This window comes from Microbispora amethystogenes (assembly GCF_016863015.1).
GTDB classification, from domain to species: domain Bacteria; phylum Actinomycetota; class Actinomycetes; order Streptosporangiales; family Streptosporangiaceae; genus Microbispora; species Microbispora amethystogenes.
This window is the reverse complement of record NZ_BOOB01000030.1, coordinates 114,499-167,523: the sequence shown is the minus strand read 5'-3', so window position 1 is coordinate 167,523 and position 53,025 is coordinate 114,499. Positions and strand designations below refer to the sequence as shown.

Below are 53,025 nucleotides of genomic sequence, written 5' to 3'. Positions count from 1 at the left end.
CGGACTACAGCAGCACGGTTCACAGCAGCACGGCCGACGACGGCACGGCCCACAACGCGGAGTCGCAGGACCGGGGCTTGGACAGGCAGGCGCCCGGCGCGAGCCCCGCAGCCGCTAGGCAGTCCCACCCGCAGGCCCAGTCGGAGCCGCGTTCCGAGAAGTCCCACTCCGAGTCCCACTCCGAGTCCCACTCCGAGTCCCACCCCGTGCCGCCCATCGGCACAGAGACGCTGCGCCGCCTGCGCAGGCTCGCCGCGTCCTCCGAACCCCGCGCCGTACGGCCCGCCGACCCGGATTTCTCAACCCCGGGCCGGCGCGAATCGGATGACGAGCGGGCCGCGGACCTCCCGGCCGCACCGGTCGTTCCGGAAACCGCCGCAGAATCCGCCCAGGAAACCGCTCAGGAAGCCGTCCAGGAAGTTACTCCAAGGGCGGATTCCGACCGCGACGAGGCCGCGCGACAGGAGGCGACCGCGCCGGGCGACAACGCGGGAGACCGGCACTCCGCCGCCCCCACCGACCAGACAATCCCCACCGCCGCCCCGGGAACCTCCGCCGCCCCGAGAACCTCCACCACCCCGGGAACCTCCACCGCATCCGAGGCCGCCGACGCCGAGCAAGCCGACGCCGAGCTGGCGGCCGAGCCGGCCGACGCCAGGCCGGGTGCCTCGGAACCCGCTGCGAGCGAGCCCATCGCCCCTCGACCTGCCAGCGCTGAGTCCGCTGCCTCCGAGCCCGCCGCTCCCCAAGCCAGCTCCGCTCCCGGCGCTTCCACTCGGCAGCTGCCCAGGCGGGCAGAGGACGACGAGCGGGATCACGGTGAGCGGGGCCAGGGTGAGCGGGGCGAGGGTGCTGGGAGGAGCGAAGCCCCTGCGCGGCGGGACGACGCGGATGTCCTCGCGCAGCACCGCAGGGGGCGGCCGCCTCGGCTGGTGCGACCCCGTGAGCAGGGCGGCGTGTGGGGAGAGGCGCTCCCCGCGATGGCCCAGGCCCATACCTCGCCCGATCAGCCTGCGGACATCGCGGACGCCGGCGACATCAGAGACACCGGTGACGTCCCGGAGAGCGCTGAGGCTGCGGACGTGACGGTCATCGGGCCGGTCCGGACCGGCCTGACAGCGGCTGCCGGTCCCTCGGAGGCCAGCGCCGACACCAACGCCAACGAAAACACCAACGCCAACGAAAACGCCAACGAAAACGCCGACGCCGACGCCGACGAAAACACCGACGCTGGCGTGGGCGCGGAGCGGGCCGGTGAAGTGTCCGCCCCGGCCGCGCAGCCGATCAGGATCAGGCCGCCCTACTCGCAGCCCTCCGCCGCGCACCGCTCCGAGCCGCAGCCGCCCAGTGCCCAGCCCGGTGACACGCAACCCGATGACGCGCAGCCCGGTGCCGGTCACCGGGAGGGGTCGTACGGCTTCGGCCCGGGATCGCCCGGTCCGGCGGGCAAGGGGAACGTCACGCCTCCGGCGGGTCCCGCCGGGGTGCCGATCCGGACGGTCCCGGGAGGGCCCCGCCACGCGGCCTCGTCCGGTGCTCGGCCCGCGCTGCCCGCCGCCAGGCCCGCGACCGGCCGGCCGGGGCACGAGGAGCCGCCGCGGCTGCGCCGAGTCGAGGCGGTGGTGGGCCGCGACCCCTCCGGCGGCTGGCGGCGCCTGGCGCAGGTGGTCGTGGGCGGCAGCCGTACGGACGGCATGGAGGTCGACGAGGCGCGCGCCCGCGTCCCGCTGACCACCAGCAGGCGGATCATGGTGCTCGGCTGCACGGGCGGCGCCGGGCAGACGACCACGGCCTTAATGCTGGGCCACACGCTGGCCCGATACCGAGACGACCGGGTGCTCGCGCTCGACGCGAACACCGGCGAGGGCACGCTGACGACGAGGATCGCCGCCGAGTCGCCGGAGACGCTGAGCTCGCTGCTGGAGGGCTCCGAGGAGGTGAGTGGCTACCTCGGCATGCGGTCCTACACGACGCGCTGCGAGTCGGGCCTGGAGGTCGTCGGAGCGGACACCGACGACCGGGTGACCCAGCGCCTCGCGGAACGCGCGTTCCTGGCCGACTGGCGCCGGACGCTCGCCGCGCTCGACCGGCACTATCGCCTGACCGTCATCGACCCCGCGGCCGCGCTGGCCGCCCGCCTCCTGCCGTACGCCGACCAGCTCGTGCTGGTCGCCCCCGCGAGCGAGGACGCCTCCGAGGCGGTCGCGATGACGTACGAGTGGCTCGACGGCCACGGCTGCTCCGACCTGCGGCGGCGGGCGGTCATGGTGATCAACGGAGTGAGCCGCCGCAGCCTCCCCGACGTGGAGCAGGCGGAGGCGGTCGCCAGCGGCAGGTGCCGGGCGATCGTCCGCATCCCCTGGGAGGACGAGCTGGCGCCCGGACGGCCGGGCCCGGTCGACATCACCCATCTCCGGACAGGCGGCCGCAGGGCGTACGTCGCGCTCGCGGGAGTGATCGTGAACGGCCTGGCGGCGGCCCAGGCCAAGCAGGAGGTGGCGAGATGAACGCCGGACGCGTGCCGCGGCGAGGGCGGTCGCGCGGGTCCGACGGGTCCCGGGACGTGCGATCAGGAGAGCTGGTGAAAGGTCGATGAGCAGGGCGCGCAGTCGCCTGGCGGTGCGGTACTTCGATGATCGGGTTCTGCTCACCGACTCGGCGGCCTGGGCCTACTTCCGCCTGCCGACGGTGAGCTACGAGTTCCTCACCCCCGAGGAGCGCGAGGCGCTGGCCACGAACGTCACGATCGCGCTGGCCGCGATCAGGATGCCCGACGCCGAGGTGCACCTTCGGGTCGCGCACCGGGCGTATCCCGCCGCGGAGTGGGCGATGGCCCTCAACGCGACCTCCGACGAGGGCCCCGGCTGGCGGGAGTACCTGGAGGAGATGTACCGCCACGTCTGGGCCAAGGACTTCTGGAGCAAGGAGGTCTACCTCGGCGTACGGCTCGGCCCGCGCGGCGCCCAGCTCGGCACCGGCGTGCTGGCCCAGCTGTTCGGCTTCTACCAGCGCGGCGAGAAGAAGCTGGGCATCGAGGACGACCACGTGCCGGACAGGGAGATCGCCCGGTGGACCGAGGCCGCCGAGCGGCTCGGCCGGGCGCTGGGCTCCAGCGCGCTCTACGCCCGCCACGCCACCTCGACCGAGATCGCCTGGTTGTTCCAGCACGCCGCGGCGGCCGGTCTCGGTGAGCCGCTGCCTTCGGCGTCACCCCGCCGCAGATGGGGCAAGGGCGAGATCGAGGCGCTGGTCGAGGGCCAGATCCACAACGGCAGGTCGCTGCTGCGCATCCAGCAGCCGGCCGGCGAGGCCTACGTCGCGCACCTGTCGTTCGCCCGGTTCCCCGATCTCATGCCGTTCCCCGACGGCGAGCCGTGGCTGCACTTCACCGACCAGCTCCCCTTCCCCGTCGAGATCTCCAGCCGGATGCGGCTGATCCCGCCCGTACGGGCCAGCAAGGACGTGGCGCGCAAGCTCGCCCACGCCCGCGACATGGACATCCACATCCGCGAGGCGGGGGCCGAGGCCCCGCTGGCACTGGCCGAGCAGATCGACGCCGCCCGCATGCTGGAGCACGGCATCACCAAGGAGCGGCTGCCCTTCGTCTACGGCTGGCACCGGCTGAGCGTCAGCGCGCCGACCGAGGAGATGTGCGTCCAGCGGGTCGAGGCCATCGTCGAGCACTTCCGCGACATCGGCGTCGACGTCGTCAACTCCACCGGCGACCAGTTCTCGCTGTTCTGCGAGGCGCTGCCGGGGGAGCGGCTGCGGGTCAACGCGTACGCGCAGCGGCAGCCGCTGCGGACGATCGCGGGCGGCATGGCGACGGCGACCGTCGAGATCGGCGACCGGGTCGACGAGTCGAACGCCGGGTGGATCGGGCCGTACGTCGGAGAGACGCTGGGCCGGGCGCGCAGCATCGTCCACTTCGACCCGCTCGTCGCGGCGGCGCGCAACCGCCCGACGGCCATCGCGATCACCGGTGAGCCGGGCGGCGGCAAGACCACGCTGGCGCTGCTGCTGATCTACCAGATGGCGCTGCGCGGCGTCACGATCGCGGTGATCGACCCCAAGGGCGACGCCGAGTCGCTCGTACGGCTGCTGCGGGCGCGGGGCCGCAAGGCGAGGGTCATCCCGCTGGGGTCGGCCGCGCCGGGCCTGCTCGACCCGTTCGCGTTCGGCGACGACATCGCGGCGAAGAAGACGATGGCGACCGAGACCCTGCGGCTGCTGCTGCCGAGGATGTCGGAGGAGCGCGAGTCCGCCATGATCCAGGCGGTCGCGGCCGTGTCGAACGAGCCCGACCCCTCGCTGGGGAAGGTGGTCGACCACCTGGAGCAGTCGTCCGACCCCGCGTCCAAGAACCTCGGGGCCGTGCTGCGCTCGATGTCGGAGATGCACCTCGCCCGGCTCTGCTTCGACGCCTACGGCGGCGAGCAGATCGACACCGCGGGCTGGACGACGGTGTTCACGCTCGGCGGCCTCACGCTGCCCGACGTGGCGACGGTCAGGGACGACTACTCCTACGAGCAGCGGCTGTCGGTGGCGCTGCTCTACCTGGTGTCGCAGTTCGCCCGCCGCCTGATGAACGGGCTCGACCGGCGTACGCCGAAGGCCATCTTCCTCGACGAGGCGTGGGCGATCACGTCCACCCCCGAGGGCGCCAAGCTGGTGCCCGAGGTCTCCAGGATGGGCCGTTCGCGCAACACGGCGCTCGTCCTGGTCTCCCAGAACGCCGGTGACCTGCTCAACGAACAGGTCACCAACTGCCTGTCGTCGGTGTTCGCGTTCCGGTCCACCGAGCGGGTGGAGGTCGAGCACGTGATGGAGCTTCTCGGCGTGGACCCGTCGGAGGACCACAAGGGCGTGCTGCGCTCCCTGGGCAACGGGGAGTGCGTCTTCCGGGATCTGGACGGCCGGGCCGGCCGTATCGGGGTGGACCTTATCTCGGAGGAGCTGCTGCGCTGGCTTGACACCAATCCGACACACGACAAACCCGGCGAGAACATGCATGATCTCTTTGACGGGGGCTCCGGTCGGTCGGGGGTCGCGCAGGAGGTGCGATCGTGAGCGTGCGCAGGAACGGTCCCAGAGGCCGCACCGAAGAGGGTGGTAGACGCGGCAGGAGGCTCCGGCGGAGCCTCGCCCTGCTGTTCGTCGCCTTCGCGGCGTTCGTGACGCTGCCGCTGGTCTTCCCGTCCGGCACGGCGAGCGCCGACGGGATCTGCGACCTGTCGCCCAAACTCGCCCCCGAGATCGTCGGCGGCGGCGTCGACGGCCTGGTGCAGCCCCCGGCGCCGGAGGACGCGACGGCCGCCACCACCGGTAAGCCGCCCGCCGGCACGGCGGACGGTGCGGCGAACGGGTCGGCGCCGAAGGAGCCGGTCACCAACTACGAGCGGTACGGCATGGCCGGGCAGTTCTGGCACACCTACGGCCTCGGGTGCTCCGACGTCACCGCCGTGCTCGGCAACGCGTGGGCCAACACGGTCTTCTCCTGGGCCAAGGCCGTCGACCGGCTGACGATCAGCACGTACCAGGCGGCGGCCACCGAGGGCCCGCTGCAGCCCATCAAGGAAGTCGCCGACGACATCGTCAAGAACCTCGCCGACGCGATGTACTGGCCGTACCTGCGCCCGGTCGTCATCCTCGGCGCGATCTGGCTGGCCTGGTACGGCCTCATCCGCAAACGCGCGACGACGACCACCGAGGGCGTCGTCTGGATGGTCCTCGCGGTCACGGTCGCGATCTGGTTCTTCAGCCGCCCGGGAGACTTCACCGGCCTCGGCAAGACCGTGACCGACAAGACCGGCGAGATCGTCAACTCGGCGTTCTCCGGCCTGCCGGGAGCGGGCGGCGCGTCCTGCCTGCCCATGAAGGCGACCGAGCCGGGCGAGGTGCCGAGTGAGCCCACGGCGGGCGGCTACGGCCGGCAGGGCACCCCCGGCGTGGCCCAGAACGCCGACGCGCTGTGGTCGATCCTCGTCTGCAAGCCGTGGCTGATGGGTGAGTTCGCCACGGCCGACCCCAACGCCGGTCTCGTGAAGGGCCTCGGCCAGAAGACCCTCGATCTCCAGGCGATCGACGCCCAGGAACTGGCCGCCAAGCAGACTCCGGCCTCCGACTCGCACCAGCAGCGGTTCGAGGAGGAGGTCGCCAAGCCGCTGCAGAGCACTCCGGTGTTCTTCCTCTTCCAGGGCAAGGACTGGACCAGCCGCCTCGGCATCGCCATCGGGGCGTTCATCGCGGCGATGGTCGCCGGTCTGCTCATCTTCCTCGTCGCGGTGTCGCTGCTCGTGCTGAAGGTCGGCTTCCTGCTGCTGCTGATGCTCGCGCCGGTCTTCCTGCTGATCGGCGTGCATCCCGGCTCGGGGCGGATCATCGCCATGCGGTGGCTGGAGATGCTGGTCGGCACGCTGCTCCGTCAGGCCGTGCTCGCGCTGGTGCTGGGCATCCTCGTGTACGGCTACGCGCTGATCATCTCGACCAACCTGCCGTGGGGCATGCAGATCCTCTTCATGGCGTTGCTGACGATCGCGGTCTTCTTCTACCGGCGGCCGTTCCAGCACCTGTTCGCCTCGATGGACGGGCACACGCTCGCCACGCGGATGCTCGGCGAGGCCGCGACCGCGCCGACGCTCTCCCGGGCGGCCTCCGTGCTGCCGCCGGTCGCGGCGGCCCGGGCGGGCCGGTGGGGCCTGCGCAAGGCCGAGCCCGTCATCGGCGCCGCCGCGATGGCGAGCGGCGCGGGCGCCGCCGCCGCTGCCGCCTCCTCCGTGGCCCAGGGCCGGGTGCGCGGCGAGGAGGGCGCGGGCAACGTCCCCGCCCAGGCCGGAGCGCGCGCGGGGGCGCAACCCGCGCCGCTCGACGCCGACGGGCAGGCGGGCCGCCGCAAGGCTGGCGTCGCCGCCGCACGTCCCGGCACCGCCCCGCCGCTGAACCTGTCCGGCGTACGGGCGGTCGGGGCGCGGGGTCCGGCGAACGGCCAGCCGAACGGTCAGCCGAACGGCACGGCGAACGGCCCTGCGACGGGACGGGCACCTGGACGGGTCACGGGAGGCGGGGCGGCGCCGTCACGGCCGTCCGGGCCGTCGGCTCCGTCCGCGCCGCCGCGGCGGGTGACGGGAGCCGCGGTCACCGGCGTCTCCGCCTCCTCCGCCCCTCCCTCCGCCGCTCCCACGGGCGGATCCGGTGGCGGTTCCGGCAGTGGCGGGTCTGGTGGCGGATCCGGGGGCGGCTGGTTCAGTGGCCGATCCGGCGGCTGGGCCTCCCGGCCGTCGTCCACGCGCGGCTCCGGCGGCTCAGGTGGCGGGTCGGGCAGCATCTTCGGCGGCGGTTCGGGTCGCTCGCCGCGAGGCTCATCCGGCAGCGGGTCGGGGAGCATCTTCGGCGGCGGTTCGGGTCGCTCGTCCCGGGACTCCTCGGGCTCCTCGGGCTCCTCAGGCGGCTCGGGTGGTTCGGGAGGCTCGGGTGGCCTGTTCGGCGGTTCGTCCCGCCGGGGTGACGCGGGCCGTTCCCGTCCGGCGCCGCCGCGTGACTCGGGATCGTCCGCCGGGCGGTCGCGTCCGGCCGAGCCGCCGCCGCTCTGGCTGCCGAGCCGGGGGGAGAGCGCGCGCCGCGAGGGCGACGCTCCGGCCCCGTTCTGGGCCAAGCCGTCCGACCGCGACTCCGGCGAGTGACGGGACCACCGACGAGGCCATGAGAAGCCGGAACAGCGACCGGGGCAAGGGGCTCGCCTTCGTGGCGGCCGTGGTGGTGCTCGCCGCCGTCGGCGTCTACCTCACGATGAGCCCGTCCTCGGACGGCGACGAGCAGGCGAGACAGCAGTCGGTGGGACAGTCGGCGGCCACCGGACGGGCGACCACCGGAGGGGCGACCACGGGCGCGCGGGAGCCCGGCCCGGTCGCCACCACTCCCGGCGCCTTCGACGTGTACGCGTACCTGCCGCTGTCGAGGGAGGAGATCGGCGCGGCGGCCGACCTCGCCCGCCGCTTCACCGAGGCGTACGGCACCTTCTCGTACGACGAGGAGGCGGCGGCCCGCGCCGAGCGGCTCACGGCGTTCGCGACCACCGAGTTCGCGGCCCAGCTCACCAGGACCGTCACCGATCCCGCCGTGGCGGACCAGAACGAGGCCGACCAGGTGGTCTCGAAGGGCTCGGCGAAGGTGGCGTCGATCCGCGACATGACGGGCGCCCAGGTGGTGTTCGTCGTCGACTCCACGCGGCAGGTGACGGACCGGAACGGCCAGAAGGACGTGCCCGAGCGGTTCGCCGTGACCGTCGTCAAGTCGGGCGCCGACTGGCGGGTGTACGACCTGCAACTGGCCGACTCCGGCCAGGACGGGGACACCTCGCCGTGACCGTCCCGCCGCGCGGCACCTCGGCAGTCCGCCGGCTCGCCTCGGGAGGGCGGTCCTGGCGGCTGATCGCCGTGGCCCTCGTCGTGATCGTGCCGGTCACGCTGTTCGCCTCGATCATCCTCATGACCCCGAGCCCGTCGATGCTCCTCGGCGGCGGCGCGGACGGGAACTGCGCCGAGGCCGCCACGGGACCCGGCGCCGCGACGCCTGGGACGGACCTCTCCAAGACGGCGCGAAGCGACATCCCCGAGGACTACCTGGCGCTCTACAAGAAGTTCGGCAAGCAGATCGGCGTGCAGTGGAACGTGCTGGCCGCCATCGGCAAGCGGGAGACGAACCACGGCCGGTCCTCGCTGCCGGGCGTGCGCAGCGGCACCAACTACGCGGGTGCCGCCGGTCCAATGCAGTTCCTCGTCAGCACCTGGGGCGGCCAGGCCAAGATGAAGATCGAGCCGGGCATCAACGGCTACGCCTCCGACGGCGACGGGGACGGCTTCGGCGACGTCTACAACCCGGCGGACGCCATCCTCGGCGCGGCCAAGATGCTCAAGCGCAACGGCGCCCCCGACGACCTCAGGAAGGCGATCTTCGTCTACAACCGCGCCACCTGGTACGTCGACCAGGTCCTGGAGATCGCCAAGCGCTACGCCGCGACGGGGGAGATCGGCGTGCCCGCCGAGGCCGACCCGGCCTGCGACTCGGGGTTCGTCGACAGCGCCCCCGACGACGTCGTCCGCCAGATCCTCCAATACGCTCTGGCGCAGCGGGGCAAGCCGTACCGGTGGGGCGGCACCGGCCCGGACGCCTTCGACTGCTCGGGGATCATCTACATGGCCTACCGGAACGCCGGTCTGAGCATCCCGCGGACGACCTTCGGCCAGTGGCCCTTCGGCGAACGGATCGAGCAGGGCGAGGAGCAGCCCGGCGACCTCGTCTTCTTCAACGCCGGGCCCGGCACGTCCAAGGACAATCCCGGGCACGTCGGGATGGTCGTCTCGCCCGGCACGATGATCGAGGCGAGGTGCACCCTCTGTGGGCCGATCAAGGTGACGACCTACCGCGACCGGCCGAACATCGTGGGCTTCACCCGGCCGCTCCGCAACGACACCGTGCTGGCGCAGCTCAAGCGGGCCCAGACGTGACCGGCAGGCTGGTCGTGGGCGCCGCGATCGTGGAGGACGGCCGGCTCCTCGCGGCCCAGCGGTCCGCGCCGCCGGAACTGCGCGGCGGCTGGGAGTTCCCCGGCGGGAAGGTCGACCCGGGGGAGGACGAGCGCGCCGCGCTGGTGCGCGAGTGCGCCGAGGAACTCGGCGTCGACATCGTGGTCTCGCGCCGCGTCGGCGGGGACTGGCCGCTGCCGAACGGCGCCGTGATGCGCGTCTGGCTCGCCGAACTCGCCGCGGGCGTCCCCCGGCCGATCGAGCACCTCGCGTTGCGCTGGCTGGAGCCGCACGAGCTGTACGACGTCGCCTGGCTGCCCGCGGATCTGCCGGTGGTCGCCGCGATCGAGACGCTTTTGCCCAGATAAGACGTGGAGTTGGCCGGATAGGACGCAGAATCGTGCCCTGAGACCGGCTTTGCGGTGCCGTGGACCGAACTACAATCGGTGTTGACCTCGCACGCGCTGACAGGAGGCGATCGGTGATCGGACGCGCATACATCAGGGCCGCGTCCTCGGCTGCCGCGTCGCTGGCACTCGCCACGCTGGCGGTCGTGGTGATCAGCCCCATGCTCGGCGCGACCGCCGACCCGGTGAACCCGTGTGACGCCTCTCAGGGCGACGACTGCGACGTCGTCACCGTCACCGTCACCCAGACGCCGTCGCCCTCGCCCAGCCCGACCGCCGAGCCGGTGGTGACGAAGACCATCACCGTCACGCCGACGCCCAAGCGCACCACCCGCAAGCCCCAGGCGACCCACACCACCACCCCGCCCGCGTCGACCGGCGGACAGCAGGGCCAGCAGGGGCAGCAGCCTCCCGCGACCACGGAGCAGTTCCCCTCGACGACGACCGAGGTTCCCGCCGGGACGGGCGGCACGTCCGCCACCCCCACCCCGGAGACCGAGGGGCAGGTGAGCCTGCCCCCCGCGTCGGCGCCGGAGGCCACCCCGACTCCCACCGCGGCCGCGTCGTTCGAGGAGCCCGCGCCCGACACGGTGCCGTACGAGATCCGCAACGCCTCGCCCGAGTACGACAAGGCGTCGCTGGCGCACCGGCTCGCGATCCCCGCCGGCGTGCTCCTCGGCATCGCGCTGATCGCCTGGCTGATCTTCGAGGGCCGGCTCCGGCGGATGGCCCACGCCGCCGCCGTACGGCGGGGCGGCCCGGCGGTCGCCACGCCGGTCGTGCCGGAGACGCCGGCCGCCTATCCGGCGGGCTCCGGCTACGCCCCGATGGTCGGCTTCATGCCGGTCCCGTACGGGCAGCAGCCCTACCCCCAGCAGTACGCCGTGCCCTATCCGCAGCAGCCCTACGGCTACGCCGTGCCGTACGGGTACGCCCAGCCGTACGGCTATCCGGCCGGGGACCCCGCACAGGCACAGGGACAGGCACCGGCGCAGGCGCAGCAGGGCGGCGTGCCCGACCCGTGGAGCACGGCGGTCGGAGAGCCCCAGCAGCGTCCGGGCGAGGCCCCCGACGCCCAGCCCCGGCCGTAGATACCGGCAGTAGACACTCAGCACAGAACACGAGAGGCGCCGCCCGGACGAGCCGGGCGGCGCCTCTCGTGTCACGCGCGGGTCAGCGCTGGCGCTTGAAGATCTTCGAGCCCAGCCAGACCAGCGGGTCGTACTTCCGGTCGACCACGCGCTCCTTCATCGGGATGATCGCGTTGTCAGTGATCTTGATGTGCTCGGGGCAGACCTCGGTGCAGCACTTGGTGATGTTGCAGTAGCCGAGGCCGTGCTCGTCCTGCGCCGGCTCCTTGCGGTCCGCCACGTCGTACGGGTGCATGTCGAGTTCGGCGATCCGGATGAAGTAGCGCGGACCGGAGAAGTTCGGCTTGTTCTCCTCGTGGTCCCGGATCACGTGGCAGACGTTCTGGCACATGAAACACTCGATGCACTTGCGGAACTCCTGCGACCGCTCGACGTCGATCTGCTGCATGCGGTACTCGCCCGGCTTGACGTCGGCCGGCGGCGTGAACGACGGGACCTCACGGGCCTTCTGGTAGTTGAAGGACACGTCCGTCACCAGGTCCTTGATGACCGGGAACGTCCGCAGCGGCGTGACCGTGATGGTCTCGTCCTCCTCGAAGGTGGACATCCGGGTCATGCAGCCCAGGCGCGGCTTGCCGTTGATCTCCATCGAGCACGAGCCGCACTTGCCCGCCTTGCAGTTCCAGCGGACCGCGAGGTCGGGCGTCTGGGTGGCCTGCAGCCGGTGGATGACGTCGAGGACGACCTCGCCCTCGTTCACCTCGACGGTGAAGTCCTCAAGCCTGCCCTCGCCGCCCTCACCGCGCCAGACGCGGAACTTCGCCTTGTATCCCATCACGACTCCTTGACGGCGGCGTCGTACTCCGCCAGCTCTTCTTCGGTGAGGTACTTCTCCAGCTCGCCACGCTCGAACAGGCTGATCAGGTCGGAGCGCATCGACGGCTGGACCCTCTCCTCGACGTTCACGCCCGACTCGTCCGGCGTCAGCGTCACGCGCAGCAGCTTCCTGCGCCACTCCGGCGACATGCCGGGGTAGTCGTCCCGGGTGTGCCCGCCACGGCTCTCCTCACGCAGCAGCGCGGCCTTCGCCACGGCCTCGCTCACCAGCAGCATGTTGCGCAGGTCGATCGCGAGGTGCCAGCCGGGGTTGTAGATCCGGCTGCCCGCGGAGGCGGTGTTCTTCGCCCGCTCCTTGAGCTTCTCGATGACCTGGAGGGCCTCGCCGATCTCCTCGGACTTGCGGATGATGCCGACCAGGTCGTTCATCGTGCGCTGCAGCTCGTGGTGGACCTCGTACGGGTTCTCCCCGCCGGTACGCTCCAGCGGCGCCAGCGCCTCCGCCCTGGCCTCCTCGACCAGCCCGGCGGCCGCCGCCGGCCGCCTCGCCAGGCCGTCGATGTACGCCGCGGCGCCCGCGCCGGCCCGGCGGCCGAACACCAGCAGGTCCGAGAGGCTGTTGCCGCCGAGGCGGTTGGAGCCGTGCATGCCGCCGGAGACCTCGCCGGCCGCGAACAGGCCGGGCACCGAGGCCGCGCCGGTGTCGGCGTCCACCTCCACGCCGCCCATGACGTAGTGGCAGGTCGGGCCGACCTGCATGGGCTCCTTGGTGATGTCGACGTCCGCCAGCTCCTTGAACTGGTGGTGCATCGACGGCAGCCGCCGGGTGATCTCGGCGGCGGGCAGCCGGGTCGACACGTCCAGGAACACGCCGCCCTGCGGTGAGCCGCGCCCCGCCTTGACCTCCGAGTTGATCGCCCGGGCCACCTCGTCACGGGGCAGCAGCTCGGGCGGGCGGCGGTTGCCCGCCTGGTCGTCGTACCAGCGGTCCGCCTCCTCCTCGGTCGTGGCGTACTTGTCCTTGAACACGTCCGGGATGTAGTCGAACATGAACCGGCGGCCCTCGGAGTTGCGCAGGACGCCCCCGTCGCCGCGAACCGACTCCGTCACCAGGATGCCGCGCACCGACGGCGGCCAGACCATGCCCGTCGGGTGGAACTGGATGAACTCCATGTTGATGAGGTTCGCGCCGGCGAGCATGGCCAGCGCGTGCCCGTCGCCCGTGTACTCCCAGGAGTTCGACGTGACGACGAACGACTTGCCGATGCCGCCGGTGGCCAGCACCACGGCCGGAGCGTCGAAGACGACGAAGTCGCCGGTCTCCCGCCAGTAGCCGAAGGCTCCCGCGATCGCGTCGCCTTCCTTGAGCAGGCGGGTGATCGTGCACTCGGCGAAGACCTTGATGTACGCCTCGGGGTCGCCGTGCAGCTTCTCGTCCTCCTGCTGCAGGGCGACGACGCGCTGCTGCAGGGTGCGGATCATTTCCAGGCCCGTACGGTCGCCGACGTGGGCGAGCCGCGGGTACTCGTGACCGCCGAAGTTGCGCTGGCTGATCTTGCCGTCCTTGGTGCGGTCGAACAGCGCGCCCCAGGCCTCCAGCTCCCAGACCCGGTCCGGCGCCTCCTTGGCATGCAGTTCCGCCATGCGCCAGTTGTTGAGGAATTTGCCTCCGCGCATGGTGTCGCGGAAGTGCACCATCCAGTTGTCGTTCGGGTTGACGTTGCCCATCGCGGCGGCGGCGCCGCCCTCGGCCATGACCGTGTGGGCCTTGCCGAAGAGCGACTTGCAGACGATGGCCGTCCGCTTGCCCTGCTGCCGTGCCTCGATCGCCGCGCGGAGCCCCGCTCCGCCGGCTCCGATGACGACGACGTCGTATTCGTGACGCTCCACCTTGAGATCCTTACAACGACGTGCTGCTTAAGCGAACGGGAAGTTGATGACGCCCTTGGCGACGAGGCGGACGTACAGGTCCGCGACCACGATCGAGACCATGGACGCCCAGGCGAACTGCTGGTGCCGCGCGTTGAGCTTCGAGACCAGGGTCCACGCCTTGTAGCGCAGCGGGTGCCTGGAGAAGTGGTTCAGGCGCCCGGCGGTGATGTGGCGGCAGGAGTGGCAGCCGAACGTGTAGCACAGGACCAGGACCGCGTTCACCACGAGGATGACCGTGCCGAGGCCGACGTGTCCCCAGTTGCCGTCCGCGTCGCGGAAGGACAGCACCGCGTCGTACGTCAGGATCAGACCGATGATCGCGGCGACGTAGAAGAAGTAGCGGTGGACGTTCTGCAGGATCAGCGGCAGGCGCGACTCGCCCGTGTACTTGCTGTGCGGCTCGGCGACCGAGCACGCCGGCGGCGACATCCACCACGAGCGGTAGTACGACTTGCGGTAGTAGTAGCAGGTGAACCGGAACCCGCCCGGGAAGGCGAGGATCAGCAGTCCCGGCGGGAGTTTGTACCAGTCACCGAACGGAGCGAATCCGAACAGCCGGGCCCCTTCCGGACACGTCGCCGCCGCCAGGCAGGGCGACGAGAAGGGGGCGATGTACGACCCGGCGAGCATGCTCAAGTCGAACATCGCCCAGAAGCCGTAAATCAGGAACAAGAAGAGCCCGGCGAACGTGAGCACCGGAGCAAGCCACCATCGGTCGGTGCGCAGAGTGCGCACCCGGATCTGCGCGCGTTGTTTCCGTACCGCGCTCTCGGCCGTTGTCTGGGTCATCGGAGACCTTCCACCCTCACTGACTCCGCGCACGCCGGAGCGGCCGCGCGTGCTCGGGCCGGCGTTGCTCGGGCCGTGCTGCTCGGGCCGTACCGACCCTGCTGCTCAGGCCGTGCGCGTTATTGGTGGGGCACACATTACGACGAGCACATCACGAACTGTGAGGAGGGTCACTCCTCCCCGCTGTGATCTCGGTCACTTCCCCGGCAGTTTGACCACGGTGACGAAGAATTCGTCGATCTGCCGCACCACTCGGGTGAACTGCTCGAAGTCGACGGGCTTCGTGATGTACGCGTTGGCGTGCAGGTTGTATCCCCGAAGGATATCCTGCTCGGCCTCCGAAGTGGTCAGGATCACCACCGGGATGGTCCGCAGGGACGGGTCGGCCTTGACCTCCTGCAGCACCTCGAAGCCGTTCAGCCGGGGCAGGTTCAGGTCGAGCAGCACGAGGTCGGGACGCGGCGCCGAGCCGTGCGGCCCCTCGCCGCGCAGGAAGGCCAGCGCCTGTTCCCCGTCGTGGACCACGTGGAGGTTGTTGCCGACCTTGTTGTGTGAGAACGCCTCCTGGCAGAGCAGCACGTCGCCGGGGTCGTCCTCCACCAGGAGAACCTCGATCGGGCGGAACTCACTCATCGGGGTCTCCCAGGGCCGGCAGCGTCCAGCGGAACGTGGCCCCGGCGTCCCCGCCGGTGTCGAGCCAGATCCGGCCGCCATGATATTCGACAATCTTGCGGCACAGGGCCAGCCCGATGCCCGTACCGGGATAGACGTCCCGCGAGTGCAGCCGCTGGAAGATCAGGAAGATCCGGTCCGCGTACTTCGGGTCGACGCCGATCCCGTTGTCCGCGCAGCTGAACTCCCACACGTCGCCGTCCCGCCGTACGCCGACGTGGACGCGGGGCGGCTCCTCGGAGCGGAACTTGAGCGCGTTGCCCATGAGGTTCTGGAAGAGCTGGGTGAGCAGGGTCCGGTTGCCGAGGACCCTCGGCATGTCGTCGTGCGTGACCGTCGCCCCGGTGTCGGTGAGCCGGGCGTCGAGGTTGCGCAGCGCGGCGGCCAGCGCGTCGCCGCTGTCCATCTCCGCCCGCTCGTCGCTCACCCGGCCGACCCGGGAGAAGTCGAGCAGGTCGTTGATGAGCAGCTGCATGCGCCGGGCGCCGTCCACCGCGAAGGCGATGTACTGCCGGGCGCGGTCGTCGAGCCGGTCGGAGTAGCGCTGCTCCAGCATCTGGGTGAAGCTCGCCACCTTGCGCAGCGGCTCCTGTAGGTCGTGGCTCGCGACGTACGCGAACTGCTCCAGCTCCCGGTTGGAGCGCCGGAGCTCCTCGGCCTGGTCCGCGAGCTGCTGGCGGGCCTCGACGGACGACTGCCACTCGGCCATGATCCGGCGGCGCATGCCGTCGATGTGGCCGGACAGCTCCCACAGCTCGGCCGGCCGGGAGACGCCGAGCTCGTGGTCGAAGTCGCCCCCGGCGACCGCCCGGACCTGCCGGGTCAGCCGCGCGACCGGGCCGACGACGGCGCGGCGCACGATCAGCGCGCAGACGACGATGGCCAGCACCATCGCGCCGCCCAGCGCCGCGATCGCCGCGTAGATGGTCGTCCAGGCGGAGTAGAGCCGGTCCCGCGCGGTGTCGTGGAGCCGGCCCAGGGCCGCCTGCTGCCGGTCGAGCGCGGTCTTGACGGCCGCGAAGCGCTGCAGGTTGGGCCTCGCCAGGTCGGCGAGCGAGCCGGGGCCCCGGTCGAGCGTCCTGGCGACGACCGGCTCGGCGTAGTCGCGCCGCCAGGCGTCCGTTGCCTGGGTGAGCGCGAGGATCTGGCCGCGGACGCCGTAGCCCTGGGGCAGCCGGGGGACGAGCCTGGCGATGTCGTCCTTCGCCGCCCGCTCGTCGGAGACGCCCTTGCGGTAGGCGTCGAGGTACTGCTGCTCCCCGGTGAGCCCGAACCCGCGGATCGCCCCCTCCTGCGCCTGTACGGCGGTGGCGACCCGCAGCGTGTGGAGGGCGGCCGGGTCGACCGCGTCGACGAGGGTCTGCCGGGCGTCCTGCGCCTGCATGAGCGCGAGCAGGGTCGCGCTGAGGGCGATCAGGAAGACGACCAGCACGCCCGCGCCGGTGAGCAGGAACCAGCGGCTGACGGTCAGGCGGGAGTCCAGCGCGGGCGGGGTGAGCGGGGGAGGACTGAGCGGGGGCGGGCCTGCGAGGGGCGGCGGCGCGTCCGTCTCCGGCCCGCTCGTCTCTTCGGTGCTCGTCTCCGGTGTGGTCGTCATGCCCTGATCTCCCCGGCTCCCGTGATACCCGACAGGCCCGCTTTACCGCGGGAGACGAGGACGGCGGCGACGTCGTCGTGCATGGCGCCGTCGAGACTGGCGATGATGCGGTCGAGGTCGATCCCCGCCTGGGCGCGGATCAGGTTCGCCAGCCCGTCGGTGCCGAGCAGGTCCCGGTTCTCACCGACCGTGGCCTCGATCAGCCCGTCGGTGTAGAGCAGCAGCGACCACCGGTCGCCCAGCGTGACGTCGATGGGCGTCCACTCGATGTCCGGGAAGATCCCGAGCGGCGGGCCGGACGGCGTCTCGGTGACCACCCCGAGCACGCCGTCGCGCAGCAGCAGCGGCGGCGGATGGCCGATGACGTGCAGGCGGGCGGTGGTCAGGTCGGGGCTGATGGCCGCGCTGCACATCGTCGTGAAGATCTCGGGAGACTTGCGCTCGTGCCGCAGCAGCGTGTCGAGCGTCCGCAGCACGTCGTTGCCGGTCTGCCCGGCGAGGACCAGCGTGCGCCAGGCGATGCGCAGCGCCGTGCCGAGCGCGGCCTCGTCGGGCCCGTGCCCGCACACGTCGCCGATCAGCACGTGCACCGCGCCGTCGGGCGTCTGCACGGTGTCCCAGAAGTCGCCCGCCAGCAGCCCGCCCGTACGGCCGGGAAGGTAGCGGGCCTGGTGATGCAGCAGCGTGGGGTCGAGCAGCGGGACGGGCAGCAGGCCGCGTTCGAGCCGCGAGTTCTCCTTGCTGACGATGCGTTCCTGGAGCAGTTCGCGCATGGCGAGATCGGCGCGCTTGCGCTCGATCGCGTAGCGGATCGCGCGGATCAGCAGGCGGGCGTCGACGTCCTGCTTGACCAGGAAGTCCTGGGCGCCGGCCGCGACCGCCTCGATGCCGGCGTGCGTGTCGCCGAGGCCGGTGAGCACCAGCACGGCCGTGTCGGGGGCCATGGCGATGACCTGCTCCAGCGCCTCCAGCCCGGTGGCGTCGGGCAGGGAGAGGTCGACGACCACGCACTGCACGTCGTCGGTCAGCCGCTCGCGCCCCTCGGACAGCGTCCGCGCCCAGGTGATCTTCGGCGGCCTGTCGGCGCCCGCCAGCAGCTCCTCGACGAGGAACGCGTCGCCGGCGTCGTCCTCGATCAGCAGGAGCGTCAGCGGATCGGGCAGGTCAGGTGGGACGGGGGTCACGAACGCCTCTCGGTCAGCGTCGGCAGCAGCGTGGGGACAAACTTATCGTCAGGGGAAGGCGCGGTGCGGCTCACATGCCCACTCGCATGCCTACTCACATCGCTACTCACATCGCTACTCACATGGCGACGAGCGCCTCGATTCCGGGAGCGAGGGTTCCGTCGTGTGCGGCCTCGCTCAGGAACGACAGTAGCGTCGAACGGAAGGCCTGCGCCGCCCGCGTCGGCTCCACGTCCTTGCGGTGGGCGAGGGCGACCGTACGGCGGAGCCCCGGCACCAGCGGCGTGCCCACCAGCCCCGGCCGGTTCTCCAGCACCATCGACGGCACCACGGCGATGCCGAGCCCCGCCTCGACGAACCGCAGCACCGCGTCCATCTCCCCGCCCTCCACCGCGAAGCGCGGCTCGAAACCCGCCTGACGGCAGGCGGCGAGCGTCGCCTCCCGCACGTCGTACCCCCGGCGGAACATCACCAGGGGCCGTCCGCGCAGGTCCTCGATCCGCATGTACGGCTTGCGCCCCCGGTCGCCCCCGGAGGCCACGACGAGATCCTCGCTCAGGATCTCCTGGGTGACCAGGGACGGATCGCTGCTCTGCAGCGGCAGGATGATCAGCGCCAGGTCGAGCTGGCCGCGGGCGAGGTCCCGCACCAGGTCGCGAGACCCGCCCTCCTCGACCCGCAACTCCACGCCCGGGTAGTCGCGGTGGAAGCGGGCCAGCGCGTCGGCCAGCAACCCGGCGCACAGCGAGGGGGTCGCCCCGAGGCGGACCCGCCCCCGACGCAGCCCCGCGAGCTCGGCGACCTCGCGCCGGGCCGTGTCGGCGTCGGCCAGGATGCGGCGGGCGAGCGGGAGCAGCGCCTCACCCGCCGGGGTGAGTGTGACGTTCCCCCGCGCCCGGCTGAACAGCGGGGCTCCCAGCTCCGTCTCAAGGCTCTTGATCTGCTTGCTCAGCGACGGCTGGGCGACCCGCATCCGCTCGGCGGCCTGGGTGAAGTGCCGCGTCTCTGCCACGGCCGTGAAGTAGGCCAGTTGCTGGAGCTGCACGGCTCAATAGCCTACGGCTATGGTCTCCGGCCACCCGATGCGGCCCCCGGATTGTGAGTTTCGTCGCACCCGCGCGCCGCCTCCCGGCCCGGCATCGGTACGGGGCAGAGGGCATAGCCCTCGGCTATCGAAACCAGATCCGCCATGACTTGGACGCCTCGAAAGAGCGAATCTAGCGTTTTGATACGTGACTGCCACCATTGACCACTCTGTCGACCACGGCTCTGGTTCTGTCGATCACGGTTCTGTGGATCACGGCTCTGGGGGACGTGGTTCGGCGACCGCGCCCGTTCCCCGGCGGGACGTGCCCCGCGCGCCGGCCCGCCCCGGCCCGCGTACGCCCGCCCGGCGCGGCCTGTTCGGCACCTCCGCCGGCAGGAAGGCCGTCATGGCCGTCACGGGCGCCGTGCTCGTGCTCTTCCTGGTCGGCCACATGCTCGGCAACCTCAAGATCTTCCTGGGCGCCGACTCGTTCAACCACTACGCCGACTGGCTGCGCACCGTGGGCTCGCCCGCGCTGCCCGACCGGACCCTGCTGACGATCACCGAGATCGCGCTCGTGCTCGCCGTCGCGCTGCACATGTGGGCGGCCGTGTCGCTCGCGCGCCGGGCGGCCAAGGCGCGGCCCGTCAAGTACGCGGCCAAGCGGAAGTCGCAGGCCAGTGGATACGCCACGCACACCATGCGGTGGGGCGGCGTGATCATCGTGCTGTTCGTGATCTGGCACCTGCTCGACATGACCTTCGGCACCGTGAACCCCGGAGGCGGCGACGCCACGCCGTACGACCGCATGATCGCCGGCTTCCAGCCCGGCCGCTGGTGGGTGGGACTGTTCTACCTGGTCGCCATGGTCATGGTCGGCCTTCACCTGCGGCACGGCCTGTGGAGCGCGTTCCAGTCGCTCGGCCTCACCCGCCGCCCCCGCGTCCGGAACGCGCTCAGGGTGGGCGCCGCCGTGGTCTCCGCGGTGCTCGTGATCGGGTTCGTCGCGGCGCCCGTCTGCATCATGATCGGAGTGGTCAAGTGAAGTTCCGCCGCCGCACCCAGCAGGAGCAGAGCACCCCGCCCCTGACTCAGCCTGCGTCCCAGCCCGGCGCGTACCGGACCGGCGAGCCCATCCGGGACACCAAGGCGCCGTCGGGTCCCGTCGAGGACCGCTGGGACACCCGGCGCTTTCAGGCGAAGCTGGTCAACCCCGCCAACAAGCGCAAGCTGACCGTCATCGTGGTCGGCACCGGGCTGGCCGGCGGCTCGGCCGCCGCGACGCTCGGCGAGCTGGGCTACAAGGTCAAGTCGTTCTGCTACCAGGACTCGCCCCGGCGGGCCCACTCGATCGCCGCGCAGGGCGGCATCAACGCCGCCAAGAACTACCGCGGCGACGGCGACAGCGTCTACCGGCTGTTCTACGACACCGTCAAGGGCGGCGACTTCCGCGCCCGCGAGTCGAACGTCTACCGCCTCGCCCAGGTGAGCGTGAACATCATCGACCAGGCCGTGGCGCAGGGAGTGCCGTTCGCCCGCGAGTACGGCGGCCTGCTCGACACCCGCTCCTTCGGCGGCGCCCAGGTGTCGCGCACCTTCTACGCCCGCGGCCAGACGGGCCAGCAGCTGCTGCTCGGCGCCTACCAGGCGCTGGAGCGGCAGATCGCGGCCGGCACGGTCGAGATGCACACCCGCCACGAGATGCTGGAGATCGTCGTCAGCGGCGGGCGGGCCAGGGGCGTCGTGGTCCGCGACATGGTCACCGGCGAGATCGAGACCCACCTCGCCGACGCGGTCGTGCTGGCCACCGGCGGCTACGGCAACGTGTTCTTCCTGTCCACCAACGCCAAGGGCTGCAACACCACGGCGATCTGGCGGGCGCACAAGAAGGGCGCGTACTTCGGCAACCCCTGCTTCACCCAGATCCACCCGACCTGCATCCCCGTCAGCGGTGACTACCAGTCGAAGCTGACCCTGATGTCGGAGTCGCTGCGCAACGACGGCCGCGTCTGGGTGCCGCTGCGCAAGGGCGACGACCGGGCCCCCGCCGACATCCCCGAGGACGAGCGCGACTACTACCTGGAGCGCATCTACCCGGCGTTCGGCAACCTGGTGCCGCGCGACATCGCCAGCCGGGCCGCCAAGAACGTCTGCGACGAGGGCCGCGGCGTCGGCCCGGGCGGTCTCGGCGTCTACCTCGACTTCGCCGACGCCATCGCCCGGCTCGGCCGCGACGCCGTCGAGAAGAAGTACGGCAACCTCTTCGAGATGTACGAGCGCATCACCGGCGAGAACCCGTACGAGGTCCCGATGCGCATCTACCCGGCCGTCCACTACACCATGGGCGGGCTGTGGGTGGACTACGACCTCCAGTCGACCATCCCCGGGCTCTTCGTGATCGGCGAGGCCAACTTCTCCGACCACGGAGCGAACCGCCTGGGCGCCTCGGCCCTCATGCAGGGCCTGGCGGACGGCTACTTCGTGCTGCCGACGACGATCGGCGACTACCTCGCCGGGGCCGGCGCCTTCGGGCCGGTCGAGGAGGACGACGTCGCGGAGGCCAGGACGGCCGTCCAGGACAAGATCGACAGGCTCCTCGCCGTGAACGGCACCCGTACGGCCGACTCCTACCACCGCGAGCTCGGCCGGATCATGTGGGACTACTGCGGCATGGAGCGCACCGAGGAGTCGCTGCGCAAGGCGCTGGAGCGCATCCCCGAGCTGCGCGAGGAGTTCTGGAACAACGTCAAGGTGCCGGGCGACGCCGAGGGGCTCAACCAGGCGCTCGAACGGGCCGGCCGGGTGGCCGACTTCTTCGAGCTGGCCGAGCTGATGTGCGTCGACGCCCTGCACCGCACCGAGTCGTGCGGCGGCCACTTCCGGGCCGAGTCCCAGGACGCCGACGGCGAGGCGCTGCGCGACGACGAGAACTTCGCGTACGTCGCCGCGTGGGAGTGGACCCCCGACGGCCCGGTCCTGCACAAGGAAGAGCTGGACTACGAGTACGTGAAGATGACCCAGCGGAGCTACAAGTGAACCTGACCCTGAAGATCTGGCGCCAGTCCGGCTCCTCCGACAAGGGGCGGATGGTGACCTACCGGGTCGAGGACGTCTCCCCGGACATGTCGTTCCTGGAGATGCTCGACGTGCTGAACGAGCGGCTGATCCTGGAGGGCGACGACCCGGTCGCCTTCGACCACGACTGCCGCGAGGGCATCTGCGGCATGTGCGGCATGGTCATCAACGGGGTGGCGCACGGCGAGCAGCGCGCGACCACCACCTGCCAGCTGCACATGCGGCACTTCGAGGACGGCGCCGTCATCACCATCGAGCCGTGGCGGGCCGCCCCCTTCCCGGTGATCAAGGACCTGGTGGTGGACCGGTCGTCGTTCGACCGGATCATCCAGGCGGGTGGGTTCGTCTCCGTCCCCGCAGGGTCCGCGCCCGACGCGCACGCCATGCCGGTGCCGAAGGAGGACGCGGACGCCGCCTTCGACGCCGCGACCTGCATCGGCTGCGGCGCCTGCGTCGCGGCCTGCCCCAACGGTTCGGCCTCGCTGTTCACCGCCGCGAAGATCACCCACCTCGGCCTGCTGCCGCAGGGGCAGCCGGAGCGCGACTCCCGGGCCAGGGCGATGGTCGAGCAGATGGACGCCGAGGGCTTCGGCGGCTGCACCAACACCGGCGAGTGCACGGCCGTGTGCCCCAAGGGCATCCCGTTCGACACCATCGCCCAGATGAACGCCGACTACCTCAGGTCGGCCTCAAGCTAGCTCTGGGGACCCGACTTCCGGTGTCCGGGCACATAACCTCCCCTGCTCCCGGGTAACGTGTGATTTGTGTTGGCGTAACACGTCTGCCGTGAACCCGCAGACGAGGGAGTGTGCATGGCCGTGTCCGGTCCCCGTTCGACCTTGAAAGTCGCGTCAGTCGCGCGAGGCGACGCCCTCGTCGTGCGCATGCAGGGAGACCTGGACGCCGTCACCGCCCACCTGCTGCGGGAGGAGCTGCGGCAGGTCTGGGAGTCGTCCAGAACCTCCGTTCTCGTCATCGACGTCGCCGAGGTGATGTTCTGCGACTCGCGGGGGCTGAGCGAGCTGATCTCCGCGCTCCAGCGGGGTCAGGCCGCGAACGTCAGGCTGATCCTGACCGGCGTGCAGGGCGTGCTGCGCCGGGTGCTGACGATCACAGGTCTGCGCAACGTCTTCGAGCAGCATCCGACGGTCGAGGAGGCGCTCGCCGACGCGTCGGACGCGGGTCCCCGGGAACCCCGCGGCCCGGAGATGGGCGGCCTGTACGAGATCGCGGGCGACCGCTGACGTGATCAGGCGCCCTTCGCGAGCGGAAGCCACAGCACGAAGAACGCCCCGCGGGTGGGCGACTCCTTGACCCGCAGGCCGCCGCCGTGCGCTTCCGCGATCTCCTTGGCGATGGTCAGGCCGAGGCCGGTGCCGCCCTGCGCACGGCTGCGGGCGGCGTCCAGCCGGTAGAACGGATCGAAGACCCGCTCCCACTGCCCTTGGGGGATCCCGTCCCCGTCGTCGGTGACCATCAGCTCGCCGGTGTGTTCCCCGTGCCGGACCTCCACCCGGACACGGGTCCTCGCATGCCGCACCGCGTTGTCGAGCAGGTTGACCAGGGCGCGCCGGACGAGGTCTCCCGCCACCTCGACCACGACCCCCGGCCGGAGGCTCAGGCGGACGCTGCACCCCCAGGACCGGAGGGTGGTCTCCTCCTGTACGAGGCGGCCCAGGTCCAGTCGCATCATCGACCCGGGCTCCGCGGCGCGCAGCCTGGTGAGCAGCAGTAGATCGGTGACGATCGCCTCCAGCCGGTCGACGTCGCCGAGCGTCTGCTCCAGCAGGGCCGGCAGGCTGGTGTCGTCCGGATGCGACTGTGCGTCCTCCAGCCGCATGCGCAACGCCGCGAGCGGGGTGCGCAGTTCGTGCGAGACGTCGGCGGCGCACCGCCGCTGCCGCTCGCGCAGCTCCTTGAGCTGACGGTTCGCCTCGTCGAGGCGCGCGAGGGTGCCGTTGACACTGCGGCCGAGCCGCGAGACCGGCCCGGACCCGTACGGCTCGGGGACCCGGCCCACGCCTTCGCCCCGCTTCTCTTCGCCATGCCTTTCTTCGCCGCGGTTGACGGCGTCCAGCCTCCGGGCGATCTCGTTCACCCGTCGCAGCGTGCGGTGTGGTCGTTCCGGAGACATGGTCGGTCGCTCCTCGAAGGCCGGGTGGCCTCACGTATCCAGAATCCGCGTTCAACCGCTCCCCTGCCAGGACACACCCAACCTTGGTGCGAGACTCCCCCTCAGCTGGGAAAACGCACCCTAGTGTGGAGGTATGGAACGCAGCCGTTTCCTGGGAGAGTTCCTGCGGGCGCGCCGCGAGGCCACGCCGGTCGAGCAGGTGGGTCTGGCACGGGTCGGTCACCGCCGCACCCCGGGGCTCCGCCGGGAGGAGGTGGCCGTCCTGGCGGGCATCAGCACCGACTACTACTCCCGGCTGGAACAGGGGCGCGAACGCAATCCCTCCGACCAGGTCCTCGGCGCCCTCGCGAGGGTCATGTGCCTCGACGCCGAGGCCGTCGAGTATCTGCACGCGCTCGCCCACCCGTTACCGAAGGTGTACCGGGTCGTGGATCACCGGGAGGAGGCCGCCCCCACCCTCCTGCGGGTGCTGCGCGGGTGGACGCACACACCCGGGTTCATCATCGACCGCTGGATGAACATGCTCGCGACCAACCGCCTGGCCGATGCGCTCTACGCGGGGATGGAGCACAACGACAACCTGATCCGGCTGGTCTTCCTCAACCCCGAGGCCCTCCACTTCTACGCGGACTGGGAGAAGACCGCCTATCTCAAGGCGGCGCATCTGCGGGGGGTCGCGGCGATGGATCCGCACGATCCGCTCCTGCCGCGGTTCGTCCAGGAGCTCTCGGCGCACAACGAGGAGTTCCGCCGCCTGCGGGGCCAGCACGACCTGCGTCCGAGGACGAACGACACCAAACGGTTCCGGCATCGGCTGGCCGGCGAGTTGGCGTTCGAGTACGACTTCTACACCGCCAAGAGCGCCCCCGGCCAGCAACTCGTCCTCATGCAGGTCGGGCCGGACAGCACGGCGGAACAGGGATTGGCGGCCCTGTGCGCCCTCGCCGATTCCGCTGTCAATGTCATCCGGCTCGCCCCGGCGCCCGAGCCGGTGCCGTTCGGAAAGACGGTGGTGAGCGATCGAGGGTGAGGCGTCGTGAACATCACCGCCTTGCCTGTCCCTGTCGCCGTGGGATGCTCAGAGGTGTAGCTTCTCTGTAGATCTTTCCGGGCTGAGGACAGGCGATGACGACGAGACTTGCCGTCACGGTGAGCCATGAGGCGACGCACACTCTCGTCACCCTGACCGGCGAACTCGACGTGATCTCCGGTGAGCGGCTGCGCCCCGCGCTCGACAAGCTGCTCGACGAGGGCCACGCCCGGCTCGTCCTCGACACCACCGGGCTCGGGTTCTGCGACTCCATGGGGCTGCGGCTGCTGCTGGAGGCGCACGACCGGGCCGTCGAGGCGGGCGGCTTCCTGAAGCTGGCCGGAGTGGGCGGCGCCTTCCGCAGGATCCTCACGGTGACCGGGCTGTACGCCGCCTTCTCCATCTACGAGACCCTCCCCGACGCGCTCGCAGCCGTGACCGACTGACCGGCCGGTCGGGCGCACCGGGTCGCGCGGCCGGCGGGAAAACGATTTGCCCTCCGACCTGCGATCTTGCGAGGCTGGAACGGCCATGCGCTCTCTTCCTGTGACCGATCCCGGCACTCCCGACGCCCGCGGGCCCCTCCGGTACCTGTGGTGGGTGGCGCGCGCCCAGGCCGCCCCGCTGCTGGCCGGAATGGGCCTGGCGGTGCTGTGGTGGCTGGGCCAGGCCATGGTGCCGTCCGCGCTCGGCCGGGCGATCGACGCCGTCACCGCGGCGGACTCGGGAACGCTCCTCGCCTGGTCGGCGGTGCTGCTCGGGCTCGGCGTGCTCCAGGCGGTCACCGGTGTGCTGCGCCACCGCTTCGCCGTCTTCACCTGGCTGTCGGCGGCGTACCGCACGGTGCAGGTCACCGTGCGGCAGGCCGCGCGGCTGGGGGCGACGCTGCCCAAGCGCCTGTCCACCGGCGAGGTCGTCAGCGTGGGCAACTCCGACATCGCGCAGATCGGCAACGCGATGGAGATCCTCCTGCGCGGCGCCGGGGCGGCCGTCTCGATCGTCGCGGTGACGGTGATCCTCATCGCCACCTCGGTCCCGCTCGGCCTGGTCGTGCTGATCGGCGTGCCGTTGATGGCGGCCGCCGTGGGCCCCCTGCTCAGGCCGCTGCACCGGCGCCAGCACGAGCAGCGCGACCTGCAGGGCGACCTCGCCACCCGCGCCGCCGACATCGTGGCGGGCCTGCGGGTGCTGCGGGGCGTCGGCGGCGAGCAGGTCTTCGCCGCGCGCTACCGCGAGGAGTCCCAGCGCGTACGCCACGCCGGCGTCCGGGTGGCCTCGGTGGAGTCCCTGCTCGAAGGCGCCCAGATCCTGCTGCCGGGCGTGCTGATCGCGTGCGTGACCTGGCTCGGCGCGCACTTCGCGCTCGACGGCCGCATCACCCCCGGCCAGCTCGTGGCGTTCTACGGCTACGCGGTCTTCCTGATCGCGCCGCTGCGCACGCTGACCGAGGCCGCCGACAAGCTCACCAAGGGGCACGTGGCGGCCCGCCGGGTCTGCCGGATCCTGTCACTGGAGCCCGAGATCACCGGTGGCGACGCCCCCTTCTCCGCCGGCGAGGGCACGCTCCGCGACGGCGAGTCGGGCGTCGAGGTCCGGCCCGGACGGCTGACCGCGCTCGCCGCGGCCTCGCCCGAGGACGCGATCGCCGTCGCCGACCGTTTGGGCGCCTTCGCCCCCGGTGACGTGACGCTCGGCGGCGCGCCGCTGGCGGACCTGCCGCTCGCCGAGGTCAGGGAGCACATCGTGGTCGCCGACAACGGCGCGCGGCTGTTCTCCGGACGGCTGCGCGACGAACTGGACGTGCGCGGCACGGCCGGCGACGAGGAGATCGGCCAGGCGCTGTACGCGGCCTGCGCCGAGGACATCGTGGCGGCCCTGCCCGAAGGGCTCGACGCGTACGTGGCCGAGTCGGGCCGGGAGTTCTCCGGCGGCCAGCAGCAGCGGCTGCGGCTGGCCCGGGCGCTGCTCGCCGACCCCGAGATCCTGATCATGGTCGAGCCGACCAGCGCCGTCGACGCGCACACCGAGGCGCGCGTCGCCGAGCGGCTGGGCAAGGCGCGGGCCGGCCGGACGACCCTCGTCTGCACGACCAGCCCGCTCGTGCTCGACCGGGCCGACCACGTGCTGTACGTCGAGGGCGGCGTGGTGCGGGCCGAGGGCGGCCACCGTGCGCTGCTCGGCACGTCGCCCGGTTATCGCTCGGCCGTCACCCGCGGAGAGGACTGAGAGGTTCGGCAATGGCCCGCGAGATCCTGCCGGTCGCCGACCGGGCGCAGGTGCGCGCCTACGCGCGCCGGCTCACGCTGAAGTATCCACGCGAGCTGGGCCTGGCGCTGGCCCTGCACGCCCTCGCGGCCGCCGCGGGGCTGGTGGCCCCCCGGATGCTCGGGGGTCTGGTCGAGGGCCTCGCCGAGGGCAGGGCCGACCTGCGCGTCGACGCCGTCGCCCTGGCCATCGCCGCGTTCGTGGCCGCGCAGGCGGTGCTGATCAGGTTCGCGGTGTACGCCTCCTCCCGGCTGGGCGAGAAGGTCCTGGCCGAACTGCGGGAGGAGTTCGTCGGCCGGGTGCTCGCGCTGCCGCTGTCGACGGTCGAGCGGGCCGGCGCCGGTGACCTGCTCACCCGCACCTCCCGGGACGTGGACGCGCTGTCGCGCTCCGTGCGGCACGCCGTGCCGGAGACCCTGATCGCGGTCGTGACCGGGGCCTTCGTCGTCGGCGCCGTGGTCCTCGTCGGGCCGCTCATGGCGGTGCCGTCGCTGATCGCCGTACCACTGCTGTGGATTTCCACGAAGTGGTACCTCACCCGCGCCAGGGACGGCTACCTGCGCGAGAACGCGGCGTACGCCGACATGACCGAGGGCCTGGCCGAGACGGTCGAGGGCGCGCGCACCATCGAGGCGCTGGGCCTGCGGGACCGCCGCCACCAGCGGACCGACCAGGACATCGCCCGGTCGTTCGCGGCCGAGCGCTACACCCTCGGCCTGCGCATGGTGTGGTTCCCCACCGTCGAGTTCGGCTATGTCGTCCCGATCGTGGCGACCCTGCTCGTCGGCGGGCTGTTCCACATCGAGGGCTGGGTGTCGGTGGCCCAGGTGACCACCGCCACGTTGTACGTCCAGCAGCTCATCGACCCGCTCGACCGGCTGCTGTCGTGGACGGACGAGCTGCAGGTCGGCGCGGCCTCGTTGGCCCGGCTCCTCGGCGTCGGCGGCGTCCCCGACGACCGCGCGGCCGGGACCGCCCGGCCGGTGGGGGAGGAGCTGAAGGCCAGCGCCGTGCGGTACGCCTACCGCCCCGGCCACGACGTGCTGCACGGCGTCGACCTCGACATACGCCAGGGGGAGCGGCTGGCCATGGTCGGGCCGTCCGGTGCGGGCAAGTCCACGCTCGGCCGGCTGCTCGCCGGGGTGCACGGGCCGCGGACCGGGTCGGTCACGGTCGGCGGGGTCCCGCTGGTCGAGCTGCCGCTCGACGAGCTGCGCGGGCACGTCGCGCTGGTCACCCAGGAGCACCATGTCTTCCGGGGCACGCTGCGCGACAACCTGCTGATCGCCCGTCCGGACGCCGCCGACCCGGACGTACGCCGCGCCCTGGAGGCCGTGGACGCCTGGGAGTGGGTGGCCGCGCTGCCGCGGAGCCTGGACACGACCGTGGGCTCGGGCGGCACGGCGATCTCGCCCGCCCAGGCGCAGCAGCTCGCGCTCGCGCGGCTGGTCCTGGCCGACCCGCACACGCTCGTGCTGGACGAGGCCACCTCGTTGATCGACCCGCGCGCCGCCCGCCACCTGGAGCGCTCGCTCGCCGCCGTGCTGGAGGGCCGTACGGTGATCGCCATCGCGCACCGGCTGTACACGGCGCACGACGCCGACCGGGTGGCCGTCGTGGAGGACGGCCGGATCAGCGAGCTGGGCTCCCACGAGGAACTGGTGGCGGCGGGCGGCGCCTACGCCGCGCTGTGGGACAGCTGGCACGGCACCGCCCGGTAGCTCACCTGGCGATGTTGAGGGACTTCTTCAGGAAGTCGAGCTGCAGGAGCAGCAGGTTCTCGGCGACGACCTCCTGCGGGGTCATGTGGGTGACGCCCGACAGCGGCAGCACGGTGTGCGGGCGGCCCGCCGCGAGCAGGGCCGACGACAGCCGCAGCGTGTGCGCGGCGACCACGTTGTCGTCGGCCAGGCCGTGGATCAGCAGCAGCGGACGCTCCTGCTGCCCGGTCTCACTCCCGGCGCTCTTCTCGGCGTCGCCCAGGAGGGACGACCTCTCGTAGTGGCCCTCGTCGGGGTGGCCGAGGTAGCGCTCGGTGTAGCAGGTGTCGTACAGCCGCCAGTCGGTGACCGGCGCCCCCGCGACGGCGGCGTGGAACACGTCCGGACGGCGCAGCACCGCGAGCGCGGCGAGGTAGCCGCCGAACGACCAGCCCCGGATCGCCACCCGCGACAGGTCGAGATCGCCCGGGTGCAGGGCCGCCACGCCCTGGAGGGCGTCCACCTGGTCCTGCAGGGAGATCGTGAAGTCGTGCAGCATCTCCCGCTCGAAGGCCGGGCCGCGCCCGGGCGTGCCTCGCCCGTCGGCCACGATCACCGCGAAGCCCTGCTCGGCCCACCACTGGGACTCCAGGAACATCCGCCGGGCGGACAGCACCCGCTGCGCGTGCGGCCCGCCGTACGGGTCCATCAGGACGGGCAGCGGACCCGAGCCGGGTACGTGCCAGGACGGCAGCAGGACCGCCGCGGCCAGATCGCGCTCGCCCGCGCGGACCAGCGAGACCCGCGGCTCCAGCCCGGGCCGCTCCGCCACCGACCTGATCGAAGATCCTCCCACCGACGCTGCTCTGACTGACACCGTCACACCCTCGGTGTCGAGGCTCTGCCGGATGACGAGCGTGGTCCCGCCCGCCCGGCGGCCCGAATGGACGCCCGGCTCGGTGGTCACCGGGCTGAGGGTGCCGTCGCGGTACGTCCACAGGTGGATCTCGGTGGAGTCGCCGCTGGCCTGGAAGAGCACGGTGTCGCCGTCTACGTCGAGCACCGCGCGGACCTGCAGCGACGCCGGTGTGACCGGCTCGGAGCCGACCACGAGCCGGCGCCCGCCGTCGGCGTCGGCCACCCAGACGAGCGTCCCGTCGGAAAGGTGCCCCGGCACGCCGGGGACGATCTCCACCCAGGCCGGATCGGTGTCCTCACGCAGGATCGTCGTCTCGCCCGTGTCCGGGTCCGCCGACAGCAGGCGCATGCTCCTCTGGTCGCGCGAGAGCGTCACGAGCGCGAGGCCGTGGGCGTCCCACACGGCCGTGGCCAGGTACTCCTGATCGAACGGCACCTCCGTACGCGTGCCGTCCAGGCCGATGACCAGCAGCGTGACCTCGGCGTTGGCCGTGCCGGCGGCCGGGTAGCGCTGGGGGACGGGCTCACGGGAGGGGTTGGCCGGGTCGGCGATGTGCCAGAGCGCCACCGGCGCCTCCTCCACCCGGGCCACGAGCAGGCGGTCTCCCGAGGGAGACCACCAGTAGCCGCGCATCCGGTCCATCTCCTCGGCCGCGATGAACTCCGCGAGGCCGTAGGTGACGGTGTCGCTCTCCGGCTCGGCGAGCGTGCTGTCTGCTCCGGTGCCGGTCCCTGCGCCTGTCCCGCTGCCGATCTCCAGCACGTGCAGGGCGCCGCCCGTCACGTACGCCACCCGCGTGCCGGTGGGGTCGAGCCGGGGGTCGATGACCGGCCCCGCCGCCGGGAGCCGCCGCACCTCGCCCGTGGCGAGTTCGGCGAGGTACAGCTCGCCCGACAGCGCGAAGACGGCGAGCCGTACCTCCCGATCGGTGGCGTACGCCACGACGCCGCCCGCCGACTCCCGCGACCGCTCACGGCGGGCGCGCTCCTCCGGGGGCAGGTCCTCGTCGGCCGCGCCGAGCGCGAGCGGGTCGACGACCAGCCGCTCGGCGCCGGTCGCGCCGTCGGACAGCACGTCCAGCTCCCACAGGCACGTCACCGGATCGGTGCCCGACCTCGTCCTGAGGAAGACCACGCGACGACCGTCGGGGGAGATCGTGAAGCCGCGCGGCACCCCGAGGGTGAACCGCCGGGTCCTGGCATGCAACCGTGGGAAGCTCTCCGTCATAGCTCCTCATACTGCCAGCAGGAGGGCACTACCCTCGGAGGCATGACTGACCGCCGTCTGCTGCTCGTGCACGCCCACCCCGACGACGAGACCATCGGCACCGGCGCGACCATGGCCAAGTACGCCGCCGAGGGCGCCCATGTGACGCTCGTGACCTGCACCCTCGGCGAGGAGGGCGAGGTCATCCCCCCGGAGCTCGCCCACCACGCCGCCGACCGGGACGACACCCTCGGCCCGTATCGCATCGGCGAGCTCACGGCGGCGTGCAAGGCGCTCGGCGTCACCGATCACCGGTTCCTCGGCGGCGCCGGCCGCTGGCGCGACTCGGGGATGATGGGCGGGGCGGCCAACGACCGCCCCGGCTGCTTCTGGCGGGCCGGCCTCGACGAGGCCGCTTCCGAGCTGGTCAAGGTGATCCGGGAGGTCCGGCCGCAGGTGCTCGTCACCTACGACGAGAACGGCTTCTACGGCCACCCCGACCACATCCAGGCACACCGCGTCTCCTGGCGGGCCTTCGAGCTGGCCGCCGACCCGGAGCACCCCGGCGGGCGGCCGTGGCGCGTCGCCAAGTTCTACTGCACCGCGATGCCCAGGTCCGTGCTGCGGCGTACGGCGGAGACGATGCGCGAGACCCTTGTCGACTTCTGGGTGCCCGACTCGGTCGAGGACCTGCCGGCGTGCCCCGACGAGGACGTGACGACCGAGATCGACGCCCGGCCGTACGTCGAGGAGAAGATCGACGCGATGCGGGCGCACGCGACCCAGATCGCGGTCGACGCGCCCTGGTTCGCGTTGTCGAACAACATCGGCCAGCAGATCCTCGGGGTCGAGCACTACATCCTGCGCGCGGGGGTGCCCGGGCCGCCCGGCATCGGCGTGCCGCCCGAGGCGGGAGGCATCGGAGAGCCGTACAACCGCGAGAGCGACCTGTTCGCCGGCATCGGCTAGGTTGATGTGGTGACCCAGGAGACCGAGGAGACGCCGCCCGGCGTCGAGGCCGGCGCTGTTTCTGGTGCTGTGCCGGGTCCTGTGGCCGGGGCCGTGGCCGGCGCGGCCTACGGCATGCTCTTCCTGCTGGGGCTCGTGCTGGGGGTCGTCGGCGGCTTCCAGCACGCGTGGTACCTGGGCGGGCTGCCGATCGCCGCGATCGCGTGGCTGGCCGTGCTGTTCGCCCTGCCGTACGCGATGGGCAGGATGATGGGCGGCAAGCTGGGCGCGTTCGTCCCGGCGGCCGGCTGGCTCCTCATCTCGTTCGTGCTGGCCACGCCGCAACGGGCCGGCGACCTCGCCATCGCCGGGAACTCCGCCGGCTACTGGTACCTCTACGGCGGCGTCGTCGCCGTCGCGGCCGCCGTGGCCGTGACCCGCTCCACCGGCTCCTGGCTGCTGCGGTCGTACGACCGGGCGTGAGCTTGACTGTGTAGCTTGCCCGGTTCGTAGCTTGCCCGGTTCGCGGGAGTCGCCGATTCTGAAGAGATGCGGCGGTCGCACCGGGTCCGGCAGGTCATCAACTACGCCAATCTCTCCACGCCTCTCGGCCTGCTGATCGCGAGGCTGGGCCGGGCGCGCACGTGCAGGGGGGAGCGGGGGCTCGTCTACGCGCACGGCTACCGGATCCCGTTCCCGGTCGCCGGGGCCTTCACGGTCGGCAACGTGATCCTCACCAAGCACGGCGAGGGCTATCTCAGCGGCCGGTTGCTCGACCACGAGGCGCGCCACGCCACGCAGTACGCCGTCTGTGTCGGCCTCCCGATGGTCGTGTTGTATCTCGCCGCCTCGGCGGTCTCGTTCGTCCTCTGCGGCCATCCGGGCTCGTGGAACCTCTTCGAACGGATGGCCGGCCTCGACGACGGCGGCTATCCCCGGGTGTGTCCCTGGTGGGGGAGAGTGAGATAGCGGGGAATCGAATCTGCCGGTCGTAGGAGGAATATTTCCGTTCTCGTGGGGATCATGAGAGCGGAAGGGAGTTCCCCATGTCGCAGACGATTCAGCCGGAGAGCCCTGAGGCCCCAGAAATTCCCGTTTCTTCCGATGTCGTCGTACGGCCCGCCACCACTCCCCGCCGGTGGCCGTCGAGCTTCGCCGACCGGCTGACCGCTCCCCTCCCGGACTTCCGCGAGGTGACGAGCGTCATGTGGCACGGGCAGCTCAGGCCCGACATCGGCGACGGCGACCAGATTCCTGTCCGACGTGTGGGCCTGTCCCGTGCCGCGGCGACCGAGACCATGGTGACCTGGGTCGGCCACGCGACGTTCGTGCTGCAGATCGGCGGGCTGACCGTCCTGACCGACCCGGTGTGGTCCCGGAAGATCCCCGGCGTGCGCCAGCGGCTGACCCCTCCCGGCGTCGCCTGGTCGGACCTGCCCAGAATCGACGCGGTCGTGATCAGCCACAACCACTACGACCACCTCGACGCGCCGACCATCCGCCGCCTGCCGCGAGACACGGCCGTCTTCGTGCCCGCCAGGCTCGCGGGCTGGTTCCGGCGCCGGGGCTTCCACAACGTGACCGAACTGGACTGGTGGGAGTCGGCCCGCCTCGGCGAGGTGTCGTTCGACTTCGTCCCGGCCCATCACTGGAGCCGCCGTACGTTGTGGGACACCTGCCGGACGTTGTGGGGCGGCTGGGTGCTCACCTCCTCCGAGCACCGGGTCTACTTCGCGGGCGACACCGCCTACGGGGAGCGGTTCGCCCAGATCGGTGAGCGTTATCCGGGTATCGACCTCGCCCTCATGCCCGTCGGGGCCTACGATCCCCGCTGGTTCATGAAGGTCTCCCACGTCGATCCCGAACAGGCCGTACAGGGGTGCCTCGACGTGGGTGCCCGGCGGATGGCGACGATGCACTGGGGCACCTTCGTGCTGTCCGGCGAGCCGCTCCTGGAACCGGTGCGCGAGGCCCGCGCCGTCTGGGAGTCGCGCGGCCTCGACCCGGGCGACCTCTGGGACCTCGCGGTCGGTGAGAGCCGCACACTGCCCTGACGAGGCGCGCTGGCACAATTCCCCGCATGAGCTTCGCCACCGCTGACCTCTACGACGCTCACTACGACACCCATGGCGACGCGCTGCGCAGCTGCCTCACCCAGTTCCGTTCGTACGGCTCGCGCCCCAGGTTCTCCGGCCAGATCTCGACCATCCGCTGCCTGGAGGACAACGCGCTGATCAGGCAGGTCCTCGGGACGCCGGGCGAGGGAAGGGTGCTGGTGGTCGACGGCGGTGGGTCGCTGCGTACGGCGCTGCTCGGCGACCTGATCGCGGCCTCCGCCGTGAAGCACGGCTGGGCCGGCGTCGTCGTCAACGGCGCCGTACGCGACACGGTGGCGCTGACCGGCCTGGACCTCGGCGTCAAGGCCCTTGGTTCCAATCCCCGCAAGAGCGCCAAGACCGGCCTCGGAGAGGTCGATGTCCCGGTGACCTTCGGGGAGGTCACCTTCGCCCCGGGCGAGTGGCTCTACAGCGACGAGGACGGCATCCTCGTCGCCTCCACCCGCCTCGCTCCCTGACCCGCCCCGCTCCCTGACCCGCCCGTCCTCTGACCAGCCCGTCCTCTGACCGGCTCGCCCCCTGGCCGGCCGCCCTCTGACCGGCCCGCCCGGTTCCCGGGCGCCCGCCCCTATACCCGCAGTCGCGTGGTGCGGGGGTTGCGGTAGGTGAAGGCCCAGCGGTCGTCGCCCACCTTGCGGCGGGTGTAGCGGGCAGGGTGGCGGTAGCGGTCGCGGTTGTGGAACTGGCACGCCGGCCCGAGCAGCTTCAAGTCGGTCAGCCCGCCGCTGCACCAGTCGTCGGCGTGGTCGATCTGGCACAGGGTGGCGGGCAGCGGGCAGCCGTCCACCCAGCAGGTGGCGTACCGGGCGAAGATCGCCCGGCGCTGGGCGGGGGTGGCCAGGCGGACCTTGCGGCCCATGTCCAGCACCTGCCCTGCGGCGTTCATGACGATCCTCACCAGAGTGCTGGTGCGAGCCAGCCGGTGCACGCTGGAGACGGGCAGCAGATGCCCGGTCGCCAGGATCAGCCCCGGCAACCCCCGCAACCACACCCCCGGCGGACCATTCACCCCCACCCCCGACCGAGCACCGGCGCTGCCGCCCGCCCAGGTCTCAGCACCAGGCCAGGAGCCACCTCCCAGCCAGGTGTCATCGCCGTGTTCCGCCCCCGGCGGGGCATCGGCTTCCGCCCCCGCCCAGGCGTCACCTCCCAGCCAGGCGTCACTTCCAGGCCGGGCGTCACCTCCCAGCCAGGCGTCACTTCCAGGCCGGGCGTCGTTTCCCGGGCAGGTGTCAGCTCCCGGCCAGGTGTCGTCGCCGGGTTCCGCGCCCGGCGGAGCGTCGGCTCCCGCCCCCGTCCAGGCGTCACCTCCCGCCCAGGGCTTATCTCCCGGCCGGGTGCCGCCTCTCCCCGCTGGGGGTCTTTGCATGGGGGGCTCGTTGGGCTCGTCGGGCTCGGCAGCGGTAGGGCGGTCAGGAGCGGCGCGCTCCCTGCCGGAAGCGGGAGCCTCTGTGGCGGGATTCTCGTCGACGAAGTCGGTAGCCCGGTGCTCATCGCCGTGCAGCGGAGCGTCGCTCTCGAATCGCTCGCCATCGTGCGGGTGCGCGTCGCTCTCGCGGTGCGCGCTTTCACCCACCGGTGCATCACCGGCGCAGGGCTCGCTGCCAGGAGCGGTCGGGGAGTGGCCAGGGTCCAGGTGCTCGCCATGAGGGACAGACGTGTCGCTGGTGGGGTGGTCGCCCGAGGGGTCGTCTAGGCGGTCAGCGGCGTGGTCGGTTGAGGCCTCCGCGTCTGCGGGGTCGTCTGCGGGGTCGTCTGCGAGGCCGTTTGTGGGGTCCGTGCCTGTGTGGTCGGCTGGGGAGTCGGCTGTGGGGGCGGTGTCTGGCGGGTCGTCGGGGAGGGATTCGGCGTTGACCAGCACCAGAAGCTCGGTGGCGATCTTGTTCTCCAAGAGCGCGATCAACGCGTCCGCGTTCCGCACGCTCAGCGTCCGGTCATCACCCTCGGCCTTCGGCTTGGCGTAGACGTCGAGCCAGTGCTGCAACCGTGCGGCGGCCTCCACCGGCAGGTAGAACTCCCCCTCCACACCGCCGTTCCTGCGCCTACGTACCCGGAAGAAGCGGCGGTCGAAGTCGGCCTGCTCGTCCTTCTCATGGCCGTCAGGGTCGAGCACCGCGCGCAGGTATCGCCCCGCCTTGGCCACTTCCGCCGCGCCCGCCGATTTAGCCAGCTCCAGCAGGATCCCTTCGGCGGTGGTGGCCTGGTCGTCGGTCAGCCCGGAGGTCGCGGTGCAGATCGCCTCCACAATGCCCTCGGGCAAGCTGCCCTCCGCGAACAGGCGGCGCACGTCCTGCAGGCGGACCAGCTCCATGCTCATCGTCACCAACCGGCCGGCTCCCGCAGGGGTCATCCCCCCAGCCGAACGCAACCACAACTTGGTGGACGCATGCCCATGGCTCTTCGCCTCCCCAGCCCGGTGCACCCGGCCCACCCGGGCAGCCAGCGCCGAAGTGATGCGGTCGCGGGCCGACAACAACTCCTCAGCCTCCGCAAGGCACACCTCCGCCGCCTCGGGCACCGGTACCAGCGCCACCGCCCGCGCCGCCTCAGCAACCGCAGCCACCGCCACCCACGACGAGCCTCCGGCGTTGTCGGTAGAGACGCTGTCGGTAGAGACGCTGTCGGTAGAGACACCATCAGGAGAGACACCGTCAGGAGAGACACCGTCGGAAGAGGCATCACTCGCGGTCTCGTCACCGGCGTGTTCAGCACCGGGCGCATCGCCGCGACGAGTATCGAATACACGGGCAGAGTTAGGCGATTCCACCGATTCGTCGAACCGGCTCGCGTGCTTCCGGGCCCTGGGCTCGACGATCGGCACATATTCACGGGCAAGCGCACCCTCGGACGACCAAAGGGGCGAGCGGGAGATGAGCCGCTCCCACCAGTCGCCATCACCGTCATTGTTCGAACGATGAGGGTGCGCTGGGTCAGAGTCGAACAGGTCCATCACACCTCCCCATCAATTCGAAAGCCTGTATTAATTCTCCCATGGCCACGCGCCGTGAACATCCCAGCGTGGCGATTAGTTGGGATCACACGTCGGCGGTTTTCTCTGCGTTTCAGCCGTTTATCGAGTGATTTGTCGCTATGGAGTGCCAGATCTGCAGCGCGTTGTCGCCCGTGGTTTCCGGCTCGCCTGCGATGAGCCTGCGGTGAACCCGCGCGGTGGACCTACGCTGAACCCGCGCGGTGGACCCGCGGTGAACGCGCGACCTGCGGTGGAGACGGCCGTGTCTGCTGGCTGCGCGCGCCCAGGCGAGGGCTTCGGGGCGGTTCGCGGGTAGGGGGAATTCAGCTGGCAAGGCGTTTGGAACTCAGCCTGCTGGGAGCGTGGAAGAGCTGCCGAGGACGTATCCGGAACGCTGCCGGGGAGGCATGGGAACGCTGTCGTGGAGGGTCAGGCCTTGCCGATGTCGGCGGACAGGTCGAGGGCGAGTATGTGATCGAAGTGGAGGAAGGTCTCGAACTTGGCCCCCGGCGTGATCGACTCGTCGGTTTCCAGGTCGCCGAGCAGACGCAGGGCCTCTGGAGTGTCGAGATCGTCGTCCAGCGCGTTCTGGACGCGTCCGGCGTACGTGGCGTCGATCGGGCGGCTGGGCGACTCCGCCCACTCGGCCACGCGCCGCCGCAGGCGGCGCAGTTCCGCGTCGGCCGTCTTGAGGCTGTCCCAGGTGAGGTCCACTTGCTGCCGGTAATGGTGCCGCAGCAGGGCCAGCCGTAGGGCCAGGGGGTCGAGCCCGGCCGCGGCCACACGGGCCGGCGTCACCGCGTCGGCGCCGCCAGAAGAGCCGCCAGAAGAGCCGCCAGAAGAGCCGCCAGAAGAGCCGCCGGGAGAGCCGCCCGGAAAGTCGTCATCGGAGCCGTCATCGGAGCCGTCATCGGAGCCGCCATCGGAGCCGCCGTCGGAGCTGTCGTTGAAGCCGCCGTTGGAGTTGTGATCGTCCACCGGCCGGCCCTCGAACAGCAGGCGTCCGGCGTGCGCCCAGTGGGCGGCCGCGTCTTCGCCGGTGGCGGCGTTCGACTGGGCCCGCACCCTCTCGTGGTGCGGGGAGCGCAGGCCCTCAGCGCCGACGTAGAGATCGAAGCGCGGCCCGAGGAACCGGAGCGGCGTCGCCGAGCACTCGATGTCGCGGCTGGGCAGCCCGCGTCCCCAAGGGGCGTCCCAGGCCGTGCCCGCGCGGTCCTCGTCGCCGGGCTCCCACAGTGTCCAGTCGCCGGGAGCCGTCTTGCCGCACATCTCCTCGTACGCCGGGAAGGACGCCGCGTCGAACATCACCGCCCCCTCGGGAGTGGTGTACGCGTGACCATGCTCGATGAGCCGTCCGATGAGCTCGATGATCAGACCCATGGTCTCGCTGGTGCGGGGGGAGTGCTCGGGAACGCGCATGTTGAGCGCGAGAGCGCCGGCTTCGAGGGAGGCTCCGCCGTCGCCCCCGTGCCCGAGGTCGGAGACGTTCCGGCAGGCGAGCACGCGTAACCCGGATCGCTCGCTGACGCGGCGGATCAGGTCGGCGAGCAGATGCGGGCGCGGGTCGCCGAGACCGGCGGGCCCGTGTGCGGCGCAGGTGTGCATCCGCAGGATCCGCGAACCCGCCGGTGCGAGGGGCACGATCTGCCGGGTCAGGGTGTCGTGGAGCCGCAACATGCCTTGAGCCTACGTGCTGTGCCCGGCGTCCCCTCCACCCGAGCAGGACCCTTCATCCCAGCTTCACGAGCAGGACCCTTCACGAGCAGGAAGCCCGGTCAGGAAGCCCGGTCAGGAAGCTTGGTCACGAGAGGAAGCGGAGGATGTCGCGGTCGCCGCGGTCGCGCAGGCGGTCGAGCACCTCTTCCCGGCCGGTCCCGTCGGCCAGGCCGATGCGCGCGCCGATGAGGCGCAGCCCCTCGGCCTCGGACGCCACCGGCGCCGTGTACCCGATCAGGTGCAGGGCCTGGTTGATCGCGGGCAGCCCGGCCGCGGCGGCGGGCAGGAACCGGGTCAGCAGCTCGCCGCCGTCGGAGACGGTGAGGAAGACGTGGTCGCCGTCGGAGGCGTTGTAGTCGGCCAGCACGTTCCTGATCGACCCGATGGTCGGCTGGTTGTGCCAGCTGATCACCACTTCACCCGACGAGGTCGACACGGTGAGCTGCCCCCCGGGCGCCATGCCGAGATGGGCCGCGAAACCCGTCGGCAGCGGCGAGCCGGAGCCCCGCAGGTGTTCGGCATTGACGTCGACCCGGTGCCACCACCGGCCGTCGCGGCTGCGGAAACAGCGCCGGGTCATCGAGACGTCCCGGCGCGGCTGGTACGGCTCGCCCTGGGCCTGCCCCGCGACCCTGATGTAGCCGCGCTGGGTGCGCTCGAACCCCGGCCCTCCGGCGTACGCCCTGATCGAGCTCTCGCTCACGTCGTAGCGCGAGGTGAGGTTGTCGACGATCGTGCTCACCGACGCCTCGCCGCCCGCGCGCTCGATCTCCCGGCTGATCATCTCCCGGATGCCCAGGTACTCCTCGCCGCCCCAGCGGCGCAGGCCGTACTTGCTGCGGTCGAGCCGGATGAAGCGCTCGTCGGCGGCGAGCTGGTTGCGCAGGCCGACCAGGCTGTAGTCCTCGCCGATGCGGGCCTGGATCTCCTCGGGGGTCAACGGCGCGCCGGAGACCGCCAGCACGGCCTCGGCCTTGTCGCCCATGCTGCGCGGCCAGGGCACGACGTGCTCGTCGAGCACGCGCAGCTGCGGCACCGACGCGAGCCAGCGCTCGGCCACGTCTTCGCGTACGCCGAGCTGGGCCACCTGCGCGACCGCCTCGTCCAGCGGGCGGGGGCCGTCGGCGAACAGCTGGCGCGTCTTCTCCCTGAGCTCGTCCGCGCCGCCCGCGACCAGCCAGCCGTCCACCTGGTCGTACCCCGTCAGCAGTGTGCGGACGAACCGCCAGGCGGGGATCGCGAGGGTGATCAGCTCGGTGCGGTGCCACGGCACGGCCGCGGCGAGGTCGTCGGCGGGCACCGCGGAGCCGAGCCGGGTGCGCAGCCAGGCCAGGTGGGCGTTGAGCGGCGCGGCGGCCGGGCTCCGCAGCCACTCCAGCACGTGGTCGCGCAGGTCGCGCTCGATCTGCCGGATCCGCTCGCGGGTGACGGAGAAGCGCTGGGCGAGCTCGTCGAGCGTGGCGCGCTGGGCCTGGCCGGGGTGCTGGCCCGACTGCTGGGAGGTGTCGTAGTAGAGCCGGTCTCTGGCGATGGCCCGCTGGCGGTCGTCCAGCCGGGCGAAGATCTCGTCGATGACCTCGGCCATCGGCCGCTCGGGAAGGGCCGGCGGGACCGGGGCCCCGGCGGGCTCCCCGGCCGGCTCGGTGGCCAGCAGCCGGTCGATGACGTCGATGAACAGCTTGTGGACGATCTCGCGGGGGCCCGGCGTCTGCAGGCTCTCCTCGGGGTGGGTGAACCTCAGCAGCGGCAGGATGTCGCCGAGGACCAGGTGCGCCCAGCAGGCGCTGGTGAGATCGGCGAGCCGGGAGGCGATCTGTACGGTCCCCACAGCCGCGCAGGCCCGGTCGAGGGGGAGCGCCTGCCACCACGCGTCGGGAAGACCGGGGTCGCTCGCGATCGGCTCTACCTGGCTGGGCGCGGTCCAGCGCAGCGGAGGCACGATGTCGCTAAGGCTCAGGTTCATGCAGGTCCAAACCGGCGAGGGGAATATATCCGCAGTTCACACTAGGGGATCAGGGCCAACGTGGTCACACGGGAAGGAAGGGACTGGCGCGTCCCGAATAGGACACGTAAAGCAACTCTCCCGCTCGTGTGCACGCCACGTAGAGCAGCCCCCGTTCGCGTTGCAGATCGTGCGCCCGTGCCGTCGGATCCTCGGCGGCCGGGGTCAGCGCGTCGGGCGCCGGCACGATTCCGTCAGCCACGCCTATCACGGCAACCCGGCGGAATTCCAGCCCTTTCATCCCGTGAAGCATGGCGACTTTGACCGTGATGCCCGCTTCGCGTAGTGCGGTACGGGCGGTACGCACGAGGTCGGCGGTACGCGCGGCGACCGCGATCTCGGCCGTGGGCACACCCTCTTGCAGCCAGTCGGCCACGGTCGAGACGAGGCCGGCGATCTCCGCCGCCGGGGTCACGTACTCGCGCACCATCGGGCGCGGCCCGTGGCCGAGCCCGCGGTAGCCGTACAGCCCGGCGTTGCCCGCGACCAGGCCGTCGGCGGGTCCGCCGCCGCGCAGCCGCACCCCCCACGACAGCATCTCCGGCGGCAGCCGGTAGGAGAGCTTCAGATGGAACCGGCGGACGGGGATGCCGACGTCCGCGAGCGCGACCCTTGTGTCGAACATGCGCTGGTGCGGGTCGCCCAGGATGAACAGGTCGTTCGGGGCGGCGGGGACCGCCGCCCGCAGCAGCCGCCACTGCGCGGGGTGCAGGTCCTGCGCCTCGTCCACCACGATGTGCCGGTACGGCTCCCGCCCCGGCTCCCGGTCGCCGAGGAGGTCGCCCACGGCCCGCCCCAGCAGCCCCGCCGCCTCGGAGGCGAGCTGGAGCAGGGTCCGCCGGCCCGTCTCGCGCAGCCGCCCGATGACGTGCTGGACGGCCTCCCACACCAGGGTCCTCGCCCCCGCGTCCAGCGGCACGCTGCGGCCGGGCCGCGCCGCCGCCTGGTACTCCTCCAGCGTCCGCAGGTCCTGCGCCAGGATCACCTGTTCCCACTCCCGCAGTAGGAACGCGCTGCCGAAGCGCCGGTCCGAGTGCTTCCCGTGCCTGCCGAAGCGCCCGGCGGCCGCCTCCTGCCACAGCCCGGCCAGGTCGTCGGAGGAGACCAGGGCCGGGGCGCGGCCCTCCGCCTCGGAGACGATGCGGTGGGCGATCCGGTCCACGTTCCCCACCTCGACGCGCTTGCGCACCAGCTCGTCGCCGACCATCATGTCGAGCCGCGCGGACAGCTCGGTCGCGAGGCCCTGCGAGAACGTGACCAGCAGGATCGGGCCGGTGGCCGCGCGGGCCAGCAGGGCCGCGCGGTGCAGCGCGATGACCGTCTTGCCGGTGCCGGCGCCCCCGGTGATCAGCACCGGCTCGTCGTACGACGGCCAGTTGGCGTACGTGTGCTGCGGCGGGTAGAGGAACGTGCACCAGTGGGGCTGGGCGACGATCCGCTCCAGCTCGGCGGCGTCGGCGGTGAAGACCGCCCGGTCGGGGCTGCGCCGCAGCGCGGTGAGCAGGTCCTCGGGGTCGACCTCGTCGGCCGCCCGGCAGCGGCAGGCGTCCAGCTCGCGCCAGGCCGCCGCGAGCGAGCCGCCGCGGGCGAGCGCCGACAGCGGCGCGAACTGGCTGCGCGGGAGCAGCGGCTCCACCGCGGCGAGGTGGGCCTCCGACGTCATCATCCGCAGCAGCGGCAGCAGGCGGGCGTCCACGCCGATGTTCAGCAGGTCGGTGTCGCAGAAGTCCTCGAACAGCGGACGGCCGCCGCTCCGCGACGCCCGGCGCAGGGCCGGCTCGATCCGCTCCAGCGCCTCGGCGTCCCAGACCTCGACGATCCCGACCGCCGTGTTCACCCCGATCCGGTGCCGCTGGGCGTACGACCACGCCTCGGCGTCCGGCAGCACGGTCAGCAGCCAGTAGACGTCGTCCTGCCGTACGACCACCCCCCGGTGGCGGTCGGCGAGCCGCAGCGTGGCGACCCGCGGATCGCGGCCGTTGCGCACCCTCTCGGGGTGCGGCGCGGTGGAGGCGTTCAGCAGGAACCGGCGTACGGCGAGGATCGCCTCCCGGCGGACGGGCCGGGGGAGCGCGCCGAGCCCGTGCAGGAACTCCGGGGAGATCGCGAGCCGGGGCATCCCGCTATCCCAGCAGGGTCAGCAGGTCGCGGTCCCCGCGTTCGCGCAGCCGCGCGAGGATCTCCGGCCGCCCGGCGGGCCCGGCGAGCCCGACCCGCGTCGCGATCACCCGCGCCGCCTGCTCGGGCGTGCCGCCCGGAGCGGTGTAGCCGACGAGGCGCAGCGCCCGCCGCATCTCGTCGCCGCCCGCCGCCGGGAGGTGCCGTACGCGCAGCAGGCCCTCCTCGGACAGGGTCAGGAAGATGTGGCTGCCCTCCTCGGCCGAGACCTCGGTGAGGATCCGCCGCAGCGAGCCCAGCGACGGCCGGGTGTGCCAGGAGAGGCCGATGTCCCCGGCGGCGCTCTGCACGGTCCGGGTGTCGCCGGGGGCGAGCCCGACGTAGGCCGCGAACCCGGTCGGCAGCATCACCTCGCCGCCGCCGAGGTGGTCGCCGGAGACGTCGACCCGCAGCCACCACCTGCCGTCCGGCTGCCGGAAGCACCGCCGGGTGAGCGACACGTCCTTGAGCCCGCGCCCCCGGGGCACCCGCTGCGCGCGTAGCTGCGGGACGCTGTCCAGCCACTCCCTGGCCGCGTCGGGACGGACGCCGAGCGAGCGGACCAGTTCGAGCGCCTGCGAGACGGTCGGCGGCCGCTCGGCCGCCGTGATGAGGGCGCGGGTCCGCTCCCTCAGGTCCTCGACGTCCCCGGCCACCAGCCAGTCGCCGGAGAGCCGGTGGTCGGGCAGCGTGGCGAGCACGAACCGCCAGGCGGGCACCTCCAGCGAGCGCAGTTCGCGCCCGTGCCAGTCGGCCGCCGCGACCAGCCGCGCCTTCGGCACCGCGACCCCGAGCGCGGCGGTGAGCCGGGCCAGATGCTCGTTGTACGGCGCCGCCTCCGGAGACGCGAGCCACTGGGCGATCCGGCCGCGCAGGGCCGCCTCGGCGTCGGCGAGCACCTCGGAGGGTACGCCGAGGAGCCTGGCGAGCTGCTCGGGCGCCGACGGGTCGTCGGTGAAGACCCGGTTCTGCGCCACCATCCAGGTCTGGTCGTCGAGGTCGGCGAAGGCCGCGTCGATCAGCTCGGGGATCAGCTCGGGGATCACTTCGGGAGGGTCGGCCGGCCCCGGTTCGGGCTCGTCCGGCAGGCTTCCGGAGACCTCGCCCTTCTGAGTCGTCTTGGAAGCCGTCTCAGAAGCCGTCTCAGAAGCCGTCTCGGCGGAGTCCGCCATCCGGGCGAAGACGGCGGAGAACAGGGCGGCCAGCACCGGCCGCGCCTTGACGAAGGGCTGGTCGGCCAGCTCCCGGCCGGACAGCGCGAGCAGGCCGTGCCATGATCCCGCCCGATCGAGCGCGATCGCGACCTGGGGGTCGTCGGCCTCGTCGGGATCGAGCACGTACAGCGCGGGCAGCACGTCGCCGACGGCCGCGGCGGGCCAGTGCTCCAGCGCGAGGACGGTGAGCAGCTCGGCGAGCGCGTCGGCGTCCGCGACGGCCAGCACCCGGTGCAGGGGAAGCGTGCGCCACCAGGCGTCGGGCAGCCCCGGCCGGTCGAGCGTCCCGATGCGGGCGGCATCACTCCAGCGCAGTGGTGGCACGAGGTCACTCAGGCAGAAGTTCATGCTGTCCCCATCGCTCACAAAGACCAGACCATAGTCTGGCAAATCTCCCCGCCGTGCTGGAGATCCCAGTTAACTGGCTCAGTGGCTAATTGGCTCAGTGGCGTTCGGCGGCGAAACGGAGACGCACGTAGTCGGCCATCCAGCCCGACTCGCGCCGCAGCGCCGGGGCGGCCAGCTCGTTGACCCGCCGGAGCAGCGGCTCCACGGTCGCCGGAGGAACCTGGTCGAGCAGCCGCCCGGCGAACAGCCGCACCCAGTCGGCCGCGCCGTCGGGGCACTCGTCGAGCGGCGTGGGCCGGTCGAAGTGTTCGAGCAGCCGCACCGTGAACCCGCCCTTCTCCAGCCGCAGGGCGTACTCCGCCGGGCCGGGGAAGTACCACGGCAGTTCGGGCTCGCGCAGGCCGTGCTCGCGCCAGGCGGTGAGCATGGCCGAGGTCAGTGCCGCGCAGTTGCCCGCGCCGCCCATCTCGGCGACGAACCGGCCGCCCGGCCGCAGCGCCTCGCGTACGCAGTCGATCACCGCGTCGGGGTCGCGGCTCATCCAGTGCAGGGCGGCGTTCGAGAAGACCGCGTCGTACGACTGGGCCACGGTGAAGTCGTGGCCGTCGCCGACGGTGAAGTCGAGACCGGGGTGATGGGCGATGGCCTGCTCGATCATCGCGTGGGAACCGTCGATGCCGAGCACGTGGGCGCCGCGCGCCGCGATCTCGGCGGTCATCACCCCGGTGCCGCAGCCGAGGTCGAGCACCCGCTCACCGGGGCGGGGGTCGAGCAGGTCGACCAGCGGCGCGCCCACGGGCGAGACGTAGCCGAAGGAGCTGTCGTAGGCGCGAGCGTTCCATCGAGTGGGACTGGGGGTTTCGTACCTCAAGATCGGCTCGCATTCTTACTGGCCGGTGCCGGGATCGCCACACTCTGATCCACAGCCCGGCCACCACGACTCGATCACCACGGTCTCAGCCGACTCGTGAGACTCCTGGGATCTGGTGGGATTCCGGTGGGATGCGACACACTGTACGGCTTCCGACGCCTCTGCGAGTGTCAGTGCTGTGAGTGTCAGCCCACGTCCTTCGCCCAGTGCGCGGCCAGGTAGGCCTTGGCCTTGTCCTGCTCGGGGATGGTGAGGATCACCGGGTCGCCGGACGCCTCGGGCAGCCGGGCGGCGGCGCCCCCGTCGAGGGCCCCGCGCGTCTCCATCGCCTCCATCCGCGACGGCCGGGCGTACGCCTTGAGGAAGAGGTTCTGGCCCTCGTCGGACAGCAGGAACTCCTCCCACAGGCGGGCGGCGGCCGGATGCGGCGCCGCCGCGTCGATCGCCTGCATGTAGTAGGAGGCGAGCACCGCGTTCTTCGGGATCGTGACCCGCCAGGCCGACGCACCGCGCCCGCCCGCGGCCCGCGCCGCGTTCATGAAGTCCCAGTCGACCACCGTCGTGGCCTGGTCGGGACGGCCGAGCATGCCGCCCTTGCGCAGCCGCGCGAACAGGTTCACCCCCCGCGCGGCGTCGGGCAGTCCCCGGCCGAGCGAGGCGGCCATGACGCCGCTGAACGCCGACGCCACCTGCCGGGGGTCGCCGGGCAGCGCGACCGTCGTCCCCGGCCGGGCCAGCGCGGCGTACGACGCCGGGGCGGGCACCTTCCTCGGGTCGTAGCCGATCGACATGTACCCGCCGTAGGCGGCGTACCAGCGGCCGTCCTGGTCCTTGGCCTCGTCCGGGATGTCCGCCCAGCCCGTCACCCGGTACGGCGCGAAGAGCTTGGCGTTCGCGACCGCGACCTCCAGCGTGACGTCGAAGACGTCCGGCGCCTGGGCCGTCCCGCGCAGGCGGGCCGCGGCGTCGATCTCCTGCCGGCTGTTCGCCTCCGGCATGATCGACGCCACCTTGATCCCGTACTTGTCGGAGAAGCGCGCGATGATCTCCTTGTAGCCGACCCAGCCGCCCGGCAGGCCCACGACGGTGAGCGCGCCCTCCTTGCGGGCGGCGTCGACGAGCCTGTCCATCGTGCCGAACCCGTCGGCCAGACTGGCCGCGCGGGGGTTCAGCGGAGGCGGCGGCCTGTCCGGCGTCCGCTGCCGGGAGCATGCGGAGGCCGCGGCCAGGAGGACCGCCGCCGAGGAGATCGTCACGACACAGGCGCGTAGGGTCACGTCGCGTATGCTCCGCCCCGCCGCCGCGGCCGGTCGAGGCGGCACGCTGCGGGATTGCCGCCTGATTACCTCATCCGACGGGCGGGCGGCACGACCTTGGCGGCGGCGAGGGTCTCCTCGGCGATCTCGACGAGGCTTCCGTCCCGTTTCCGTACGGTGAGCACGCCGTCGCGCCAGGATTCCAACACGCCGACGGCGTCCCGGTACCCACCTGGATCCCTGCGCCGGGTGGTCACGCGTTCGCCCACGTCGGCAGGGGTGATCGCGACGACGAGACGGGCTCCGGTCTTAGGGGCCACGACGATTGCCCCCCTCCTGTTCCGGCTGGTAGGCAGGCACCGCAATACTAGGGCTAGCAACCCGCGGTCGAGCCGTGCAACCCAGAAGGAGCCCGAGGTGACGTACGTCATCGCGCAGCCTTGCGTGGACGTCCTGGACAAGGCGTGCATCGAGGAGTGCCCCGTCGATTGCATCTACGAGGGCGAACGCATGCTCTACATCCACCCCGACGAGTGTGTGGACTGCGGGGCGTGTGAGCCGGTCTGCCCCGTGGAGGCGATCTTCTACGAAGATGACCTTCCCGAGCAGTGGAAGGACTTCTACAAGGCCAACGTCGACTTCTTCGAGGAGCTGGGCTCGCCCGGCGGCGCCTCGAAGGTCGGAAAGATCAACAAGGACCACCCGGTGGTCGCGGCGCTTCCGCCGCAGAGCGAGGAACACTAAAGAGTCACCGACCCTCGCGGGCCCGCTCCGTGACGACTGGGGGATTTCCTTTGATCGCGTTGCCCGACTTTCCATGGGACCGGCTGGCGCCGTACCAGGAGCTGGCGCGGGCGCATCCCGGCGGGATCGTCGACCTGTCGGTCGGCACGCCGGTCGATCCGGTTCCCCCCGTCGCCCGCCAGGCGCTCTCCGCCGCCGCCGACAGCCCCGGTTATCCCCTGACGTACGGCACGCCGCGGTTGCGTGAGGCGGCCGCGGGCTGGCTTCGGCGGCGGCACGGGGTCGTCGTCGACCCCGCGGACGTCCTGCCGACGATAGGCACGAAGGAACTGGTGGCCTGGCTGCCGACGCTGCTCGGCGTGCGGCCGGGGGAGCGGGTGGTCTTTCCCGCGCTCGCCTATCCCACCTACGACGTGGGGGCCAGGCTCGCCGGAGCCGAGCCGTACGCGACCGACGGGCTGCTCTCGCTGGGGCCCGAGCGGGTGCCGCTCGTCTGGGTGAACTCGCCGTCCAACCCCACGGGACGGGTCCTGCCCGCCGAGCACCTGCGCAAGGTGGTCGCGTGGGCGCGGGAGCGCGGCGCGGTCGTCGCCTCCGACGAGTGCTACATCGAGCTCGGCTGGGAGGACGAGCCGCTGTCGGTCCTCCATCCGGACGTGTGCGAGGGCTCGCACGAGGGGCTGCTCGCGGTCCACTCGCTGTCGAAGCGGTCGAACCTCGCCGGATACCGCGCGGGGTTCGTCGCCGGCGACCCCCGGCTCGTACGGCGGCTGCTCGAGGTGCGCAAGCACGCGGGCATGATCGTGCCCGCTCCGGTGCAGGCCGCGATGACGGCCGCGCTGGACGACGACGCGCACGCCGACGAGCAGCGGGAGCGGTACGCCCGCCGCAGGGCGGTGCTGCGTCCCGCGCTGGAACGGGCGGGCTGGCGGGTGGAGCACTCCGAGGCCGGGCTCTACCTGTGGGCCGCCAACGGCGAGGACTGCTGGGACCAGGTGCGCGCGCTGGCGAGCCGGGGCATCCTCGTCGCGCCGGGCGAGTTCTACGGCGACGCCGGGCGTGGACACGTCCGCGTCGCGATCACCGCCACCGACGAGCGCGTCGATGCGGCGGTCAGCCGCCTCCAGTAGGATCGCGCGCCATGACGACAATGACCGTGATCGTGCTGGGCCTCGTCACGGTCGTCGTCCTGCTGGGTGTCGTGACGGCTGTGGTGGCGGCGAGCCGGCGCAGCCGTACGCGTCAGCCCGTGCGCACCCCGCCCGCCGCCCCGGGAGAGTCGCCGGCGCGGGACCTCGCGTCCGACCCCGACTACTTCGACCCCCGCACGATCAAGGTGGGGGACACGGTCTACGTCGAGGCCGCCCGCTACCGGGCCGTCGGCGCGGTGCACTGCGCGGTGCAGGGCGAGCAGTGGACCGACTACCTCCTCGACGAGGGCGCCCGCCGCTACGACAACTGGTTGTCGGTCGCGGAACGGCCGGGCCCGGGGGGTGAGCCGTCCCACCTGGAGGTCCTGCTGTGGACCGACGTGCCGACCCAGGGGATGGTGCCGGCCAAGCACATGCTGATCGTCGACGGCGTCGAGTTCTCCCCGATCGAGCGCGGCACCGCCGCCTTCCGGTCCGAGGGGAGGACGGGCCTGCCCGAGCGCGGGCTGCTCGACTTCGCCGACTACCGCGCGAGTGACGGCCGCCTTCTGTCGTTCCAGCGTGTGCAGGGCGGCCAGTGGGAGGCGGCGTACGCCCGCCCCCTCACCCCCGGCTCCGTCCGCGCGGAACGACTGCCCTGATCACCGGGGTAGGTTCTGGATCGTGGAACGGCGCCTTACCAAACCAGTCGTGACCGTCGTGGTCATCGTCGCCCTGCTCGGCGGGGCGATCTACTACGGCGCCTATCACCTGCTGAAGCGGACCGAGCCCTTCGCGCTCGGGGAGCACTGCCTCGTGAAGACCCCCGAGGGCACGCTCGACATCGACATCGAGCAGGCCCAGGTGGCCGCCACCGTCGCCGCCGTCGCCGCCCGGCGCAAACTGCCCGAGCGCGCCCTCCAGATCGCCTACGTCACCGCGATCCAGGAGTCCAAGCTGGCCAATCTCCCGTACGGAGACCGCGACTCGGTCGGGGTCTTCCAGCAGCGGCCCTCACAGGGCTGGGGGACGCCCGAGCAGTTGCAGGACCCGGTCTACGCGACCCGCAAGTTCTTCACCGCCCTGGAGAAGGTGAAGCACTACCGGACCATCCCGCTGCACGACGCCGCCCAGGCCGTGCAGCGCTCCGCCGACGGCTCGGCCTACGCCGAGCACGAGCAGTCCGCCAAGATCCTCTCCGCGGCGTTCACCGGGCGGGTCCCGCAGGCCGTCCACTGCTGGTATCCGCCGCCCGCCAAGCCGGTCAAGCCGCAGCCCGAGACGGCCCGAAAGCAGCTCGTACGGGCGCTCGGCGCCGAGGCCGCCGGCAAGCGCGGCTGGCTGGTCGCCGCGTGGTACGTCGCCCACGCTCAGAAGTACGGCCTGCGCGAGGTGCGGTTCGAGGGGGTGGCCTGGACGGCGGCCGCCGGGCACGACGGCTGGCGCAAGGAGGCCAAGCCCACCGGCGCCAAGCCCACCGACGCCGTCCAGGTGGCGTAAGGTCGGGAGGCATGCGACTTGACCTTGCCGAGGACGTGGGCGCGCTGACGGCGCGGCTGGTGGACATCGAGTCGGTGAGCGGCGCGGAGAAGGCGCTGGCCGACGCGATCGAGGAGGCCCTCCGCGCCCTGCCCCACCTGACCGTGCTGCGGGACGGCGACGCGGTGGTGGCGCGGACCGATCTCGGCCGGGCCGAGCGCGTGGTGATCGCCGGGCACATCGACACGGTCCCGGTGGCGGGGAACCTGCCGAGCCGGACCGAGGACGGCGTGCTGTACGGCTGCGGCACCTCCGACATGAAGAGCGGGGTGGCGGTGCAGCTCAAGCTCTGCCTGCTGGCCGCGCCGAACCGCGACCTGACCTTCGTCTTCTACGACTGCGAGGAGATCGAGGCCGAGCGCAGCGGGCTGCTGCGGCTCACCCGCACCCACCCCGAGTGGCTCGCCGGCGACTTCGCGGTCGTCATGGAGCCGACCGACGGCCTCATCGAGGGCGGCTGCCAGGGCACGCTGCGCGCCGAGATCACGGTGAAGGGCGTCCGGGCGCACAGCGCCCGCTCCTGGGAGGGCGTCAACGCCATCCATGGGATCGCGCCGGTCCTGGACCGGCTGGTCCGGTACGAACCGCGCAGCCCGCTTGTGGACGGCCTCCAGTTCCGGGAGGGGCTCAACGCGGTCGGCGTGCGCGGCGGGGTGGCCGGCAACGTCATCCCCGACGAGTGCGTGGTGACCGTCAACTACCGCTTCGCCCCCGACCGGACGATCGAGGAGGCGTTCGCGCACGTGTGCGAGGTGTTCGACGGCTTCGACGTACGGCTCACCGACGGCTCGCCCGGCGCGCGGCCGGGTCTGACCGACCCGGTCGCCGCGGCGTTCGCCGCCGCGATCGGCGGCACGCCCCGGGCCAAGCTGGGCTGGACCGACGTCGCGCGTTTCTCCGCCCTGGGCATGCCCGCCGTCAACTGCGGTCCGGGCAACCCCGACATCGCGCACACGGCGGGGGAGAACGTGAGCCTGGCGCGAATCGCCGAAAGCGAGCGGCGGATGACGGAGTGGCTCACCGGGCCCCTCTAGGGGCCGCCGACAGGTGCGGTGACCAGGGGTTCCGGGCGCAGACAGGGTTTTGGGGACAGACAGAAGAAAGTGGCTTTCCTCGCCGGCCATTTGGCGGGGAAAGCCACTTTCGTCCCGAGCAGCACCCTCGTTTCTTAGACGGAGCCTCGGCGACGACCGGTTCCCTCCCGCCAAGATTTCACTCAAGATTTTTTCGCCCCTCCCGACGACGGCCGTTAGCGTGACGGGCATGAACTACTCCCGACCCGAACGCCGGCAGGGCCCGTCGCTGGTTCGCGGCGGCCTCGTCCCCGAATCCACCCACGACCAGCGCCTGCTCGACCGCCGGGGCCCCACCGGCTGGCTGCACGAGGACCCCTGGCGGGTCCTGCGCATCCAGTCGGAGTTCGTGGAGGGCTTCGGCGCCCTTGCCGACCTCCCCCCGGCCGTGACCGTCTTCGGGTCGGCCCGCACCGGACCCGACACCGCGGAGTACGAACTCGGGGTGAAGGTCGGCGCGGCGCTCGCCAAGGCGGGATACGCGGTGATCACCGGCGGCGGCCCCGGGGTGATGGAGGCGGCCAACCGCGGCGCGCTGGAGGCGGGCGGCGTCTCGGTGGGCCTCGGCATCGAACTGCCGCACGAGCAGCGGCTCAACGACTACGTCGACCTCGGCATCGAGTTCCGCTACTTCTTCGTCCGCAAGACCATGTTCGTGAAGTACGCCAGCGGGTTCGTGGCCCTGCCCGGCGGGTTCGGCACGCTCGACGAGCTGTTCGAGGCGCTGACGCTGGTCCAGACGCGGAAGGTGACCTCGTTCCCGGTGATCATGATGGGCGTCGCCTTCTGGACCCCGCTGATCGACTGGATCCGCGACACCCTGATGGCGTCCGGCAAGATCTCCCCGCAGGACGTGGAGCTGGTCTCGGTCACCGACGACCCCGACGAGGCCGTACGGACCATCATGGAGGCGGACCGCCGCGGCGAGTAGGGTGTCGGCGTGTTCGTCTGCGTCTACTGCTCGTCCAGCCAGCGGATCGACCGGAAGTACGCCGACCTCGCCAGCGAGGTCGGCACGGAGCTGGCCCGCCGGGGCCACGGCCTCGTCAGCGGCGGCGCCGTCGTCTCCTGCATGGGTGAGGTCGCACGGGCCGTCCGCGCGGGCGGCGGCCACACGATCGGCGTGATCCCCCAGGTGCTCGTGGACATCGAGATCGCCGACACCGACTCCGACGAGCTGATCGTCACCGCGGACATGCGCGAGCGCAAGGGGGTCATGGACGCCAGGTCCGACGCTTTCCTCGTGCTTCCCGGGGGCATCGGCACGCTGGAGGAGCTGTTCGAGATCTGGACGTCCCGGGTGCTCGGCATGCACGAACGGCCGCTGGTCGTGCTCGACCCCTGGGGGCTCTACGGTCCTCTGCGCGTCCTGGTCGACGGCATGTACGAGCAGGGCTTCCTGCGGCCCGACGCCTTCGACGCGATCGCGTGGGCAACCACCGTGGACGAGGCGCTCGACCTGCTCGAACGGCGGGTCCCGCACCTGCGCCCCACCGGAGAGGAACTCGGCGAGAGCTCACCCTGAGCGCGCGCCTCAGGCCAGGCCGCGACGG

46 protein-coding genes (1 of these 46 only partly in view) are annotated in these 53,025 nt (G+C 71.9%); 27 read left to right on the top strand and 19 right to left on the bottom strand.

Annotated features, from left to right (window positions below; all coding sequences use genetic code 11):
- Window positions 1-19 precede the first annotated feature (19 nt).
- A complete protein-coding gene (locus tag Mam01_RS21235; RefSeq protein WP_204286968.1) occupies window positions 20-217 on the bottom strand; it encodes a hypothetical protein in 198 nt (65 codons plus the stop codon).
- A gap of 715 nt (window positions 218-932) precedes the next feature.
- Between Mam01_RS21235 and Mam01_RS21230 the strand changes: the two genes are divergently transcribed.
- From Mam01_RS21230 to Mam01_RS21200, 7 genes are all read left to right on the top strand, one after another.
- Window positions 933-2,507 carry a hypothetical protein gene (locus Mam01_RS21230; RefSeq protein WP_204286967.1) on the top strand — a complete coding sequence of 525 codons (1,575 nt, stop codon included), beginning with the start codon at window positions 933-935 and terminating at the stop codon, window positions 2,505-2,507.
- A gap of 85 nt (window positions 2,508-2,592) precedes the next feature.
- On the top strand, window positions 2,593-5,070 hold the full coding sequence (locus tag Mam01_RS21225) for an ATP-binding protein (RefSeq protein ID WP_150937851.1): 2,478 nt from the start codon (window positions 2,593-2,595) through the stop codon (window positions 5,068-5,070).
- Window positions 5,067-7,679 (top strand): type IV secretion system protein, encoded by a 2,613-nt coding sequence (locus Mam01_RS21220; protein WP_239101487.1) that lies wholly within the window; start codon window positions 5,067-5,069, stop codon window positions 7,677-7,679. Before Mam01_RS21225 ends, Mam01_RS21220 begins: the two co-directional genes overlap by 4 nt.
- Window positions 7,680-7,698: 19 nt before the next feature.
- Window positions 7,699-8,361 (top strand): hypothetical protein, encoded by a 663-nt coding sequence (locus Mam01_RS21215; protein ID WP_204286966.1) that lies wholly within the window; start codon window positions 7,699-7,701, stop codon window positions 8,359-8,361.
- Window positions 8,358-9,503 carry a C40 family peptidase gene (locus Mam01_RS21210; protein WP_239101486.1) on the top strand — a complete coding sequence of 382 codons (1,146 nt, stop codon included), beginning with the start codon at window positions 8,358-8,360 and terminating at the stop codon, window positions 9,501-9,503. Before Mam01_RS21215 ends, Mam01_RS21210 begins: the two co-directional genes overlap by 4 nt.
- Entirely contained in the window at window positions 9,500-9,889 is a 390-nt protein-coding gene (locus Mam01_RS21205) for a (deoxy)nucleoside triphosphate pyrophosphohydrolase (RefSeq protein WP_150937855.1), read from the top strand. The genes Mam01_RS21210 and Mam01_RS21205 overlap by 4 nt, the downstream gene beginning before the upstream one ends.
- A 113-nt stretch (window positions 9,890-10,002) precedes the next feature.
- Window positions 10,003-11,019, top strand: coding sequence for a hypothetical protein (locus Mam01_RS21200; RefSeq protein ID WP_204286965.1), 1,017 nt, complete (start codon window positions 10,003-10,005; stop codon window positions 11,017-11,019).
- Between the two features lie 82 nt (window positions 11,020-11,101).
- Here Mam01_RS21200 and Mam01_RS21195 read toward each other — a convergent pair whose 3' ends face one another.
- The 7 genes from Mam01_RS21195 to Mam01_RS21165 all read right to left on the bottom strand — a co-directional run bounded on the left by Mam01_RS21195 (window position 11,102) and on the right by Mam01_RS21165 (window position 19,075).
- Window positions 11,102-11,854: a succinate dehydrogenase/fumarate reductase iron-sulfur subunit gene (locus Mam01_RS21195; RefSeq protein WP_204286964.1), complete on the bottom strand. Its 753-nt coding sequence runs from the start codon at window positions 11,852-11,854 to the stop codon at window positions 11,102-11,104.
- Window positions 11,854-13,746 carry a fumarate reductase/succinate dehydrogenase flavoprotein subunit gene (locus tag Mam01_RS21190; protein ID WP_150937859.1) on the bottom strand — a complete coding sequence of 631 codons (1,893 nt, stop codon included), beginning with the start codon at window positions 13,744-13,746 and terminating at the stop codon, window positions 11,854-11,856. The genes Mam01_RS21195 and Mam01_RS21190 overlap by 1 nt, the downstream gene beginning before the upstream one ends.
- A 27-nt stretch (window positions 13,747-13,773) precedes the next feature.
- Window positions 13,774-14,577, bottom strand: coding sequence for a succinate dehydrogenase subunit SdhC (gene sdhC / locus Mam01_RS21185; RefSeq protein WP_150937861.1), 804 nt, complete (start codon window positions 14,575-14,577; stop codon window positions 13,774-13,776).
- Window positions 14,578-14,772: 195 nt separating this feature from the next.
- Window positions 14,773-15,210, bottom strand: a complete 438-nt coding sequence (locus tag Mam01_RS21180; RefSeq protein ID WP_204286963.1) for a response regulator — start codon at window positions 15,208-15,210, stop codon at window positions 14,773-14,775.
- Window positions 15,203-16,846 (bottom strand): sensor histidine kinase, encoded by a 1,644-nt coding sequence (locus Mam01_RS21175; protein ID WP_204286962.1) that lies wholly within the window; start codon window positions 16,844-16,846, stop codon window positions 15,203-15,205. Before Mam01_RS21175 ends, Mam01_RS21180 begins: the two co-directional genes overlap by 8 nt.
- Window positions 16,843-18,030, bottom strand: a complete 1,188-nt coding sequence (locus Mam01_RS21170) for a PP2C family protein-serine/threonine phosphatase (RefSeq protein ID WP_204286961.1) — start codon at window positions 18,028-18,030, stop codon at window positions 16,843-16,845. The genes Mam01_RS21175 and Mam01_RS21170 overlap by 4 nt, the downstream gene beginning before the upstream one ends.
- Window positions 18,031-18,148: 118 nt before the next feature.
- The gene (locus Mam01_RS21165) at window positions 18,149-19,075 is read right to left on the bottom strand and encodes a LysR family transcriptional regulator (protein ID WP_204286960.1); all 927 of its coding nucleotides are present in this window, start codon (window positions 19,073-19,075) and stop codon (window positions 18,149-18,151) included.
- Between the two features lie 304 nt (window positions 19,076-19,379).
- Here Mam01_RS21165 and Mam01_RS21160 point away from each other — a divergent pair, with 304 nt between their 5' ends.
- From Mam01_RS21160 to Mam01_RS21145, 4 genes are all read left to right on the top strand, one after another.
- Window positions 19,380-20,102, top strand: a complete 723-nt coding sequence (locus tag Mam01_RS21160; protein ID WP_239101485.1) for a succinate dehydrogenase cytochrome b subunit — start codon at window positions 19,380-19,382, stop codon at window positions 20,100-20,102.
- A 41-nt stretch (window positions 20,103-20,143) separates the two neighbouring features.
- The gene (locus Mam01_RS21155) at window positions 20,144-22,093 is read left to right on the top strand and encodes a fumarate reductase/succinate dehydrogenase flavoprotein subunit (RefSeq protein WP_204286987.1); all 1,950 of its coding nucleotides are present in this window, start codon (window positions 20,144-20,146) and stop codon (window positions 22,091-22,093) included.
- Window positions 22,090-22,830: a succinate dehydrogenase/fumarate reductase iron-sulfur subunit gene (locus tag Mam01_RS21150; protein WP_150937872.1), complete on the top strand. Its 741-nt coding sequence runs from the start codon at window positions 22,090-22,092 to the stop codon at window positions 22,828-22,830. Before Mam01_RS21155 ends, Mam01_RS21150 begins: the two co-directional genes overlap by 4 nt.
- Window positions 22,831-22,971: 141 nt before the next feature.
- Window positions 22,972-23,376, top strand: a complete 405-nt coding sequence (locus Mam01_RS21145) for an STAS domain-containing protein (protein WP_204286959.1) — start codon at window positions 22,972-22,974, stop codon at window positions 23,374-23,376.
- Window positions 23,377-23,381: 5 nt separating this feature from the next.
- Here the strand turns inward: Mam01_RS21145 and Mam01_RS21140 are convergent, their stop codons facing one another.
- Window positions 23,382-24,230: a sensor histidine kinase gene (locus tag Mam01_RS21140; protein WP_204286958.1), complete on the bottom strand. Its 849-nt coding sequence runs from the start codon at window positions 24,228-24,230 to the stop codon at window positions 23,382-23,384.
- Window positions 24,231-24,399: 169 nt separating this feature from the next.
- Here Mam01_RS21140 and Mam01_RS21135 point away from each other — a divergent pair, with 169 nt between their 5' ends.
- The 4 genes from Mam01_RS21135 (at window position 24,400) to Mam01_RS21120 (ending at window position 29,282) form a co-directional block, all read left to right on the top strand.
- Entirely contained in the window at window positions 24,400-25,296 is an 897-nt protein-coding gene (locus Mam01_RS21135) for a helix-turn-helix transcriptional regulator (protein ID WP_204286957.1), read from the top strand.
- Between the two features lie 95 nt (window positions 25,297-25,391).
- Window positions 25,392-25,742 carry an STAS domain-containing protein gene (locus Mam01_RS21130; protein ID WP_204286956.1) on the top strand — a complete coding sequence of 117 codons (351 nt, stop codon included), beginning with the start codon at window positions 25,392-25,394 and terminating at the stop codon, window positions 25,740-25,742.
- A gap of 85 nt (window positions 25,743-25,827) precedes the next feature.
- On the top strand, window positions 25,828-27,522 hold the full coding sequence (locus tag Mam01_RS21125; protein ID WP_204286955.1) for an ABC transporter ATP-binding protein: 1,695 nt from the start codon (window positions 25,828-25,830) through the stop codon (window positions 27,520-27,522).
- 11 nt (window positions 27,523-27,533) lie between these two features.
- Window positions 27,534-29,282, top strand: coding sequence for an ABC transporter ATP-binding protein (locus tag Mam01_RS21120; RefSeq protein ID WP_204286954.1), 1,749 nt, complete (start codon window positions 27,534-27,536; stop codon window positions 29,280-29,282).
- Between the two features lies 1 nt (window position 29,283).
- On the opposite strand, the gene Mam01_RS21115 is transcribed toward Mam01_RS21120, so the two are convergent.
- Window positions 29,284-31,407 carry a prolyl oligopeptidase family serine peptidase gene (locus Mam01_RS21115; protein WP_204286953.1) on the bottom strand — a complete coding sequence of 708 codons (2,124 nt, stop codon included), beginning with the start codon at window positions 31,405-31,407 and terminating at the stop codon, window positions 29,284-29,286.
- A gap of 42 nt (window positions 31,408-31,449) precedes the next feature.
- On the opposite strand from Mam01_RS21115, the gene mshB reads away from it, so the two are divergent.
- From mshB to rraA, 5 genes are all read left to right on the top strand, one after another.
- Window positions 31,450-32,355: an N-acetyl-1-D-myo-inositol-2-amino-2-deoxy-alpha-D-glucopyranoside deacetylase gene (gene mshB, locus Mam01_RS21110; protein WP_204286952.1), complete on the top strand. Its 906-nt coding sequence runs from the start codon at window positions 31,450-31,452 to the stop codon at window positions 32,353-32,355.
- A gap of 9 nt (window positions 32,356-32,364) precedes the next feature.
- Window positions 32,365-32,817 (top strand): DUF6113 family protein, encoded by a 453-nt coding sequence (locus Mam01_RS21105; protein ID WP_204286951.1) that lies wholly within the window; start codon window positions 32,365-32,367, stop codon window positions 32,815-32,817.
- 66 nt (window positions 32,818-32,883) lie between these two features.
- Window positions 32,884-33,303 (top strand): hypothetical protein, encoded by a 420-nt coding sequence (locus tag Mam01_RS21100; RefSeq protein WP_204286950.1) that lies wholly within the window; start codon window positions 32,884-32,886, stop codon window positions 33,301-33,303.
- Between the two features lie 77 nt (window positions 33,304-33,380).
- Window positions 33,381-34,388, top strand: a complete 1,008-nt coding sequence (locus tag Mam01_RS21095; RefSeq protein WP_204286949.1) for an MBL fold metallo-hydrolase — start codon at window positions 33,381-33,383, stop codon at window positions 34,386-34,388.
- 26 nt (window positions 34,389-34,414) lie between these two features.
- A complete protein-coding gene (rraA, locus tag Mam01_RS21090; RefSeq protein ID WP_204286948.1) occupies window positions 34,415-34,909 on the top strand; it encodes a ribonuclease E activity regulator RraA in 495 nt (164 codons plus the stop codon).
- 110 nt (window positions 34,910-35,019) lie between these two features.
- Here the strand turns inward: rraA and Mam01_RS21085 are convergent, their stop codons facing one another.
- The 8 genes from Mam01_RS21085 to Mam01_RS21050 form a co-directional block, all read right to left on the bottom strand.
- Window positions 35,020-37,014, bottom strand: coding sequence for an HNH endonuclease signature motif containing protein (locus Mam01_RS21085; protein ID WP_204286947.1), 1,995 nt, complete (start codon window positions 37,012-37,014; stop codon window positions 35,020-35,022).
- An 837-nt stretch (window positions 37,015-37,851) separates the two neighbouring features.
- Window positions 37,852-39,099 carry a cysteine--tRNA ligase gene (locus tag Mam01_RS21080; protein ID WP_204286946.1) on the bottom strand — a complete coding sequence of 416 codons (1,248 nt, stop codon included), beginning with the start codon at window positions 39,097-39,099 and terminating at the stop codon, window positions 37,852-37,854.
- A gap of 124 nt (window positions 39,100-39,223) precedes the next feature.
- Complete coding sequence (locus Mam01_RS21075; protein WP_204286945.1) at window positions 39,224-41,101, bottom strand: sigma factor-like helix-turn-helix DNA-binding protein; 1,878 nt, start codon at window positions 41,099-41,101, stop codon at window positions 39,224-39,226.
- 64 nt (window positions 41,102-41,165) lie between these two features.
- Window positions 41,166-43,259, bottom strand: coding sequence for a UvrD-helicase domain-containing protein (locus tag Mam01_RS21070; protein WP_204286944.1), 2,094 nt, complete (start codon window positions 43,257-43,259; stop codon window positions 41,166-41,168).
- A 4-nt stretch (window positions 43,260-43,263) separates the two neighbouring features.
- Window positions 43,264-44,877, bottom strand: coding sequence for a hypothetical protein (locus tag Mam01_RS21065; RefSeq protein ID WP_204286943.1), 1,614 nt, complete (start codon window positions 44,875-44,877; stop codon window positions 43,264-43,266).
- 76 nt (window positions 44,878-44,953) lie between these two features.
- The gene (locus Mam01_RS21060) at window positions 44,954-45,730 is read right to left on the bottom strand and encodes a class I SAM-dependent methyltransferase (RefSeq protein ID WP_204286942.1); all 777 of its coding nucleotides are present in this window, start codon (window positions 45,728-45,730) and stop codon (window positions 44,954-44,956) included.
- A gap of 185 nt (window positions 45,731-45,915) precedes the next feature.
- Complete coding sequence (locus Mam01_RS21055) at window positions 45,916-47,007, bottom strand: ABC transporter substrate-binding protein (protein ID WP_204286941.1); 1,092 nt, start codon at window positions 47,005-47,007, stop codon at window positions 45,916-45,918.
- A gap of 65 nt (window positions 47,008-47,072) precedes the next feature.
- On the bottom strand, window positions 47,073-47,306 hold the full coding sequence (locus Mam01_RS21050; protein WP_204286940.1) for a putative acetyltransferase: 234 nt from the start codon (window positions 47,304-47,306) through the stop codon (window positions 47,073-47,075).
- 97 nt (window positions 47,307-47,403) lie between these two features.
- Here Mam01_RS21050 and fdxA point away from each other — a divergent pair, with 97 nt between their 5' ends.
- From fdxA to Mam01_RS21015, 7 genes are all read left to right on the top strand, one after another.
- Window positions 47,404-47,730 carry a ferredoxin gene (gene fdxA, locus Mam01_RS21045; RefSeq protein ID WP_111701357.1) on the top strand — a complete coding sequence of 109 codons (327 nt, stop codon included), beginning with the start codon at window positions 47,404-47,406 and terminating at the stop codon, window positions 47,728-47,730.
- A 50-nt stretch (window positions 47,731-47,780) separates the two neighbouring features.
- Window positions 47,781-48,860 carry a succinyldiaminopimelate transaminase gene (dapC, locus tag Mam01_RS21040; RefSeq protein ID WP_204286939.1) on the top strand — a complete coding sequence of 360 codons (1,080 nt, stop codon included), beginning with the start codon at window positions 47,781-47,783 and terminating at the stop codon, window positions 48,858-48,860.
- Window positions 48,861-48,871: 11 nt separating this feature from the next.
- Window positions 48,872-49,522: a DUF4178 domain-containing protein gene (locus tag Mam01_RS21035; protein ID WP_225311992.1), complete on the top strand. Its 651-nt coding sequence runs from the start codon at window positions 48,872-48,874 to the stop codon at window positions 49,520-49,522.
- A gap of 49 nt (window positions 49,523-49,571) precedes the next feature.
- Window positions 49,572-50,360 (top strand): hypothetical protein, encoded by a 789-nt coding sequence (locus Mam01_RS21030; RefSeq protein ID WP_239101484.1) that lies wholly within the window; start codon window positions 49,572-49,574, stop codon window positions 50,358-50,360.
- Window positions 50,361-50,371: 11 nt separating this feature from the next.
- Complete coding sequence (dapE, locus tag Mam01_RS21025) at window positions 50,372-51,433, top strand: succinyl-diaminopimelate desuccinylase (RefSeq protein WP_204286937.1); 1,062 nt, start codon at window positions 50,372-50,374, stop codon at window positions 51,431-51,433.
- A 229-nt stretch (window positions 51,434-51,662) separates the two neighbouring features.
- Entirely contained in the window at window positions 51,663-52,403 is a 741-nt protein-coding gene (locus Mam01_RS21020; protein ID WP_150937922.1) for an LOG family protein, read from the top strand.
- Between the two features lie 9 nt (window positions 52,404-52,412).
- Window positions 52,413-52,997, top strand: coding sequence for an LOG family protein (locus tag Mam01_RS21015; RefSeq protein ID WP_204286936.1), 585 nt, complete (start codon window positions 52,413-52,415; stop codon window positions 52,995-52,997).
- Between the two features lie 9 nt (window positions 52,998-53,006).
- On the opposite strand, the gene Mam01_RS21010 is transcribed toward Mam01_RS21015, so the two are convergent.
- On the bottom strand, window positions 53,007-53,025 hold the end of the coding sequence (locus Mam01_RS21010; protein WP_204286935.1) for a hypothetical protein. It continues 299 nt past the right edge of the window; only the last 19 of its 318 coding nucleotides appear in the window; the start codon falls outside the window, past its right edge — the gene reads right to left on this strand; the stop codon is at window positions 53,007-53,009.

What these genes read in the sequence shown, in the direction of transcription:
- Mam01_RS21235 (WP_204286968.1), bottom strand. Translation starts at nt 217, where the DNA reads ATGGGCGGCACGGGGTGGGACTCGGAGTGGGACTCGGAGTGGGACTCG.
- Mam01_RS21225 (WP_150937851.1), top strand. Translation starts at nt 2,593, where the DNA reads ATGAGCAGGGCGCGCAGTCGCCTGGCGGTGCGGTACTTCGATGATCGG.
- Mam01_RS21215 (WP_204286966.1), top strand. Translation starts at nt 7,699, where the DNA reads ATGAGAAGCCGGAACAGCGACCGGGGCAAGGGGCTCGCCTTCGTGGCG.
- Mam01_RS21195 (WP_204286964.1), bottom strand. Translation starts at nt 11,854, where the DNA reads ATGGGATACAAGGCGAAGTTCCGCGTCTGGCGCGGTGAGGGCGGCGAG.
- sdhC (WP_150937861.1), bottom strand. Translation starts at nt 14,577, where the DNA reads ATGACCCAGACAACGGCCGAGAGCGCGGTACGGAAACAACGCGCGCAG.
- Mam01_RS21180 (WP_204286963.1), bottom strand. Translation starts at nt 15,210, where the DNA reads ATGAGTGAGTTCCGCCCGATCGAGGTTCTCCTGGTGGAGGACGACCCC.
- Mam01_RS21175 (WP_204286962.1), bottom strand. Translation starts at nt 16,846, where the DNA reads ATGACGACCACACCGGAGACGAGCACCGAAGAGACGAGCGGGCCGGAG.
- Mam01_RS21135 (WP_204286957.1), top strand. Translation starts at nt 24,400, where the DNA reads ATGGAACGCAGCCGTTTCCTGGGAGAGTTCCTGCGGGCGCGCCGCGAG.
- Mam01_RS21130 (WP_204286956.1), top strand. Translation starts at nt 25,392, where the DNA reads ATGACGACGAGACTTGCCGTCACGGTGAGCCATGAGGCGACGCACACT.
- Mam01_RS21125 (WP_204286955.1), top strand. Translation starts at nt 25,828, where the DNA reads ATGCGCTCTCTTCCTGTGACCGATCCCGGCACTCCCGACGCCCGCGGG.
- Mam01_RS21120 (WP_204286954.1), top strand. Translation starts at nt 27,534, where the DNA reads ATGGCCCGCGAGATCCTGCCGGTCGCCGACCGGGCGCAGGTGCGCGCC.
- Mam01_RS21115 (WP_204286953.1), bottom strand. Translation starts at nt 31,407, where the DNA reads ATGACGGAGAGCTTCCCACGGTTGCATGCCAGGACCCGGCGGTTCACC.
- mshB (WP_204286952.1), top strand. Translation starts at nt 31,450, where the DNA reads ATGACTGACCGCCGTCTGCTGCTCGTGCACGCCCACCCCGACGACGAG.
- Mam01_RS21100 (WP_204286950.1), top strand. Translation starts at nt 32,884, where the DNA reads ATGCGGCGGTCGCACCGGGTCCGGCAGGTCATCAACTACGCCAATCTC.
- Mam01_RS21095 (WP_204286949.1), top strand. Translation starts at nt 33,381, where the DNA reads ATGTCGCAGACGATTCAGCCGGAGAGCCCTGAGGCCCCAGAAATTCCC.
- rraA (WP_204286948.1), top strand. Translation starts at nt 34,415, where the DNA reads ATGAGCTTCGCCACCGCTGACCTCTACGACGCTCACTACGACACCCAT.
- Mam01_RS21080 (WP_204286946.1), bottom strand. Translation starts at nt 39,099, where the DNA reads ATGTTGCGGCTCCACGACACCCTGACCCGGCAGATCGTGCCCCTCGCA.
- Mam01_RS21075 (WP_204286945.1), bottom strand. Translation starts at nt 41,101, where the DNA reads ATGAACCTGAGCCTTAGCGACATCGTGCCTCCGCTGCGCTGGACCGCG.
- Mam01_RS21070 (WP_204286944.1), bottom strand. Translation starts at nt 43,259, where the DNA reads ATGCCCCGGCTCGCGATCTCCCCGGAGTTCCTGCACGGGCTCGGCGCG.
- Mam01_RS21035 (WP_225311992.1), top strand. Translation starts at nt 48,872, where the DNA reads ATGACGACAATGACCGTGATCGTGCTGGGCCTCGTCACGGTCGTCGTC.
- dapE (WP_204286937.1), top strand. Translation starts at nt 50,372, where the DNA reads ATGCGACTTGACCTTGCCGAGGACGTGGGCGCGCTGACGGCGCGGCTG.
- Mam01_RS21020 (WP_150937922.1), top strand. Translation starts at nt 51,663, where the DNA reads ATGAACTACTCCCGACCCGAACGCCGGCAGGGCCCGTCGCTGGTTCGC.